The following is a 56,616-nucleotide window of genomic DNA, read 5'->3' on the forward strand; positions in this document are numbered from 1 at the left end:
TCGAGCACTGGTCGCCGACGCTGACGACCCGGCACGACGCGGGGCGGATCTTCAACCTCGACGCGAGCGGCGGGCTGCCGGGACTGGTGGCGGCGATGCTGCTCGGGTCGGACGACGAGTCGCTGACGGTGCTCCCGGCGCTGCCGTCGGTGTGGGCGCGCGGTGCGGTGACGGGGCTGCGGGCGCGCGGCGGGCTCGTGGTGGACCGGCTGGAGTGGTCGCCGGGGCGCGCGTCGCTGACGGTGCGGCGGGTGCCGGGCGCGGAGTGGCTGGTGCCGGCGGGCGGGACGCGGCTGCGGACGCTCCGCGACGCGGTGCTGCGGGTCGACGGGCGCGAGGTGTCGGGCGGGCTGCACCTCGGCACGGAGCCGGTGCGCGTGGACGTGGAGTGGCGCGACTGAGGGTGCGGGGGTGACCTCCGGCTCGCGGAACGCGCCTGGGCACGCTGAACCGGGCGGATCCGGCGAGCCGGACGCGGAACCGCGAGCCGGAGGTCCCCCGGAGGTCCGCCGGAGTGACCTCCGGCACGTGGAACATGCTTGGGCACGCAGGAACTGGCGGATCCGGCGAGCCGGACGCAGAACCGCGAGTCGAAGGTCCACCGGGGGAACCTTCGGCACGCGGAACACGCCTCGGCACGCCGAAACAGGCGGATCCAACGAGCCGGACGCGGAACCGCGAGCCGAAGGTCGAGCCGGAGTTCAGCCGGGATGACGTCCGGCACGCAGAACACGCCCCGGCACGTGAGAACTGGCGGATCCAGCGAGCCGAACGTGATTCCGCGAGCCGGACGTGCCTGCCGGCCGCCGCCCGCCGTCAGGCGCCCTGCCGCCCGTAGCGGTCGTAGATGCGGTTGCGGGCCGCCAGCTCGGCCGGGGGCAGGCGCTGGGCGTCGGCGATCTCGTAGACGCCGAAGGTGTCGCGCAGGCGCGAGGACGGGTCGACCTCGACGAAGGTGCACCAGGGCAGCCAGTGGTGGTGGCTGCGCAGCGTCTGGCTCGCGAAGTCGCCGCTCTCGTGGCCGAGGCCGGGCATCGCGTAGCCGACGCTGCCGTCGACGTCGGTCGACTGCCGGGTGTTGCGGTGCAGGAACTCCGCGACGTCGCGGTAGTGGTCGTCGCCGGTGATCAGGGACAGCCGGTAGTAGCTGTACGAGCAGGCCGCCAGGTACACGTCCGCCCCGCCGCCGAGGGTGATGATGCTCTGGCCGCTGATCGAGTACCGGTTGAACGGATGCGCCCAGGGCGCGACCACCGGGAAGGACCACGCGTAGGTCCAGGTCTCGGTGTAGTCGGCGGCGCGGACGGCGCCCTCCAGCCAGCGGTGCTCCTCGGTCAGGTCGTAGAGCGCGAGGAAGCCGAACAGGCCGTAGATGCCGGCCTCCTTGTCCTGGATGTCGGCGTTGTCGCAGGTGCCGCCGCGGTACTCGAGCGTCCGGTGGATGTTCGCGAACGACCACTCGCCGGCGCGCACGGCGGACTCGCGGTAGCGCGCCTCCCCCGTCACCAGGTGCAGCTGCACGAGGAAGCGGATGACGCTCGGGGTGTTCGAGCGCGAGTCCATCCGCACCGAGCCGTCGGCGTTGTAGGCGCGGTGGAAGCTGCCGTCGGCGTCCTGCACCTCGAGCAGCCAGTCGGCCGTCCGCCGGCAGAACTCGAGCCAGAGCGGCCGCTCGTCGCCGAGGCCGCGCAGGTGCAGGTAGGCGTCGAGGATCGCCTCGACGCCGTCCGCGAGCATCCGCAGGTAGTGCGGGTACGGCTCGAAGCCGCCGAGCGCGGGGTTGAAGCACATCCGCGGCGGGCCCGACTCGGGCAGGGCCGTCCGCGCCCAGAAGTCGACGATGCCGACGCCCTGCTCGAACGCCTCGGGCACGCCCTCGCGGTCGCCGTAGCGCAGCAGCTGGTAGCCGATGCCGGGCTGCTGGCCGACGAAGCCGAACTGGAACGAGACGCTCGAGACGTCGAGGTCCGGCAGCTGGCAGGCGAACGGCAGGCCCCAGGAGTCGCCGTAGCGGCGGGTGAGCCGCTGCAGGATCGCCATGCCGTGGTGGAAGTGCCGCTCGTTGTCGACCTCGAACAGGTCGTCGCGGAGGCGCGCGTAGGCGCTGCGCCACGTGGCGCGCATCATCGTCGCGAAGTCGTCGTGGCGGCCGAGGTCGACGGCCACGGCATAGCGCTGGCGGAAGCCGACCTCGACCGGGTGGTTGACCCGCTGCAGCGACTTCGGAGCCGCGTCGTAGTCGAGCCCGGAGTAGGGGTTGTCGACCGGGCGCTCGCCGTCGGCCCCGGGGTAGACGTAGTCGATCGACAGGCCGACGGGCGCCACGTCGAGCGGCGTCCGGACGCCGAAGCCGTAGTACAGGTAGTTCAGCGTGGTGCCCTGCGGCCGGCTCAGGCCGATCGAGCCGACGGTGCACTCCGGGTCGGTGAAGTTCTCCGAGCGGACCACGTCCAGGCGCGGCAGCGTGACATCGGCCGCCCAGCGCGAGAGCGCCACGGTCTCCCCGGTGGCGAGGCTCTGCGCGGCGAACAGCGGCAGCGCGTAGTGGGTCTCGGTGCGCCAGAGGTACTCGCTGCCGGGGTCGCGGCCCATCGCGTCGGCCGGGCCGAAGGCGTTGTCGCGGTACCAGGCGCCGGGCGCGAAGCACTCGTAGTCGCGCAGGTCGGCGGACCCGGTCAGCCCGAGCGAGATGGCCGTCGAGAAGCCGAGGTCGCCGCCGGCCGCGAGCACCTCGACCTCGCGGTGCACGGAGAAGCCCGCGCCCGTGACGCGCCAGACGTCGGTGACGGCGAACGACGAGCCCGAGCGCGCGGTGATCGTGCCGGTGGCGGTGAGCGCGCCGTCCGCGATCGAGACGTCGTCGTAGGGCGCGCCGGAGTACTCGCTGATCGCGGTGACGGTCTTCACCGTGACGCGCAGCGGGCGGTCGTTCGCGTAGAGGACGTGCTCGCCCGCGAGCACCTCGAGGCCGCCCGCGCGGGCGCGCAGGGTGTAGTCGCCGGAGCGGAGTTCCACGGTGGTTCCTTCCTGGAGGGTCATGTCAGTGCTTCTCGTCCGCGGGGCTGGTCGACTCCGCCGGCCCCGGCTCGTCCTCGAGCCGCCGCGCGCCCGGATCGAAGCGCCGCGAGCCCGGCCGGAACAGCAGCGCGACTCCGCCCTCCACGAGCGCCGCGACGAGCAGGAGGATCGCGAACGGGATCAGCGAGATCTCGGCCCACGCGCCCATCACCGGCATCACCAGGCCGGCCGCGGTGAAGCTGACCGTGCCGAGGATCGCGGTGACGCTGCCCGCCTCGCTCGACGGGCCCTGGAGCGAGAGGTACTGCACCGGCGCGAAGCCGAGCGAGCGGCCCGCGAGCGCGAAGGTGAGCGCGCCGACGACGACGAGCAGCGGCTGCGTCCCGGTGAGGGCGAGCACCGCGACCACGACGGCGCCGAGGCCCGTGACGATCGCGGACGCGAACATCGCGAAGCGCGGCCCGAACCGCGGCACGATCACTCGGCCGGTCGTCTGCCCGACCGCGATCGTCACGAGCGAGGTGACCAGGAACAGCAGGCCGTAGAGGTCCGGCCCGACCGCGTAGACGTTGGTGTAGAGGAACGGCGCGGTCGCCAGGTAGGCGAAGCCGACCGACCAGCCCGCGGCGGACGCGGCGGCGAGCGCCAGCACCCGCGGCCGCCTCAGCATCCCGAACGAGTTCCGCAGCGACGGGCCGAGTCCGCCCTGGTGCCGCCGCTCGCGGGGCAGCGTCTCGGGCAGCACCAGCAGCGCGATCACGGTGGCGAGCGCCCCCCAGGCGGCGACCGCGAGGAAGGAGCCGCGCCAGTCGATCACCTTGGTCAGCTGCGCGCCGACGGAGGGGACCAGGATCGGGAAGACCGAGACGATCACGGCGAGGTTCGCGAGCATCGTCACGAGCCGCTTGCCGCTGTAGAGGTCGCGGACGATCGCGGTGACGACCACGCCGGCCGCGGTGCAGGCGGCGCCCTGGACGAAGCGGGCCGAGAGCAGCACCGCGGTGTCCGAGGTCATCGCCGCGACGAGGCTCGCCGCGATGTGCAGCGCGGCCGAGACGCCGAGCGGCCACTTGCGGCCGACCGCGTCGCTGAGCGGACCCGAGATCAACTGACCGGCGGCGAAGCCGAAGGTCGCGCCGGTGACGACCAGCTGGGCGGTCGCGACCGAGACGCCGAGGTCGTCCTGGAGCGTCGGCAGGAAGGGCAGCACCAGGTCGATGGTGAGCGGCCCGAAGCCGACCAGCATCGCGAAGATCGGCAGCAGCAGCCGGCCGCGGGGCATCGCCCGGGTGGCGGAGGCGGTGGTGGCGGAGGCGGTCATGAGCGCGGAGCGCAGGTCACGGAGGGGGTCCTGTCCATCAGCTCCCGGCCGAGACCGGGAAGTAGAGCGAGAAGGGTTCGTCGATGACCTCGTGCAGAGGCCGGAAGCGGATCGCGGCAGGCTGGCCGAGGGTGCGGTAGCCGCGGAGCCACTGGGTCCACTGCCGCTCGTTGTCGGGGGCGAGCAGCGCGGGGGCGTCCTCGAGGCGGCCGCGGAGGCTCACCTCGCGGTCGACGAGGCCGGCCAGCACGACCGGCCCCTCGACGAACGCGACGGTGCCGGGCTCGTCCGGGATCGGCACGGCGCGGATCTCGGTGCCGAAGGCGAGGTCGACGCCGGTGCGGCCGCCGGGGTGCGTCAGCAGGAGCGCGCCGTCGAGGCGCTCGACGTGCGCGGAGTCGCCCGCGACGCCCGGCTCGCCGACGGTCCACTCCGGCACCCGGATCCGCACCTGCAGTGCGACTCCCTCCGCCGATTCCACCTCGATGCGGATCCGCGAGGCGGAGGGCCGGTGCGCATCGCCCGCGGCCCCCGCGTTCGCGTCCGGCCCCACGTAGCCGGCGTTGTCGAGCACCTCGACCCGCACGGCCGCCTCGCCCGCGGCGGTCGGCACGCGGACGCTCGCGTCGACGTGCTGCGCGATCGTCAGCTCGGCGTCGCCGCCGCGGTAGAAGACGAGACCGGAGTGGCGAGTGTGCGCCTGCACCAGCGTGCCGTGGCAGCACCAGAAGTCCTCGGTCGGGCTGCCCCAGTCCTTGCGGGCGCCGCCCTCCAGCGGGAGGAAGTAGGCGACCATCCCGGTCCTCGGGTTCTGCTGGGCGAGCAGGCCGTTCCAGAGGTTCCGCTCGATGTAATCGGCGTAGGCGAGGTCGCCCGTCCAGCGGAGCAGCACGTCGGCCAGCCGGATCATGTTGTAGACCGTGCAGTGCTCCTGCGTCTTCTCACCGCGGCGGGCGGCGAACTCGAACGGCGGCGTCCAGATCTCGCCCGAGGTCTGACCGCCGGTGCAGAAGGTGCCGCGGAGCACGACCGCCTGCTCCCAGTAGGCCTCGACGATCCGCCGCCAGCGCTCGTCGCCCGTGACCTCGTAGGCGCGGGCGGCGCCGAGCACCTCGGGGATCGTGGTGTTGGCGTGCATGTTGGTGAGTACGTCGCGGCCCGCGAGCAGGCCCTCGAAGAGCGAGCGGCGGTCGTAGCGCTCGAGCAGCTCCGTGTAGACGGGGTCGCCGGTGATCGCGAGCAGGTCGGCCCAGACCTCGAGCATGCCGCCGGTCTCGACCTCGAGGATCTCCTGGAACGCGGCGTCGTCGAAGCCGCGGACCCACTCCAGCAGCGGGGTCGTCGCCGCCCGCGCCATCCGCAGCGCCCGCTCGTCGCCGAGGTCGAGGTGCAGGTCGACCAGGCCCATCAGCAGCTTGTGCATCGCGTACTGCGGCGCCCAGATCGGGCGGCCGGTCGCCAGGCGGTCGAGGTAGCCGCGCGGGATCGCCCAGATCCAGCCGCCGCCGTTCTCCTCCTGGCAGCGCTCGAGGCCGTCGAGCACGGAGTCGATCCGGACGCGGAGCAGCGGGTCGCCGGTGACCGCGACCTCGCGGGCCGCGGCGGAGAGCCAGTGGCCGAGGAAGTGGCCGCGCAGCTGCGAGCCGGGCGTCTCCCAGCCCCAGTGCCGGTCGAGACCGCGGGCCTCGCGCGACTCCTGGGACGGGTGCAGGTGCCAGCCCTGATCGCCGATCCCGGCCTCGATGCGGAAGTTCTGCAGCAGCCCCTCGTCGGTCAGCGAGAGCAGGTAGTCGCGGTTGAGCCGCCGCCGGGCGTCGAGCACCCCGCGCTCCAGGCGGGACTCGTGCGGGGCCGGGTGGGTCAGCGGCATGGATGCTCCTCGGCGGTGAGTGATCGGGGTGGGTGGATCGAAGCGGGGTGGATCTGCAGTGAGCGGGACGGCGACGGGATCGCCGGTGGTCGAGATCGATCTCTCACTGTACTCAGACCAGGATCGACGGTAGGAATGTCATCATGCAATCCCCGAGAGTGATCCATCTCGTCGCCGATGACGTGTCCGCCCTCCTCACTCAGTCGGGAGGTGACCTGCCCGTCCTGCTGCACTGGGGTCCGCGGATCGACGCGAGCGACGACGACCTCGCCGGTTTCGCAAGAACCCCCGAGAGGACGGGGATGGACGGCGGTTCCGACGTGCCCTACGAGCCCGGGATCCTCCCCGAGCACTCCTTCGGCTGGGCCGGCCTGCCCGGCCTCCGGGTGCACCGCGAGGGCGCCGGCTGGTCGCCGCGGCTCACCGTGGACGCCGTCTCGGTGGCCGGCGAGGCCCTCGCGGAGGGCGCCGTCGTGCAGCCCGGGAGCGCCGCCGTCACCGTCGAGGCGCACGACGCGCAGGCCGGAATCGGGGTCGTGCTGGAGATCGTTCTCTCGCCCGCGGGACTGCTCCGGACGCGCGTCTCCGTCCGCAACGACGGCACCGGGCACCTCGAGGTGATCGGCGCCGACCCCGCCCTGCGGATCCCGAACGAGGCCCGCGAGATCCTGGACTTCTCCGGCCGCTGGGGCACCGAGAAGATCCCGCAGCGCCACCCCGTCGTCACCGGCAGCCACTCGCGCTCCTCCCGGCGCGGCCGCACAGGCCTGGACGCGACGACCGTCGTCGCGATCGGCACCCCCGGCTTCGACGCGGCCGACGGCAAGGTCTGGCTCTGCCACGTCGGCATCGGCGGCAACCACGAGCACGCCGTGGAGCGCGGCGACGGCTGGCTCGCCTTCCGCGGCGGCGAGCTGCTCCTGCCCGGCGAGGTCCGCCTCGCGAGCGGCGAGAGCTACTCCTCCCCCTGGATCTCCGGCAGCTTCGGCCACGGCCTCGACGCCGCCGCCGCCCGCTTCCACGCCTACCTCCGCGGTGTCTCGCGCTCCTCGCTCCGCCCGCGCCCGGTCACCCTCAACGTCTGGGAGGCGGTCTACTTCGAGCAGGACTTCGCGACCCTCGCCGAGCTGGCCGACCGCGCCGCCGCCCTCGGGGTCGAGCGCTACGTGCTCGACGACGGCTGGTTCCTCGGCCGCAGCGACGACCGCGCGGGCCTCGGCGACTGGACGCCCGACCCCGTCTCCTGGCCGGACGGCCTCCTCCCCCTCGCCGAGCACGTCCGCGGCCGGGGCATGGAGTTCGGCCTCTGGGTCGAGCCCGAGATGATCAACGAGGACTCCGACCTCGCCCGCGCGCACCCCGACTGGATCCTGCGCGCCCGTGAGGAGCTGCCGCCGCGCTTCCGGTTCCAGCAGGTGCTCGACCTGACGAATCCGGACGCGTTCGCGCACATCCTCGGCGTGCTCGACGGGCTGGTCGCCGACCTCGGCGTCGCGTACCTGAAGTGGGATCACAACCGCGATCTGATCGACGCCGGCCACCCCGCCACCGGCACCGCCGCCGTGCACGAGCAGACGCTCGCGCTCTACCGGCTGATCGACGAGCTGCGCGAGCGGCACCCCGAGCTCGAGATCGAGAGCTGCGCCTCCGGCGGCGGCCGCGTCGACCTCGGGATCCTCGAGCGCACCGACCGCGTGCACACCTCCGACAACCAGGACCCGCTGGACCGCTCGCGGATGCTGCGCTGGACCGGGCTGCTCGTGCCGCCGGAGATGCTCGGCTCGCACGTCGCCTCGCCGGTCAACTCCGTCACCGGCCGCACCAGCGACCTGCACACCCGCTGCGCGATCGCCTTCCTCGGCCACTTCGGCCTCGAGTGGGACCTCCGCGAGCTGGACGCCGAGGAGGAGCCGGTGCTGGCCGGCTGGATCGCGGCGTACCGCGAGCACCGCGGGCTCATCGCGTCCGGACGGGTCGTCGGGAGCGGAGACTCCGATCCCGACGCGCCCTCGCTGCGCGGCGTCGTCGCGACCGACGGCTCCGAGGCGCTCTACACCTTGGTCACGCCGTCACTGACGGCGGACTCGCGCCGCCGCGTCCGCCTCCCGGGCCTGGACCCGCTCGCCCGCTACCGCGTCGAGGCCGCGCGCCCCGGCTCGCTCGGCCCGCCCTGGCAGAGCCCGCAGTGGCTGGAGGCGACCGTGCCGCTCGACTCCGACGCCCCGGCCCCCGCCTACTCGGGGAGCCTGCTGGGCGAGGCGGGCCTGGACCTGCCGACCTTCCACGCCGACCGCGCGATCGTCCTGCGGCTCGTCCGCGTCGACGCGTGAGCGCCGCCGCCCCGACCACTGCCGACTCGCCCGCCACCACCCTGGAGCACCCCGTGAACACCACCGTCACCGTCGACCTCGACCGGCCCGGCGCCACCATCAGCAAGCACGTCTACGGCCACTTCGCCGAGCACCTCGGCCGCTGCATCTACGACGGCTTCTGGGTCGGCGAGGACTCGCCCGTCCCGAACGCCGGTGGGATCCGCCTGGACGTCGTCGAGGCCCTGCGCGCCCTCGACATCCCCAACCTCCGCTGGCCGGGCGGCTGCTTCGCCGACCGCTACCACTGGACCAACGGCATCGGCCCGCGCGAGGAGCGCCCCGGCCTGATCAACACCCAGTGGGGCGGGGTCGCCGAGGACAACTCCTTCGGCACCCACGAGTTCATGGCGCTCTGCGAGCTGCTCGGCGCCGACGCCTACATCTCCGGCAACATCGGCTCCGGCACCGTGCAGGAGATGGCCGACTGGGTCGAGTACCTCACCGGCTCCGGCAAGTCGCCGATGGCCGACCTCCGCCGCTCGCACGGCCGCGAGGAGCCGTGGACCGTCCGCTACTGGGGCCTCGGCAACGAGACCTGGGGCTGCGGCGGCAACATGCGCGCCGGCGCCTACGCCGACCTCGCCCGCCAGTTCGGCACCTTCGTGCAGAGCGGCAACGACGTGCCGCTGCACCGCATCGCGGCCGGCGCCGACGGTGCGGACACGCACTGGACGCAGACGCTGATGGAGGTGATCCCCGAGATCGAGGGGCACCCCTTCTCCTCCGTGCCGTGGGAGTCGGTCTCGGTGCACTACTACACGATCGGCGGCAGCTGGCACGCGAAGGGCAGCGCCACCGACTTCGACGCGGACACCTACTGGAGCACGATCGTCGCCGCGCAGGGCATCGAGGAGCTGCTGCGCTCGCACGCCGCCGTGATGGACGTGCACGACCCCGAGAAGAAGTACGGGATGGTGCTCGACGAGTGGGGCACCTGGTGGGACGTCGAGCCGGGCACGCACCCGGGCTTCCTCTTCCAGCAGAACACCATCCGCGACGCGATGGTCGCCGGGATCCACTTCGACGTCTTCCACGCCTTCGCCGACCGGCTCTCGATGGCGAACATCGCGCAGACCGTCAACGTGCTGCAGGCGATGCTGCTGACCGACCCCGACGGCGGCGAGATGGTGCGGACGCCGACATACCACGTGTTCGAGATGAACAAGGGGCACCAGGACGCGACGGTGCTGCCGACCACGGTCGCCGGGCCGACCCACGCGGTCGACGGGCGCGAGATCGCGCTGGCCTCCGCCTCCGCCTCGGTGAAGGACGGGCGCGTGCTGGTCTCGATGACCAACGTCGACCTCGACGAGCCGCTGGAGATCGAGCTGTCCTTCCGCGGCGGTTCCGTGACCGGAGCGACGGGGCGGCTCCTCACCGCCGACTCGCCCCAGGCGCACAACCGGCCGGGCGACGCCGACGCGGTCAGCCCGGTCCCGCTCGAGGGGCTGGAGACCACGGCGACGGGGCTGCGGGTGACGCTGCCGCCGCACTCCTTCGCGACGGTGTCGCTGGAGCTGGCCGGGGCCCTCGTGGCAGGGTCGGACGCGTGACCGCCATGAGCACTGCCGGCGCACGCACCGAGGCAGCCCGCCGCCCGCCGATGGGCTGGAACAGCTGGGACTGCTTCGGCTCCTCCGTCACCGAGGACGAGGTGCTGGCGAACGCCGAGTACCTCGCCGAGCACCTGCTGCCGCACGGCTGGGACACGGTCGTCGTCGACATCCAGTGGTACGAGCCGGACCCCGGCACGAGCGACTACCAGGAGGTGTCGGAGCCGGTCCTGGACGACTGGGGCCGGCCGCAGCCCGCGGTGGGGCGCTTCCCCTCCGCGGCGACCGGAGGCTTCACCGCGCTCGCCGCGCGCGTGCACGCCCTCGGGCTGCGCTTCGGCGTGCACCTGATGCGCGGCGTGCCCCGCCGGGCCGCCGAGCTCGGGCTGCCGGTGCTCGGCTCCGACGCGACCTGCGCCGACATCACCGACCGCGGGAACGTCTGCCCGTGGAACCCGGACAACTTCGGCGTCGACATGACCGTGCCGGGCGCGCAGCAGTACTACGACTCGGTGATGGCGCAGCTGGCCTCGTGGGGCGTCGACTTCGTCAAGCTCGACGACGTGCTCTACCCGCCGATCCAGACCGGCGAGATCGCCGCGCTCTCCCGCGCGATCGACGCGACCGGCCGGCCGATGGTGCTGAGCCTCTCGCCGGGCAAGCAGCTCTCGCTGGAGAACCTGGAGCTGCTCCGGGACACCGCGCAGATGTGGCGGATCTCGGACGACTTCTGGGACGACTGGGGGCACCTGCAGGAGCAGTTCCAGCGCGCCGCGCGCTGGGCGCCGCACCAGCGGCCGGGCGCGTGGGCCGACGCCGACATGCTGCCGCTGGGCCGGATCGGCGTGCGGGCGCACGTGGGCGAGGACCGCCTCTCGCGGTTCACCCCCGCCGAGCAGCGGACGCTGGTGACGCTGTGGTGCCTGCTGCGGTCGCCGCTGATGATGGGCGGGCACCTGCCGGACACCCCGCCCGAGACGCTGGCGCTGCTGACGAACGACGACGTGCTGGCCCTGCTGTCCAGCGAGGGCAGCCGCGAGATCGTCCGCGACGGCGACCTCGTCGTCTGGAGCGCCTGGCAGGGCGACGTCCAGTGGCGCGGCGTCTTCTGGCTCGGCGACGCCCCGCGCGAGTACTCCGCGCACCTCGCCGACCTCGGCTGCACCGGCACCCCCGTCGACGCCTGGACGGGCGAGCCCCTCCCGGTCGTCGACGGCGCGGTCGCCCTGACCCTCGAGCCCCACGGCGCGCACCTGCTCCGCTTCGCCTGACGCGCCGCGCCCGCCCCGCCCCCGCCCACTCCTCAGAAGTTGCGGTAGTCGCCCTCGACTACCGCAACTTCCGAGTTCTGGGGGGCGGCGGCGGCGCGCCCTCCCTGCTGATCGAGTAGCGCCCGCAGGGCGCGTATCGAGATCCACCGTCGCAAGCACGCGGGGTCTCGATACGCCGCTCCGCGGCTACTCGACCAGCGCGCTGCCGCGAGTGCGCAGAAGTTGCGGTAGTCGGGCGCGACTACCGCAACTTCTGAGTTCTGGAGGCGGGTCAGGACTCCGTGTCGGTGAGGGCGTCGAGGCGGGCGACGTCGTCGGCGGAGAGGGCGAAGTCGACCTGGGCGTTCTCGCGGATGCGCGCGGGGGTGGTCGACTTCGGCAGGGGCAGGACGTCCTTCTCGAGGAGGTAGCGGATGCAGAGCTGCGCGACGGAGACGCCGTTCGCCTTCGCGATGTCGGCGAGGTCGGAGTTCTCCAGCAGGCCGCCGGTCGCCAGCGGCGAGTAGCCCTCGACGAGGATGCCGTTGGTGCGGCAGTAGTCGGTCGTCTCGTCCTGGGTGTTGCCGACGAACCAGCGGATCTGGTTGGCGTGCGGCTTCACGTCGGTCGCCGCGATCAGCGACTCCAGGTCGTCGACGGAGAAGTTGGAGACGCCGATCGCGCGGGCGCGGCCGGAGTCGTAGATCTCCTCCATCGCTTTCCAGGCCGCGATGTTGCCGTCGCGGTGGTCCGAGCCCATGTCCGACCACGGCCACGGCGCGTGGATCAGGTACAGGTCGACATGCTCGAGCTCGAGCGCCGCCATCGTCGTCTCGAAGCTGTCCTTCGCGCCGGCGTGGTCCTTGACCTCGGCGGGCAGCTTCGTGGTGATGAAGACCTCGTCGCGGGGGATCCCGCTGTCGCGGAGGGCCCGGCCGACGCTCGCCTCGTTGCCGTAGCCGCGGGCGGTGTCGATGTGGCGGTAGCCGGCCTCGAGCGCCGTGGTCACCGCGTCGTAGGCGTCGGCGCCGTCCTCGATCTGCCAGGTGCCGAAGCCGATCTTCGGGATCTCGACCCCGTTGGACAGGGTGAAGGTGTCGGTCAGTGCAGGCATGTCTCTCCTCGAGAAGTCCGGCCCCGCGCGCGTCCTCGCACCGGGGGTGCTGCTGTTCACGGTAGGCGCGCGGGGCGGCGGGCGCAGGCCCCTTGCGGAGCCGCCCCATGCTGATCGAGTAGCGCCCGCAGGGCGCGTATCGAGATCCGGCGTCTCCTGAGCGGCGGGTCAGCCGCGGGTCACCGACCAGGGGGTGCGGAGGGCGCGCTCGGCGAGCACGCGGCGCTCGCCGGTCAGTGCGACGTCGGCGGTCTGCGCGGCGTCGGCGGCCGACGGGCCGGCGATCAGGCGCAGCGGGCCCGGGTCCACGCTGAGCGCGCCGTCCTCGCCGGTCGCCGCGAGCCGCGCCGCCTCGACGTGGAAGTGCACGGTGAGCGACTCCCCCGCGGCGATCGGCACGCGCGCGTAGCCGAGCAGCTGCGCGGCCGGCCGCACGACGGGCGAGGTCGGGTAGGCGGCGTACAGCTGCACGACCTCGACGGTGTCCTCGCCGCTGTTGCGGAGGGTGACCGCGGCGTCGAGCGCCCCGTCCACCGCCAGCACGGCGGGCGCCGACAGCGCCTCGTACGTGATCGCGCCCCGCGTGAGCCCGAAGCCGAACGGGTGCAGCGGCGTGTTGTCGAGCGCGGTGATGCCGGGGTTCGAGAGCCCGAGCGACGGTTGCAAGTACGTCGTCGATGCCGACGGGAGCCGCGGGATCTGCACGGGCAGGCGCCCGGTCGGCGAGACCCGCCCCGAGAGCACGCCGGCGACCGCGGCCGCCCCGTCCGCTCCGGGGAAGAACGCCTGCACGACCCCGCGCGCCGCTCCGTAGGCGCCGAGCGCGTAGGGCCGGCCCGAGAGCACGACGACCACGGTCGGCACGCCGGTCGCGAGGACCGCCGCGACCAGCTCGTCCTGAGCGCCCGGCAGCCGCAGGTCGGCGGCGTCGCAGCCCTCGCCCGAGGTGCCGTCGCCGAACAGCCCGGCCACGTCGCCGACGACGACCACGGCCGCGTCGCTGGAGCGCGCCGTCGCGACGGCCTCGGCGATCGAGGAGGTGTCCGCGGAGGTGATCGACCCGCCGGCCGCGAAGCGCACCCGCTCCTCGCCGAGCTCGGCGCGCAGAGCGGTCAGCACGGTCGGGATCTCGATCCCGAGGTCGTGCCCCGGGTGCTTCGAGAGCACGTGGTTCGGGAAGGCGTAGCAGCCGACCAGGCTGCGGAACTGGTCCGCCGCCGGGCCCAGCACCGCGACCGTGCCCGAGGCGAGCAGTCCGCGGACGTCGTCGTCGCGCAGCAGCACGACCGACTCCTCCGCGATCCGGAGCGAGATCGCCCGGTTGCGCGCGCTGTCGAGGTCCACCGACTCGGCGCCCTCGGGGACGAGCGGCCCGCCGTCGAGCAGCCCGGCCTCGAACTTGTGCCGGAGGTGCCGCTCGACCGAGCGGTCGAGGTCGCGCTCGTCGACGACGCCCTCGCGGATGAGCCGCGGCAGCTCGCCGTATGCCGCGGTCTGCGGCAGCTCGACGTCCACGCCGGCCCGGATCGCCAGCCGCCCCGCGTCGGCGGTGTCGACCGCGACGTGGTGCATCGCCTGGAGGAACGGCACGGCCCAGTAGTCGGCCACGACCGTCCCCTCGAAGCCCCACTTCTCCCGCAGGATCGTGGTGAGCAGGTGCCGACTCGCGCTGCTGGGCACGCCGTCGATGTCGGTGTACGAGGTCATCACGCTGCGCGCGCCGCCGTGCCGCAGCGCGGCCTCGAACGGCGGCAGCACGGTGTCCGCGATCTCGCGCGGCCCCATGCTCACCGGAGCATGGTTGCGGGCACCGCGGGAGGCCGCGTAGCCGGCGAAGTGCTTGAGCGTCGCGATGATCCCCGCCGACTCGAGCCCGGCGACGTACGCGGTGCCGAGCTGCGAGACCAGGTACGGGTCCTCGCCGAGGGTCTCCTCGACGCGGCCCCAGCGGTAGTCCTTCACGACGTCGACCACGGGCGCGAGGCCCTGATGGATGCCGAGGGCGCGCATGTCGGAGCCGATCGCCTCCGCCATCTCGCCGACGAGGTCCTCGTCGAAGGTGGCCGCCCAGGCGAGCGGCGTGGGGAACGCGGTCGCGCCGTACGCGGCGAGCCCGGTCAGGCACTCCTCGTGCGCGATCGCCGGGATGCCCAGGCGCTGCGAGCCGACGACCCGCTCCTGCAGCTCGCGGAGCCGGCGCACGCCCTCCGGCACCGAGACGGGCTCGGTGCCGAAGACGCGGGTGAGCTGGCCGAGGCCGCCGTCGAACGGGTCGGCCGCGGTCTCGGGGCCGCCCTCGAGCTTCGGGGCGAAGTCGTCGGCGGAGTCGGTGAGCCAGACGGAGCCGAGCTGGGCCGCCTTCTCCTCGAGCGTGAGCTCGGCGGTGAGGAGGCGGGCCCGCTCGCTCGCGGAGAGGGAGCGGTCCCGCCAGTCGCGACCACCGCTCCGATCCCCGGTCTCGTCGGTGCGGTCGGAGGGGACGAGAGTGGTGGAGGCGTCGTGCATCAGCCCTTGAACGCTCCGTCCATGATCCCGGACACCATGCGGCGGCCGACGAAGAAGAACGCGATCAGCAGCGGCAGCGTGGCCATGAACGACCCGCCCATCGCCAGCGCGACGTCGATCGAGCGGTTGGCCTGCAGCTGCTTCAGCGCGATCTGCACCGTGAACAGCTCCGGCGACTTCAGCACGATGAACGGCCACATGAAGTCGTTCCAGACCGCGGTGAACGTGATCAGCCCGAGCACGAACGCCGCCGGGCGGACCACCGGGAAGGCGATGCGCCAGAACAGCTGCCAGGAGTTGGCGCCGTCGATGCGGGCCGCCTGGATCAGCTCGTCGCTGACCGTGGTGGACATGTGCTGGCGCATCCAGAAGATGCCGAAGGCGCTGGCAAGGCCCGGGACGATGATCGCCTGGAGGGTGTCGACCCAGTCGAGGGCCGAGACGATCAGGTACTGCGGGATGATGCTCAGCTGCGCCGGCACCGTCATGGTCAGCAGCACGATCAGGAACAGCACGTTGCGGCCCGGGAACTGCAGCTTCGCAAAGGCGAAGCCGGCCATCGCGCAGAGGATCGCGGAGAGGACCGCGACGCTCAGCGACACGATCAGCGAGTTGAACAGCGACGCGATGAACGGCACGGTGTCGAACACCTTCTCCGCGATGGCGAAGAAGTTCGTGCCCGGGTACAGGCGCGGCGGGATCGACGTGACGGCGGTCGCTCCGACCGACGCGATGACGAACATGTAGTAGAGGGGGAACACCGAGACGAGCACGGCGACGACGAGGAAGACGTACGTCGGCCAACCGACTCCGCCGCCCTTGCCGCGGCGCCGCGGGAGCACCTTCGGGGTGTCGCCCGTGGCCACGGCGCGGGCCTGCGGGAGGGCCTGATCGATCACATCGGACATCAGACGGCCGCCTTCCGGGTGCGGGTGGACAGGTAGAAGTTGATCAGCGAGACGACCACGACGATCACGAACAGCACGACGCCGATGGCGGAGCCGTAGCCGAACTTGAACTGGCCGAAGCCCTGCTCGTAGAGGAACAGCGCGAGCGTCTGGCACTGCCGGCCGGCGCCGCAGGTGAGGCCCGATTCGGGAGCCACCAGGAGCGCCTCCGTGAAGATCTGCAGACCGCCGATGGTCGACATGATCACGGTGAAGACGATGATCGGGCGCAGCGCCGGGATGGTGAGGTGGCGGAACTGCTGCCAGCTGGAGGCGCCGTCGACCGAGGCGGCCTCGAACATCTCGCGCGGCAGCGACTGGAGCCCCGCCAGGTACAGGAGCGTGTTGTAGCCGAACCAGCGCCAGAAGACCATCGTCGAGATGACGATCCAGGAGCCGTAGTTGGTGGCCAGGAAGTTGATCGAGGGCAGTCCGAAGACGCCGAGGAACCAGTTGATCAGGCCGAAGTTCTTGTCGAAGATCTGCGCGAAGACGATCGCGGTCGCCGCGACGGAGGTGATGTAGGGCACCAGCAGCGCCATGCGCCAGAAGTTCGCCCAGCGCAGTCGCGCGTGGTTGAGCAGGTGCGCCAGGAAGAGCGCGAAGAGCAGCTGCGGCACCGTCGAGATGATGAAGATGCCGAAGGTGTTGACCAGGGCGTTCCAGAACCGGCTGTCCGCGAAGAGCTGCTGGAAGTTCGCGAGTCCGACGAAGGTCTGCTCGCCGATCGGGTTCCAGTCGAAGAGCGAGACGTAGAACGTGAAGAGCAGCGGGAAGAGCCCGAACACGATGAAGATGAGGAAGAAGGGCGCGACGTACGCGTAGGGGGCGATCCGCTCCGAGAGGGAGTTGCGGATCTTCGCGGCCTTCTGGACCGGAACACTGGGCTGCTTGCGCTGCCTGGGGGGACGTATGGCTGTCGCCGTTGACACGTGGGTTACCTCCGTCGAAGGGGCGGCCCGGCGCGCGAGGCGCCGGGCCGCTCGGGTGGGTGGGGCGATCAGCCGCCGATGGCCTGCTTGGCCGTGTCGAGGGCCGTCGTCCACGCCTTGTCGGAGGTGACGTTGCCCGCCTCCAGCTCGACGAGGGTGTTCAGCAGGGCGCCGTTGATCGGCGTCGTGTCGGGACCGTTGTAGAAGGAGGGGAACTGCTCGACCGAGGTGGCCATGACCTCGCCGATCTTCGAGTCGCCGAAGAACGGGTCGGTGTAGTTGCGGACCTCGTCGCTCGCGACCGCCTCGGTGGCGGCGGGCAGGGTGCCCGAGGCCGCGAAGTGGTCGGTCTGGCCCTCGGCGGACATCATCGTCTTGATGTACTGCCAGGCGGCCTCGGGGTGCTCGGCGCGGGCCGGGATGGCGATGACGCTGCCACCCCAGTTGCCGCCGACGCCGGGGACGCTCGTGACGCGCCAGTTGCCCGCGGTGTCGGGGGCGTCGGTCTTGATTCCGGCGAGGATCCACGACGGCGCGATGGTCACGGCGAAGGCTCCGTTGGCGCGGCCGGGAGCCCAGCCCGAGGACCAGGCGGCGATGCCGGCGCTGATGCCGGCGTCCTTGGCGTCCACGGCGACCTGGAACGCGTCCTTCACCTGCGGGTTGGTGTCGTAGACGAGCTCGCCGTCGGGCGAGTAGTACTTCTCGGAGACCTGGTTGACGGTCGAGAAGAAGACGCTGGTCTCGATGTTGTCGACGAACGGCTTGCCGGTCGCCTCGGTGTACTTCTCGCCCATGGCGATGAAGGACGGCCAGTCCTTCCACATCTCGGCGACCTCGGCCGGGTCGGTCGGCAGACCGGCGGCCTCGAAGAGGTCGGCGCGGTAGGCGAAGCCGAGTCCGCCGACGTCGGTGGGCACGCCCACGACGGAGCCGTCGTCGGCGGTCGCCGCGGAGGCGGCCCACGGGAGGTAGGCGGAGGCGACGTCGTCGCCGCCGAGGGTGCGCAGGTCGAGGAAGTTCGAGCTGTTGGCGACGAACTGGGGCAGGTCGTCGTTCTGGATCATGACCAGGTCGGGCACCTTGCCGCCGGCCAGCGCCGCGGTGAGGGCGGTGGCGGTCTCGGTGGTGCTGCCGACCTCGGAGAGCTTGATCTTCGCGTCGGGCATCTTGGCGAGGTACTCGTCGACGCTGTCCTTGGCGTTGATGCCGGTGAAGGACCAGAAGGTCGCCTCGGCGTTCGGGTCGTCGGACGCGCCGCCACCGCTTCCGGACGAGCATCCGGTGAGGGCGAGGGCCACGGCGGCGGCTGCTGCGGCCACGGCCGTCAGTCTTCTTTTCACGATTGTTCCTCTTCGTCGGGGATTCGCGGGGGGTCTCGCTGGAGGAGACCGGGAGCAAGAGAACGATCTCTTGGACGCCAAGGTAGCTGGCCTTTCCCCCTCGTGCAAGCGCGATCTCGGAGTCGTTACCGCAGCGTGAGATATCGATCTCCCCTAGTATCTGTAAGAAGTTTCGCAAATCGGACCGCCACGGCCCCGGGGGAGGCGTCCCCGTGGGACTCTGGAGATCGAGCATCCGGCGCCCCGGCCGGCTCCCCTCCTCGTTCAGAAGGATGCAGCCATGACCCGACCCACGCTCGTGGACGTCGCACGGGCCGCGGGCGTGTCCCGCGCCACCGCCGCCCGGGTTCTCGCGGGCGGCACGAACGTCGACGTCCGCATGTCGGCCGCCGTCGAGCACGCCGCGAAGCAGCTCGGCTACGAGGCCAACAGCGCCGCGCGGATGCTGCGCGGCGGCCGCTCCGGCGCGATCGCGCTGATCGTCGCCTTCAACGAGCTCGACAGCCTCACCGGCACCTTCTTCACCTCGGTGCTCAAGGGCGCCGCGAAGGGGCTCTACGCCGCCGAGGTGCAGCCGGTGCTGCTGCCCGCGGACCACGACGACGGCGACCGCATCCCCAAGTTCCTCCGCTCGCGCGCGGTCGACGGAGCGATCGTGATCCTGCAGCACGAGATCACGCACCTCGCGCAGGCGCTCGCCGACTCCCCCGTGCCGATCGCCTGGGTCGGCCGGCCGCGCGTCGCGCTGGCCGAGGACGCCATCGTGATCGACTCCGACAACTACGGCGGCGGCCGGCTCGCCGCCCGCGCGCTCGCCGACTCCGGCCGGCGCCGGCTCGGCATCATCGCCGGCCCGCACGACATGGAGCCGGCCCGCGACCGCATCCGCGGCTGGCGCGACGAGCTGACCGAGCTGGGGCTGGACCACAGCCCGATCGTGCACGGCGAGTTCACTCTCGAGAGCGGCTCGGCCGCGATGGCGCGGCTCCTGCAGCGCCACCCCGACCTCGACGGCGTCTTCGCCTCCTCCGACCTGATGGCCAACGGCGCGATCCGCGTGCTGCAGGCGTCCGGCCGGCGCGTGCCCGCCGACATCTCGGTCGTGGGCTTCGACGACGTGGTCATCGCGACCACCTCGGATCCGACGCTGACCACCATCCGCCAGCCGCTCGAGGACATGGGGCGCGTCGCCGCGGAGACCGTGGTGGCCGTGGTGGCGGGCCGCGAGGTCGACCGGCAGCCGATCCTCGCGACGACGCTCGTGCAGCGGGAGTCGGCGTGAGTGTCGGGCCGGCACCGCACCGGCTGATCGTCAGCACCGATGCCGCGAACGAGGCCGACGACCAGTTCGCGATCGTGCAGGCGCTGCTGAGCGCGACGCTCGACGTCCGGGCGCTCGTGGCCGCGCACTTCGGCCGGCCCGGCAGCCTGCGGGAGTCGCGCGCGGAGATCGATCGCGTGGTCGCCCTCGCGGGGGCCGACGTGCGGGTCGTGGACGGGGCGTCCGCGGCGCTGGTCGCCGGCGGTTCCGCGGAGTCCGTGGCGTCCGAGGGCTCGCGCGTGATCGTCGAGGAGGCGCTGCACGGCGAGGGCCGGCTGTGGATCGCCGTGCTCGGCCCGCTCACCGACGTCGCCGCGGCGCTGCTGGCGGAGCCGTCGATCGCCGAGCGCGACGTCGTCGTGGTCTGGGTGGGCGGCCCGCCCTACGAGGGGATCGCCGCGTACCACCCGGAGTTCAACCTGATCAACGACGTCGCCGCCGCGAACGCCGTGCTCGCCTCCGGAGTCGCCGTCTGGCAGATCCCGATGCCCGTCTACACGATGGTCGGCGTCGGCCACGCCGAGCTGCGCACGCGGCTGGGCGGCACGAGCCCGCTCGGCGACTACCTCGTCGACCAGCTGATCGCCTTCAACGCGACGATCCCCTACGGCCCGCTCGACTTCCGCTCCCTCGGCGACAGCCCCGCGATCGGCGCCGTGATGAACCCCGCCGGCGGCCGCTGGCGCGCCGTCCCCGCCCCGCGCTTCACCGCCACCGGCGACCTCCAGCCCGGCGTCGGCCCGCACCCGATCCGCGTCTGCGAGTCCTTCGACACCCGCTGGCTCCTCGAGGACCTCTTCGCGAAGCTCCTCGAGTTCGGCCGCGCCGGCCGCTGACCGGCCCGTGCTGGGCCGTCCGCGAGACGTCTCCGAGGAGCCGAGGCCGCCCGTTGCACGGGACGCCTCGGCCGTTCGAGGACCTCTCACCGGCGACGGCACCTCCTCCGGCGCACAACATCAGCTGAGAGCACAGGGCCTCCCCTGTCAGAGGAGGGACCCCCGTCTCAGCTGATGTTGTGCGCGACTTCGGCGGCAGAGCAGCAGCCGGATCGGGTGCAGACGGGGCCACGGTCAGGCGCGGGCCGCCTTGACGTAGGCGACGACCGCGTTCGCGTGCCCGTGGCCGAGGCCGTGCTCGGTCTTCAGCCAGGAGACGACCTGCATGTGGGTCTCGGAGTCGAGCCGCTCGTTCACGAGGTCGAGCCACTCCTGGACCGGGCGGCCGTAGGTGGTCTCGATGCTCGGGAAGTACGACGCGGGTCCCTTCGGCTTCGAGCCGTCGGCGGGGGGCTCCGGTGCGAGGACGCGCGAGGGGGTCATGCCGGTCACTGTAGCGGCGCCGGGGCGCCGGGTCTCGATACGCGGCTGCGCCGCTCCTCGACCGGCACGGAGGAGGCGCCGCCCTAGGATGCCGGGCCGGCAGAGCCGTGCTGATCGAGTAGCCCTCGCAGAGGGCGTATCGAGATCCACCCGCATGAAGACGTGGGGTCTCGATACGCGGCTGCGCCGCTACTCGACCAGCACGCGGGCGCGGCTGCGCCGCTGCTCGACGGGGGGGGGGCGCTCTGCGGCTCCGCTCGGGCGGCTCCGCTCGCGCGGCGCCGCGCGTCAGAGCCAGCCGCCGTCGACGACCCAGTTCTGGGCGGTGCACATGGCGGAGTCGTCGGCCGCGAGCCAGAGGACCAGGCGGGCGACGTCCGCCGGGACGAGGCGGCCGGGGAGGCACTGGCTGCGGTCGATCTGCTGCTCCGCCTCGGGGGTGACGACCTGCTCGAGTTGCCGCTCGGTCATGATCCAGCCGGGGATGACGCAGTTCACCCGGACGCCGCCGGCGCCGAGCTCGCGGGCCAGGGCGCGGGTCATGCCCTCGATCGCGGCCTTCGCGGTGATGTAGCCGACCAGCTCGACGAGGTCGATGTGCGCGCTGATCGAGCCGAGGTTGATGATCGAGCCGGCGCCCGCGCGCAGCATCCCGCGCGAGACGAGCCGCGCGGCGAAGAACTGGTGACGCAGGTTCACCGCCATGCGGTCGTCCCAGTACGCGGGATCGAGGTCCTCGACGGTGTGCCGGGCGTCGTTCGCCGCGTTGTTGACGAGCACGTGAGCCGGGCCGAGCTCGGCGGTGAGCCCCTCGATCGCGGCCTCGAGCGCCGCGACGTCGCGCACGTCGCAGGCGGCGAAGCGGACGGCTCCGCCCAGCTCGCGGGCGAGCGCCGCGCCCTGCTCGGCGTCGATGTCGAGGAAGCCGACCCGCGCGCCCTGCGCCGCGAACTGCCGCACGAACTCCGCGCCGAGCCCGGACGCGCCGCCCGTCACGACCACGGTCCGGCCGTCGAGGCTCGGGTACCGGGCGAAGGCGGTCACCGCGCACCCGCCCGACCGGGCACGACGATCGAGCGCCCGACGCTCCCGTGCTCCAGCGCCTCGAAGGCCGCGCCGATGCCCTCGAGGGCGAACCGCTCCCCCACCAGCTCGTCGAGCGGCAGCGCACCCCTGCGGTACAGCTCGAAGATCCGCGGCAGATCCAGCTGCGGGATCGAGGACCCGTAGAGGGAGCCGACCACGCGCTTCTGCTTCTGCACCAGGTCGTTCACCGGGATGCCCGCGCTCTGCCCGACCCGGCCGAGGCCCACGGCGACGGCCGTCCCGCCCGGCTGCAGCATCGCGACGGCGGAGGCCAGCGTCTCCGGCCGCCCGACCGCCTCGACCACCCAGGGCACCCCGCCGGGGACGAGGGTGAGCAGCTGCTCGACCGTGTCGCCGCCGCCGATGGAGCCGGACGACCCGTCGATCACGTGCGTCGCGCCGAGTCGCCTCGCCAGCGCCAGCCGGTCCGCGTCCACGTCGACCGCGACGACGGTGGTCGCCCCGGCCGCCCGCGCGCCCATCACCGCGGAGAGGCCGACGCCGCCGGCGCCGATCACCACGACCGCGTCGCCGAGGCACGCGCCGATCACGTTCAGCACCGCGCCGACCCCGGTGATCACCGCGCAGCCGGCGATCGCCGCGATCTCGGCCGGCACGTCGTCCGGAACGCGCACCACGCTCCGCTCGGGCACGACCACCCGCTCCGCGAAGCAGGACACCCCGAGCAGGTGGTGCACGGTCTCGCCCGCGGCGCTGAGCCGGCTGGTGCCGTCGAGGAGACCGCCGGACGCGGCCTGCACCGGTCCGTACTCGCACATGATCGGCCGGCCGGCGACGCACTGCCGGCAGCGGCCGCAGTTCGGCCGCCAGAGCAGCGCCACCCGGTCGCCGACGGCGAAGCCCTCGCGGAGGTCCGGCCCGAGGGCGACGATGCGGCCGGCGCCCTCGTGGCCGGGCACCACCGGCAGCGGACAGCGCAGATCACCGCGCAGGTAGTGCAGGTCGGAGTGGCAGACGCCCGCCGCGTCGATCTCGACGAGCAGCTCGCCCCGGCCGGAATCGGCGACGTCGAGCTCCTCGACGGCCAGCGGCGCGCCGAACTCCCGCAGCACCGCCGCGCGCATCCGCGTGCTCATCGCGGTCCTCCTGTCGTGCCGGTCATCGTGGTCCCCTCGTCGCGCATCGGGCGGTCCCGCCGCGCCCCGCTCAATGCGACTCCCGCAGCACGCCGGGCCCGGTCGCGCCGGTCAGGAAGTCCAGGTCCGCGCCGCGCTCGGCCTGCTCGACGTGGTCGACGTACAGCCGCTCCCAGCCGCGAACCGGCGCCGCGTAGGCGGCCGTGGTCGCGGCGGAGGGACGGCGGGCCGCGAGGTCCTCGTCGGTCACCAGCAGCGTCAGCGTCCGCGCCGGAACGTCGAGCTCGATCAGGTCGCCGTCCTGCACCAGGCCGAGCGCACCGCCGACCGCCGACTCCGGCGTGACGTGCAGCACGATCGTGCCGTAGGCCGTGCCGCTCATCCGCCCGTCGCAGATCCGCACCATGTCGCGCACTCCTGCGTCGAGCAGGCGCTTCGGCAGCGGCATGTTCGCGACCTCGGGCATCCCCGGGTAGCCGCGCGGACCGCAGCCGCGCAGCACCAGCACCGAGTCCGCGCTGACGTCGAGCTCCGGCGCGTCGATCCGCGCATGCATGTCCTCGACCGAGTCGAAGACGACCGCAGGCCCGCGGTGCCGCAGCAGCGCCGCCGTGGCCGCGGCCGGCTTGATGATCGCGCCGGTCGGAGACAGGTTCCCGCGCAGCACGGCGATGCCGGCCGCGGGCAGCAGCGGCGACTCGGCGGTGCGGATCACGTCGCGGTCCCAGACCTCGTGCCCCGGCAGCTCGTCGACGAAGGGCGTGCCGAGCACGGTCACCGCCGTCGGATCCAGCAGCGGCCGCACCTCGTTCATCACGGCGAGGAAGCCGCCCGCGCGGAAGAGGTCCTCCATCAGGTGCGCGCCGGCGGGCTGGAGGTTGACGAGCAGCGGGACATCGGCGCCGATCCGGTCGAAGTCGTCGAGGTCGAGCTCGACGCCGAGGCGGCCGGCGATCGCGAGCAGGTGCACCACGGCGTTCGTCGATCCGCCGATCGCGGCGAGCGCCACGATCGCGTTGTGGAACGCGGCCTTCGTCATCACGTCCGCCGGCGCGAGCTCCTCCTCCACCATCGCGACGACGCGGTTGCCCGTCGCGTGCGCGAACTGCAGCAGCCGGCTGTCCGAGGCGGGGACGCCCGCGACGCCGGGCAGGGTCATGCCGAGCGCCTCCGCGACGCAGGCCATCGAGGACGCGGTGCCCATGGTGTTGCAGTGCCCGCGGCTGCGGATCATCGAGGACTCGGACTGGACGAAGTAGTCGCTGTCGAGCGCGCCCGCCCGCACCTCCTCGCTCAGGCGCCAGACGTCGGTGCCGCAGCCGAGCGTGCTGCCGCGGAAGGTCCCGTTCAGCATCGGCCCGCCGGGCACCACGATCGCCGGGATCCCCACGCTGGCGGCGGCCATCAGCAGCGCCGGGATGGTCTTGTCGCAGCCGCCGAGCAGCACCAGACCGTCGATCGGGTTGGCGCGGAACAGCTCCTCCGCGGCCATCGCGACCATGTTGCGCCAGAGCATCGCGGTGGTCCGGACGGTCGTCTCGCCGAGCGAGATCACGGGCAGGTTGTAGGGGATCCCGCCGGCCTCGTAGACGCCGTTCTTCACGCTCTGCGCGACCTCGTCGAGGTGCGAGTTGCACGGCGAGAGGTCGGAGGCGGTGTTCGCGATCGCGATCTGCGGCCGGCCGTCGAAGGCGTGATCGGGTGTTCCGCGGCGCATCCACGCCCGGTGCAGGTAGGTGTTGCGGTCGTCGCCGCCGTACCACTGGGCGCTGCGGACGGCGCGGCCGGTGCGGATCACCGGGCCGAGGCCCGTGGGCCGGCCGGGGGTCTCGTCGTTCATCGGGGGACCGATCTGCCGTCGCGGCGGTGAGGGAGGCGGGCCAGGCCCGCGTCGGTGAGGTCGGCCGGCAGCGCGGAGGCCGGTGCCCCCTGGTAGGCGATCGGCCGGAGGAAGCGCCGGATCGCGGTCGCGCCGACCGAGGTGTGCTGCGAGGTCGTGGCGGGCCACGGTCCGCCGTGGTGCTGGCCCCAGGTGACGCTGACGCCGGTGGGCCAGCCGCCGAAGACGACGCGGCCGGAGCGCTCGGCGAGGACGGCGACGAGCGCGCCGATGTCCTCGCCCGGCGCGCTGTGCACGGTGGCGGTCAGCGATCCGTCCAGGTGGGTGAGGGCGGCGAGCACCTCCTCCGGCGCGCGGTACTCGACCAGCAGCGTCAGCGGGCCGAAGCACTCCTCGAGCAGGACGTCGCTGTGCCGGACGAAGTCGTCGACGGTCGTCACGAGCACCACGGGCGTCGTCCCGTCGGCCTGTGCGCCGCGGGCCAGCACGCGGACCCCGTCCGCCGACTGCAGCCGGCCGGCGACCGCGGCGAAGGAGTCGGCGATCCGCTCGGTGAGCAGCACCGTCCCCGGCAGACTCTCGACCCGCTCGGCCACCGCCTGGCGGAACGCGGGTCTCGATACGCGCTGCGCGCTGCTCGACCAGCATGGAGGGGCGCCGCCGCCCGCCCATGCTGATCGAGTAGCCCGCTCCGCGGGCGTATCGAGATCCGCCGCCGGCACGAAGACCACGCCGGGCTTGGTGCAGAACTGCCCGCCGCCGAGCGTGAAGGAGGCGACCAGCTCGGCCGCGAGCGCCGACCCGCGCTCCTCGGCCGCGCCGGGGGTGATCACCACGGGGTTCACGCTGCCGAGCTCGCCGAAGAACGGGATCGGCTCGGCGCGCTCGGACATCGCGTCCATCAGCGCGGTCGCCCCCGGCAGCGAGCCGGTGAACGCCACCGCGCGCACCTCGGGCGCTGCGACCAGGACGAGCCCGGCCTCGCGCCCCTCCACGAGCTCGAAGGTCCCGCGCGGGGCGCCGGCCTCCTCCAGCGCCCGATCGACCACGGCGGCCGTGCGCCGGGACAGCTCCGGATGCCCGGGGTGCGCCTTCACCAGCACCGGGCAGCCCGCGGCGAGCGCCGACGCGGTGTCGCCGCCGGCGACCGAGAAGGCGAACGGGAAGTTCGAGGCGGAGAAGACCGCGACCGGCCCGAGCGGGCGGAGGAAGCGGCGGATCTCCTGCGAGCCGTCGCCGCCGATCGTGCCGGCGACGTCGATCGAGGCCTCGAGGTACGAGCCCTCCTCGAGCACGTCCGCGAAGAGCCGCAGCTGGCCGGTCGTGCGCGCCACCTCGCCCCGCAGCCGCTCGACGCCGAGGTGCGTCTCCGCCTCGGCCACCTCGACCAGGTCGTCGCGCGCCTCGTCGAGCCGCGCCGCGATCCGGGTGAGCCAGCCCGCCCGCTCCTGCCGCGAGGAGGCGAGCACCGCCGGAGTCGCGGCCGCCGCCGCCGCGACGCGCAGCTCGGTGAGCCGGGTCCCGGCCGCGGCCTGCACGCGCTCCTCGTCCGCCTCGATGCTCATCGCGGCACCACGACCACGATCGGGCCGCTCCCGGCCGACACCTCGACCTCGACCGACGTGCCGCCGGTGGTCACCCGGTAGCGCCCGGCGAAGCCCTGCAGCGGGACGCAGCCGTCCGCCCCGGTCCTCGCGGTCGTCTCGGCGTGCCACCACTCGCGGCGGATCAGGTCCTGCAGCGCGTCGTAGCCGGGCTTCCGGCTGCCGTCGCGGCGGAGCAGCCCGGAGGGCGCCCCGAGCCAGGCGCCGTCGTCGGTCAGCCCCCAGTAGGTCAGCGACTCGACCGCCGGATGCGCGAGGACGCTCCGGTAGTGCCGGACGAGCTCGTCCGCCTGCCGCGCCTCGCCCTCCTCGGTGCTCGGCCAGGAGTCGACCACGTAGTCGTTCAGGTCGCCGATCTCCGGCGGCATCAGGTCGCCCGAGAGCAGGGTCGTCTCCGTCATCTGCAGCGGCAGGCCGAAGCGGGAGAAGCGCTCGATCACCTCGGCGATCCGGTCCTCGCCGCGGTAGCCCTGGTGCATGTGGGTCTGCAGGCCGATCGCGTCGATGGCGATCCCCGCGTCCAGGCACTCCTCGATCACGTGCTCGTACTCGCTGGAGAGGTCGAAGTCGTTGAGGACGAAGCGCCCGCCCGAGCCGACCGAGCGGGCCTCCTCGAACGCCAGCCGGATCATGCCGACCCGGCCGAGGCGCTGCGCGAGCCGGGTGATCGCGTTCGGCTCCGCCGTGAAGCGCGGCAGGATCACCGTCTCGTTGATCGCGTCCCAGACGTCGACGACCCCGGCGAAGTCGGCGACCTCGCGGCGGACCCGCGAGCGCAGCACCGCCTCCACCTCGGCGTCCTCGAGCGGCAGCAGCCATTCCGGCGCCAGCGTGTGCCAGACCAGCGGGTGGCCCTTCACCCGGACGCCGCGCGCGGCGAACCACTCGGCCGTCCGGCGCAGCCGCTCGGTCTCGGGGCGCCCGCGCTCGGGCTCGAACGCCCGCCAGTAGAAGGGCAGCGTCACCGTGTCGAAGACGCCCAGCCAGGCGTCGGCGAGCAGCTGCGGATCGGAGTCGACCCTGCCGCCGAAGAACTCCGAGGCGTCGCCGCCGGTGGAGAGCGGCGGGCCGCCCAGCCAGTCGAGGAAGTCGAAGCCGATGCTGCCGAAGCCGAACGCGTGCCGCAGCTGCTCGGTGGTCACGTCCACGCCGGCGACCGGCCGGCCCTGCTCGTCGACGACCCGGACGTCGGTCGTGAGGGTGCGCCCGCCGAGGTCAGCCACGCTCGCCCCGAGCGCCGGGGTACCAGTCGTCCAGCGTGTTCTCGGTGATCGCGATGAACACGTCGTCCGGGCGGACGCCCTCGGCCTCGAGCCGGCGGGCGACCGCCTCGAACATCGCGGCCTTGGTCTCCCGGTCGTACATCCGGACCATCAGGACGCGCACGTAGACCACGTCGCGGCGGTCGCCGCCGAGGTAGTGCGGGTCGGCGACGAGGTGGCTCGCGGGCAGCGGATGGATGACCTGGAAGCGGTCCTCCGCATCCATGCCCAGGCCCTCGACGAGGCCCGCGTTGACGGCCTCCGCGTAGGCGAACCGGGTCTCCTCGGGGACGGTGTCGGCGACTTCGATGGTGACGAGAGGCATCAGGCCCACGCTTCCTTGCTCACGCGCACATCGGCGCTGGTTCGTACGGACTCCTCGATCGCGAGACCGAGGAGATGGTCCTGGCAGGCCTCGGCCAGCGGGTAGGGCGCGGGGCCGGCGTCGCGGGCCCACCGCCCGGTCGCCTCGAGGAGGTCGGCGACGGCGAGGTCGTCCTCGGACAGCCGGGTCCCGACCCACTCGTTGCGCCAGACGATCCGGCCCTCGAAGGAGGCGGTGACCACCTCGTTGCCCTCGAGGTTCATGTCGATGCCGGTGCGCCGGTAGGAGATCGGCGAGACGATCACGCCCTCCTCGGTGAGGTGGGTGACGCTGTCGTCGGCGATCTCGCCGAGCGAGCCGCGGATCACGATCCGCCGGCTGAGCAGCGGGTTCCACCACTGGTTGTCGACGAAGTCGTAGAGGCCCATCCGGCCGTCGCCGAAGTCGAGGGTGCCGATCGTCGTGGTCCGCGGCTCGGGCGACGGTTCCTCGCGCCAGCCGTCGAAGGTCAGCGGATCGGCCTGGGGCGCGGTGAAGGCGCGGGCGCTCACCACGGCCTCGGCCATGCCGGCGCCGAGGAAGCCGCGGATCAGGCTGGTCGCGTGGTACAGGTGCGTGGAGGCGATGTGCACGGCGGTGGCCTCGCCGATCGCGCCGCTCCGGACGACCGCCTGCCGCGCCGCGTGCCCGGGCATCAGCATGTACTGCTCCGCGACCTGCACCCGGGCCGAGGCGCCGAGCGCGCTCCACAGCTCGCGCAGCCCGTCGGCGGTCGGCGCGGGCGGGGTCTCCGCGAGCACCGGCACGCCGAGCTCCGCGAGCCGGATCGTCACGCCCGGCATCGACGGCCAGGAGACGGCGGCGATCACGAAGTCGGGCCGGTGGGCGAGGGCCTCCTCCAGCGTCCGGACGACGGGGGCGTCCCAGCGGGCGCTCATCCGCTCCTCGGCGGCGGACGAGTTCGCCACGATCGCCACGGCGCGCAGCCGCTCGGGGGCGGTGCGGGCCAGGCGGAGGTAGAACTCGGAGCGCCAGCCGGTCCCCACCACCGCGAACGTCATCGGCTCAGTCATGTCGGACCTTCTCTCTGTCGATACGGGGTCGTGCTCGATCGTGCCGTCGTGCTGCGGAGGGGATCGGGTCGTCGTCGCCGTCACGCCTGAGTCATCCCGCCGTCGACGACGAGCTCGGCGCCGGCGATGAAGCTCGACTCCGCGGTCGCGAGGAAGAGGACCGCCGAGGCGACCTCCTCGGGTCGGCCGATGCGGCCGACCGGGATCTGCGCGGCGACCGCCTGCTCGACGGCGGCCGAGCCTCCGGTGAACTTGTCGAAGCCGGCGGTGGCGATCGGGCCGGGGCTGACCGCGTTGGCGCGGATCCGCCGGTCGGCGAGCTCGGCCGTCAGGGTGCGCGCCAGCGAGCGCACGGCCGCCTTGCTCGCGTTGTAGACGGAGTGCCCGGGCCCGCCGTTGTGCCCGGCGATCGAGGAGACGAGGACGATGCGCCCGCCGTCCGCCATCGCCGGGACGATGCTCCGGGCGGTCAGGAAGGTGCCGCGGAAGTTGAGGTCGCTCACGTGGTCGAACATCTCCGGAGTGGTGTCGACGATCGGCGTCGCCTCCACGTCCCGTCCGGCGTTGAGGACCAGGACGTCGACGGCGCGGCCGTCCTCGCCGACGGCCCGCGCCAGCTCGTCCAGGTGCTCGAGCGTCGAGCCGTCGCCGACCACGGTGTGCACGGCGCCGCCGCCGTCCTCCCGCAGGGCCTGCGCCCGCTCCTCGCTCGTGCCGGTCGCGATCACGTCGGCCCCCTCGGCGACCAGGCGGAGCACGATCGCCCGCCCGATCCCCGCGGTGCCGGCGGTGACGACGGCGAGCGCCCCGTCCAGCCGGGCGCTCACTTGAGCGCTCCGGCGGCCAGGCCGCGCTCGAAGGAGCGCTGCAGCAGCAGGTACGCGACGATCACCGGGACCGCCGTGATCACCGAGGCGGCCAGGACCCCCGTCTGGTCGTTGGTGTACTGGCTGGTGAAGAACGAGGGCAGCAGGGTCACCACCTGCTTGTCCGGGTCGTTCAGCATCAGCAGCGGCAGCAGGAACGCGTTCCAGCTGTTGATCAGCGTGAGCACCACGATCGCGCCGGCGATCGGCCGGGTCAGCGGCAGGACGATGTACCAGAAGACCTTGACGATGCTCGCCCCGTCGACGCGGCCGGCGTCCATCAGCTCGGTCGGGATCCCGGCGAAGAAGCTCCGGGCCAGCAGGACCGTGAACGGCACCTGCAGCGCGGCCAGCGGCAGGATCACCGCGATCAGCTGGTTGTAGACGTCGAGCGTCGACGCGGTGACGAACAGCGGCGTGAGCAGCACCGCCTCCGGCATGGTCAGCGCCGCGATCAGCAGCCAGAACCACACCTCCTTGCCGCGGATGCGCAGCTTGGCGAAGCCGAAGGCCGCCAGCATCGTGAGGACGTAGACGATCGCGACGGTCGAGACCGCGACGATGATCGTGTTCCGGAAGTAGGTGGGGACGACGCCGGTCGCGAAGACCTTGCCGTAGTTGCCCCAGCCGGCGCCGGCCAGCGAGCCCTGCACCATCGCGACGAGCGCGAAGAGGAACGGGAGGACGATGACGGTCGCGAGCAGCTGCACGCCGATGCGCGAGCGGACCGTGCGGAGTTCGAACACGTCGGGCCTCAGCTCTCGTCGGCGCGGCGCCGCAGGTTCATCAGGACGCCGCCGCCGACGGCGAGGACGAGGAGGGCGATCGAGATCGCGGCCGCGTAGCCGAAGTGCTTCTCCGCGACCATGGTCTGGTAGATGTACGTGCCGAGGAACTCGGTCGCGTGGTTCGGCCCGCCCTTGGTCACCAGGTACGGCACGTCGAAGGTCTTCAGCGCCCCGATGATCCCCAGCGTGGCGAGCGCGATCGTCGTGCCCTTGCACATCGGCCACACGATCGCGACGAGGGTGCGGAGGTTGCTCGCCCCGTCGATCCGGGCCGCCTCGAGGATCTCCGGCTCGATCTGCGCCATCGCGGCGTAGAAGAGGATGAAGGTGAGTCCCGTCCACTGCCAGACGGTGACGGCCATCACGACCGGCATCGCCGTGGCCGGATCCGCGAGCCACGGGTGGGCGAGCCCGCCCAGCCCGACGCCGCGCAGCAGCTGATTGAACTGCCCGTCGACGTCGAAGATCGAGCGGAAGACCGGCGCCATCGACGCCGGAGCGAGGACGGTCGGCACGAAGATCAGCACCTTGTAGAGCGGCGCCAGGGCGATCCGCGAGTGCATGATCGCCGCGAAGGTGAAGCCGACCGCCGTCTGCACCGCGAAGGTGACGACGAAGAAGACCGCCGTGTGCCCGATCGCGCCCCAGAACACGCGGTCCTGGAACATCTGCACGAAGTTGTCCGCGCCCACCGACTCCGACGGGCTCAGGATGAACCCGTTCCAGTCGAGCGTCGACACGTACCCCGTGTAGCCGATGGCGAAGTAGATCATCCCCAGCACGAGGACGATCGCCGGGAGGATCCAGATCATCCCGGGCCCGAGGAGCATCCGCTTCCGCCGGCGCTGCGGGGCGGGCTCCACGCCCCGAGCGGCGCGGTCGGGCGCTCCCGCCCCGGATCTCGCGATGGCCGTTGTCATCTCAGCTCCCTTGCCTGATGCCCGTCGCGGGCGGCCCGGTCGGCCGCCCGCGAGGAGGGTTCGGTCCTACTTCTGGTCGTCGACGACGGACTGCAGACCCTGAAGGGCCTGGTCGATGTCCGTGTCCCCGGAGGCGACGCCGATCAGCGCGTCCCGGAAGGCGGTGTTGAGATCCGCGCTGACCGTCGCGAAGCGCGGGTCGGTCGCGGCGCTCGCCGTCGCCGTGTACTCCTTCAGCGCGTCCAGCTGCGCGTCCGGCGCGACGAGGTCGATGCCGTCCCAGTCGGGCTGCACCCCCGCCAGCGACGGGATGTCGTTCAGCGTGTTCGCGACGGCGGTCTGACCGGCCTCGGAGGTGGTCAGCCAGACGGCGAAGGTGGTCGCCGCGGCCTGCGCGTCGGACTTGGTGCTCACGGCGAGGCCGTAGTCCGCGTCGCCGAACATCTCGCCGACGTTCCCGGTGCCCGCGACGTCCGGGAACTGGATCGGCACCATGGTGAACGGCTCGGGGTCCGCGACGCCGGCGGCCTCCATCGCGGTGATCATCGAGTCGCGGACGGTGTACTGGGTGTACCAGCTGCCCATCATCACCATCGCGTACTTCTCGGACATGAAGGCGTTGTTGGCGTCCGGGTACTGCTGCAGGCCGATGGCGCCCTCCTGCATGATCCCGTCGTCGAAGAGGTCCTTCCAGATCTGCAGGCCCTGCTCGAAGGCGGGATCCGTGTAGTCCATCTCGCCCGCGGCGGCCTTGGCGTAGGCGCCGGGCTCGATGTTCTGCATGATCGCCTCGAAGGTGTCCATGTCGAAGGCCCACTGGCCGGCGCCCTGGACGAAGCAGCCCTTGCCGGCCGCCTCGAGGGTCTGGCAGACCTGCACCCACTCGTCGTAGGTGGTGGGCGCGGTGACGCCGACCTCGTCGAGCATGTCCTGGTTGACCCAGATGCTGCCGGAGTAGACGGCGCCGGCGGAGAGGCCGACCACCTTGTCGTCGACGGCGAGGCCCTCGACGCCCGAGGCGGCCAGCTTGTCCTGCCAGTCCGCGCCGAGCTCCTCCTCGACGGCGGGGCCGAGGTCGATGGCGCCCGCCTGGAAGGTCTCGACGCCGCCGTTCGCAGAGCCCGGTGCGACGTTGAAGACGTCGGGGCCGTCGGCCGAGGTGATGGCCGGGCCGAGCACCGAGTCGTAGCTGTCGATCGGCTTCGAGACGAACTCCACCTCGATGTCCGGGTACTCCTCGTTGAACGAGGCGATCAGCTTGTCCGCCAGCGGCTTGTCCGGGGTCCAGCCCCACCAGGTGATCGAGCCCTCGGTGGCGGAGCCGGGATCGCTCGAGGCTCCTCCCCCGCCGCCGCTGCAGGCGGTGAGCGAGACCGCCAGGACACCGGCCGCGACGAGCGCGGCCCTCCTCGGCCAACCGAACGTCTTCTTCGACATCGCGCTACTCCTTCGCTCCGCGTCGTCGCGGAGTGTCCGTGGATCGAGGTGCGGCGCCGCCTCCTCGGGCGACTCGCAAAACTTGCTTGCAACTTACTGCGCAAGTTGCGCACGAGTTGCAGTGTAAAGTGACGAGGACCGAGAGGTCAAGACCTCGGGAGCTGAGCAGGAAGGCGGTGTCGCATGACGGAATCCGGCGCAACTCTCGCGCAAATCGCCGAGGCGGCGGGCGTCTCCATCCCCACGGTGTCCCGCGTCCTCAACGGCAAGCCCGGCATCTCGGCCCCCAAGCGGCACGAGATCGAGCGCCTGATCGAGGACCACGGCTATGCGCGACGCAAGGCCAAGCGATCCGCGACGCTGATCGACTTCGTCGTCTCCAGCCTCGAGACGCAGTGGGCGACGGAGCTGCTCCGCGGCGCCCAGGCGGAGGCCTCCCGGTCGGGCGTCGACCTGGTGCTCAACGTCACCCACGACGGCGGGGCCGGCGCGCCCGACTGGATCGACCGCATCGCCTCCCGCGGCTCGGACGGCATCGTGCTCGTGGTGTCGGACCTCACGGCGGAGGCGCGCGAGAGGCTCGGGAAGCTGAAGGTGCCGGTCGTCGCCATCGATCCGCAGGGCAGCGACACGGAGTCGTTCGCGACCGTGTCGGCCACCGACTGGGTCGGCGGCCGGGAGGCGACGGAGCACCTGCTCGCGCTCGGCCACCGGCGGATCGGCTTCGTCACCGGCCCGATGGAGCTCGAGTGCCACCAGGACCGCCTGGACGGCTTCATCAGCGCGCTCGGCCGCGCCGGCGTCGAGGCGGCGAAGGAGCTCGTCCGGAACGGCGACTCGCTGATCAGCGGCGGCGTGCGCTTCGGCGGCGAGCTGCTCGACCTCCCGGAGCGCCCCACCGCGATCATCAGCGGCTCCGACGAGCAGGCCTACGGCGTCTACCTCGCGGCCCGCGACCGCGGCCTCCGCGTCCCCGAGGACCTCTCCGTCGTCGGCTTCGACGACGTCGACCTCTGCCGCTGGGTCAGCCCGCAGCTGACCACCGTCCGCCAGCCCCTCTCGAGCATGGCCTCCGAGGCCACCCGCCTCCTGCTCAAGCTCGCGGCCGGCGACCCCGTCGACACCCCCACCGTCCGCCTCGCCTCCACCCTCATCGTCCGCGAGTCCACGGCCGCCCCGGCCGCCTGACGCCCGCCCCGCGCCGACCGACGCCGCGCCGCCCGAGGAGCGCCCACTGGGCGCGCCCCTTTTTCATGCTGATCGAGGCGCGGCCTCAGGGCGCGCCGTTCCGTGCTGATCGAGTAGCCCGCTCCGCGGGTCCTCCATGCTGATCGAGTAGCCCGCTCGCGGGCGTATCGAGATCCACCCCTGCACGCCCCCGGTCTCGATACGCCGCTCCGCGGCCACTCGACCAGCATGAACGCGCCGCACCCGCACTACTGCCGATCGAGGAGCCCGCGCTGGGCGCCCGCCTCAGGCTGATCGAGCAGCCCGCCCCGCAGACGTCTCGAGATCCACCCCCGGAGGCATCGCCGCGCACAACATCAGCTGAGAGCACCCGCCCTCCCTCGACAGCGGAGGGACCCCCTTCTCAGCTGATGTTGCGCGCGGCACCTGCAGAAAGCGGCTCATCCCGCCCAGGGCACGACCACGTCGATGATCCAGGTGACCCCGAAGCGGTCGGTCAGCTTGCCGTAGAGCGGCGAGAACACCGACGGCCCGAACGGGACGTGGACGACCGCCCCCTCCGACTCCGCCAGGGCGGTGCCGAGGCGCTCGATCTCCGCGCTCTCGTTGCCCCGCAGCGACACGTAGAACGCGTTCTCGCCGGCCGCGTACGGCAGCGAGTCCTGCACGTCGTACGCCATGACGTGGAACCCGTTCGGCGCCGTCACCTGCCCCCAGGCGATCTGCTCGGACTGGGCGGAACTCTGCCCCGCCTCGACGTCCCCGTAGGGAGCGAGGACGAGGTCGCCCCCGAAGACCGAGTGATAGAACTCGAGCGCCTCCTTCGCGCGGCCGCGGAAGTTGAGGTGCAGGGTGCTGGTGATGCTCACGACGGGTCTCCTCCAGAGATGCGAGTCGCTCCGAACCGCTCGGAGCACCTGCAGTCCACCGCCCGTACCGGTCGGGGATCGTCCGGATCCGCCGGCGCGACCCCCGATCGCTCAACGGCGACCCATCCCCCCCGGCGGCGCTCGTTAGGGAAGTTAGAGCGTTTTAGGAGATCTGGATAAAACGCTCTAACACTCCTAAAATCGAGCCATGGACGCCGTCGACAACCCCTACACCCCGAACGCAGGTGCGAGGCCCGAGATCCTGATCGGTCGCGATGAGCAGACCGAGGCGTTCCGCACTCTTCTTCGCCGCCTCCGACGCGGCAGGACCGATCAATCGATGATCATCACGGGACTGCGCGGGGTCGGCAAGACGGTCCTCCTCAACAGCTTCCGATCGATCGCCCTGCAGGAGAAGTGGGAGGTGATCGAGTTCGAGGCCGTGAAGCACGGCGAAGGCCGCTTCCGTCAGGTCATCGCCTCTCAGCTGAAGGCCGCTCTCCTGCGACTCTCGCCGCGCGCTCGATGGACCGACAGAGGTCGGCACGCCGCGTCCGTCCTGAGTGCGTTCGCGATCTCGGTCGGGGCTGACGGAGCGTGGTCCATCGGCTGGGACGTCCCGCCCGCGGAAGGACTCGCCGACCACAGTGATCTCGGCCTCGATCTGACCGATGTCCTCGTTGCCGTTGGTGAAGCGGCGGGAGAGCAGGGCGAGGGCATCGTCCTCCTGATCGACGAGGTGCAGTTCCTCGATTCGCCGCAGCTCGAAGCGCTCATTCAGGCCATCCACAAGACGGTGCAGCGGAGCCTGCCCGTCACCTTCGTCGGCGCTGGCCTGCCGCAGATCGCTGAACTCGTCGGAGACGCCAAGTCGTACGCGGAACGGCTGTTCAAATTCCCCCGAATCGACTCGCTCGACCACGACGACGCCGCTGCCGCACTGCGAGAGCCGGCCGCCGCCGAGGGAGCCGTCTGGGACGACGACGCGGTCGAGCTCGCCGTCGCGATCACGAGCGGTTACCCGTACTTTCTGCAGGAGCTGGGCTACCAGGTCTGGACAGTCGCAGAGAACGACCGGATCCACGGGGAGGACGTCGAACTCGCTCGTGACGCGTACGAGGCCAAACTTGACAGCTCCTTCTTCCGCGTCCGGCTCGACCGGGCCACGCCACTGCAGACCGCCTACATGCGCGCCATGGCGGAGCTGGGACCGGAACCGCAGAAGGCGGGCGACGTCGCCGTCCTCCTCGAGCGATCGTCGCAGCAGCTGGGACCCACCCGTGCCGAGCTGATCGAGATGGGGCTCCTGTTCACGCCTCAGCACGGCTACGCCGCTTTCACCGTTCCCGACTTCGACCGCTTCATGAAACGGGCTGTCCCGACCCTCGAGGTGCCGCCTCTCGTCAGTCGAGGTTCTCGACGGGCTCAGCCCAGCGACGGTTAGGCCGGCTCTCGCTACCGGCGGCCGGCTGAACAGCGTCTCTCAGCGCTGCTGTTCGACCGCACTCTCGCCCGGCGCCGGCTCACGGCGGTCGAAGGCCGGATCAGGCCGCGCATCGGGCTCCCCGGGCTCGACCTCTAGGTACTGCGCCGAGATCGTGCGGTACGAGCGGGTGAGCATCGCCGCGCCGGCCGCGACCACCATGACCGCCCCGCCGATCAGGAACACGAGCGCGATCCCCCGACCGACCCCGTCGCCCAGCAGCCAGCCGTACGCCGCCCGCCCGTCCGCCGACTCCATGTACGGGATCAGCGCGAACTCCGCGATCGGCGCGATCAGGAACGCGGTGATCGGCGCCGCCGCCGACTCCAGCGCCGCCGCGAAGCCGAAGACCCGCCCCTGCGTCTCGAACGGCACGACCTTCTGCACGACGGTCTGCTCCGCCGCCTCGACCGCGGGGATCAGCGTCATGTAGACCCAGATGCCGCCGGCGTACAGCCACCACCAGTCGCGGAGGGTGAAGACCGCGCCGATCACGCCCATCGCCATGACCAGCAGCAGCATCGTCCGGATCGGGTTCCGGCCGAGCCCGAGCTTCGCCACCAGCAGCCCGCCGATGATGAAGCCGGTCGCGGTCACGCCGAGCACGACGCCCCACAGCTCCACCGGGAACAGCTCGAGTCCGTAGGGATCCATCAGCGCCAGGTACACGCCGCCGATCAGGTTGTTGAAGGTCGAGAAGACGATCAGCGCGAAGAGCCCGGTCGCCGCCCGCACCGCCGTGATGCTCCCCCGCAGATCGATCAGCGGGGCCCGCGAGCCGGCCGCCGCGGGGATCGCCTCGGCGATCCGCAGGAACAGCAGGTGCACGAGCGCCGCGGCGGAGACGCCGATCGCGATCAGCAGCGTCCAGCCCATGCCGAGCAGACCGATCGACAGCCCGCTGAACACGCTCGTGACCACGAAGGCGAGCCCCTGCACCGTGCCGACCAGGCCGTTCGCGTTCGCGTGGCGCTCCACCGGCACCATCAGCGTCACGGTCGTGGACAGGGCGATGTTCCGCATGTTCTCGATCACCGCGCCGAACAGGACCGTGCCGGAGAAGACCCAGAACCAGGGCCCGCCGAAGTCCAGCAGCGTCGCCTCCGGCAGCGCGAGGTACAGGCCGCCGGCGACGCCGAACGACACCAGCGTCACCGCCCCGGCGAACACCATCACCCGGTGCTTCCGGTGCCGGTCCACGATCGTGCCGAAGGCCATCGCGAAGACCGCGACGAGCAGCATGTACGCGCCGCCGATGATCCCGGTGGCGAGCACCGACCGCGTCTCGAGGTACACCCAGAAGGTCAGCGCGAACCAGAGGAAGCTCGTCGTCACGTTCGCGACCGCGGTGTTGACGAGGATCCAGCCGAAGGTGCGCAGGCTCGCCGCGCTCGGCTCCGCGGCGGGTGCGCCGGCGGCGTCGGGGACGGTCGAGGACATGGCTTCCCTCCGCTCGGCGACGGCCTGTCCGGAGTCGTCCCGGACCGCCGTCGCAGCCACTGTAGGCCCGCGCCGCCGACCGGTCGAGAGGCGACCGGGCGCGGACGCGACCTCTCCGCGGACGCCGTCGCGTCACTCCGCTCGCGGCAGCGCCACCCCCATCCGGTAGAACCGGTCCGCCGTCCCCGCGAACACCGCGAGCCGCTCAGGCGGCGAGAGCTGCGCCGTCAGCGTGTCGAACGCCGAGTACAGCTCGGTGAAGGAGCTGTAGAGCCCGTCCACGGGGAAGTTGCTGCCGAACATCGACCGGTCCGGCCCGAAGACCTCCAGGGTCTCGAGGACGAACGGCGCGATCGACTCCCGGGTCCAGGAGTGGTCGTTGGTGCCGAGCGCCGAGATCTTGACGACGGTGTTCTCCTGCGCGGCGACCGCGGCCAGGCCCGCGCGCCACTCGGCGACCGACTCCGGATCGCGCCCGATCGGCATGCCCAGGTGATCGAGCACGATCGCCGTCTCCGGGAAGTCCGCGGCGAGCGCCGCCGCCTCCGCGAGCTGCGAGGGGAACACCTGCAGATCGAACGAGAGCCCCAGCCCCTGCAGCCGGCCGAAGTTCGCCCGCCAGACCGGATCGCCGAGGACGTCGCCCCGGTCCCGGTGGCTGTAGACCGGGTCCGGATGCCAGTTCAGGATGTCGCGGACACCGCGTGTGACCGAGAACGCGGCGTGCTCCTCGAGCAGCCGCGGCGCCTCCGGATCGAGCAGCGACACGTGCGCGACGTGGACGGTCGGCACCGTGCTCTCCCGGGCGAGCGCGTCGATCCACGCGGTCTCGGCGAGCGCGTCGGCGGCACCGTTCTCGACGTGCACCGAGGCGAGCAGCGTCACGTCGCAGGCGTCCGCGCGGTAGTCGTCGACGCTGTAGGAACGGCGGAGCGGGCGGTCGTCGCCGTGGTAGCGGAACGGCTCGGCGGGTCCCTCCAGCCACGGGTACGAGCGGCGCAGGTCGGTGAGGTGGTGGTGCGCGTCGATGACGACGAGGTCAGGCATGCGGCTCCTCCGGTCGGCGGGCGAGCCCGGCGAGCGTGCGGTGCACGCCGGTGTGGTCGAGGTCGCCGTCGCCCTCGGCGATCATCCTCTCGAACAGCGCGGTCACCGCGGCGGTGGTCGGCAGTGCGACGCCCTCGGCGGCGGCGGACTCGGCGACGAAGCGCAGGTCCTTGAGCTGGTTGCGGGCGCTGCCGCCCTCGGCGAAGTCCTCGTCGAGCCACTTGCGGCTCTTCTGCTCCAGCACCGCGGTGCGCGCCAGCCCGCCCTGCAGCAGCTCGACGACCGTCGCCGGGTCGAGACCGGCGCTCCGGGCGAGCAGCAGCGCCTCCGACACCACGGCGACCGTGCCGGCGACGACGATCTGGTTGCAGAGCTTGGCGGTGGCACCCGCTCCGCTCGGCCCGAGGTGGCGGACCGTGCGGCCGAGCCGCTCGAAGACGGGGAGCACGCGGGCCACCGGCTCGTCGGCACCGCCGACCATGATGCTGAGCGTCGCGTCGCGGGCGCCGACCGTTCCCCCGCTGAGCGGGGCGTCGACCACCTGCACGCCGTGCTCCGCGGCGAGGCGGCGGGCGAGAGCCGCGACCGCGATCGGTGAGACGGTGCCGTGCACGACGAGCACCGGAGCGGCGATCCCCGCCGCGCGCCAGCCCGCGAGCAGGCCGTCCTCGCCCTCGAGCAGCGACTCGACCTGCACCAGATCGGGCAGCACGGTCAGCACGACGTCGCCGGCCGCCGCCGCGGGGGTCGGCGCGACCACGGCGCCGAGCTCCGCGAAGGGGGCGGCCCGCGACGCCGTCCGGTTCCAGACCGTCAGCGACGCGGCCGCGAGCAGGTTCCGCGCCATCGGCGCGCCCATCGGCCCGAGGCCGAGCAGCGAGAGCCTCATGCGCCGGACCCCGCGGGCGCCACGTCGGCGAGCTCCTGCGGTGCGACGTCGTCGAGGAGCACCCGCGCCTCGAAGCCGAGCAGCTCGCGGGAGCGGGTCAGGTCGAGCCCGACCGCGCGCCCCTCGAGCCGCCCGCGCGGGACGTCCGGGGCGATCGCGTCGAGCGCGTCCGCGGTGCTCCCGCGCAGATAGGTGAGCGGAGCGGCCACCAGGATCCCCGGCGCCGGCGGCGTCTCGTGCAGCAGCGCCGCGAGCACGGCCCGCGCCGAGTCGGCGGCGTCGAGATAGCTCCAGCCCTCCGCCGCCTGCCGTCGCGGGTCGGCCGCCAGCACCGCTCGCAGATGCGCGCCGAACACGCGGCCGCCGTCCACGGTGATGTCGCGGACCAGCGGGTAGCGCAGCCCGGTGAGGCTCAGCCCCCAGGTCGCGTGCGCCATCCGCGCCGCGTCCTCGGTCGCGAGCTTCGACAGCGAGTACTCGTCCGAGATCCGCGGCTGCGCGTCCTCGGAGTAGGGGAAGACGGGCGGCAGCACCTGCTCGGCGCCGAGCGGGTAGCCGTTCGCGTTGATGCTCGAGGCGTAGACGACCTCCGCGACCCCGGCCGCGGCGGCGGCGGCGAACACCGCGAAGCTGCCCACCGCGTTCACCCGGTAGGTCTCGACCGCGTCCGCCATGCCCAGCCCGGCGTAGCCGCCCAGGTGCACCACCGCGTCCTGCCCGGCCACCGCCTCCGCCAGCACGGCCGGGTCGGTCACGTCGCCGACGATCGAGCGGACGTCCGCGTCCGACGCGACCCGGTCCAGGACGGTGACCATCGCCCCCTCCGCCAGCAGCGCCGCGACCGTGGGCCGGCCGATCAGGCCGCAGCCGCCCGTCACCAGGACGCGGGCCCCGTCGAGCGTCGTCAGCCGCGCCGTCGCGCTCCGGCGCGCCGTCATGCGCGCACGGACGGCGTCGACTCGGTGGGCGGCGCCGCGACGTCCTCGCGCTGCTTCTTCCGGCCCCGCGAGAGCATCGGCCAGCCCTTGCTGCCCTGGTCGAGGGTGACCGCGATGAGGACGACGAGTCCGGTCACGATCTGCTCGTAGAAGCTCGGCACGTTCAGCAGCACCAGGCCGTTGGTGAGAGCGCCGAGGATCAGCGCGCCGACCAGGGTGCCCGCGATGCGGCCCTCGCCGCCCATCAGGTTCGCGCCGCCGATGACCGCGGCCGCGATCGCGGTCAGCTGGTACGGGCTGCCCGCGTCCGGCTGCGCCGCGTTGATCCGGGCGACGATCACCAGGCCGGCCAGCGCCGAGAGACCGCCGGAGATGCAGTACACCGCGATCTTCACCCGGTGCACCCGCACGCCCGAGAGCCAGGCGGTCTCCTCGCTGCCGCCGACCGCGATCACGTTCTGACCGAAGACGGTCTTGCGCAGCAGCAGCCAGGCCGCGATGCCGACGACCGCCACGATCAGCACGACGACGGGCACACCGCCGACGTAGCTGTTGAGCAGCAGGATGAACTCCTTCGGCACGTCGTAGACCGGCTTGCCGTTCGTGGCGACGTACGCGCCGCCCTGGAAGACGCTCATCGTGCCGAGCGTCGCGATGAACGGCGGCAGGTTCAGCTTGGTGACCAGCAGCCCGTTGATCCCGCCGCAGACGAGGCCGAGGACGACGCCCGCGGCCAGCCCGAGCAGCGGCGGCACCCCGCCGTTGACCAGCAGCGACGCACTGACGATGCCGACGAAGCTGGCCATCGCGCCGACCGCGAGGTCGATGCCGCCGGTGATGATGACGAACGTCAGCCCGATGCCGATGATCGCGTTCACGCTCGCCGACACCGCGACGTCGCGGAGATTGCCGAGGGTGAGGAAGTTGGGGTTCAGGACGCCGAGGACGACGAAGAGGACGACCGCGGCGAGGTAGATGCCGAAGGCCTGGAGGTTGAAGGAGCGGCGGGGCGGCGTGGCGACGCCCCCGGTCTCGGGGGAGGTCATGAGATTCCTTTCGCGACGCCCATGGCGTTGGTGACGATGCTGTGCTCGGTGATGTCGTCGCCGACGTGCTCGGAGACGAAGCGGCCCGCCCTCATGACGAGGACCCGGTCGCTGAGGGAGATGATCTCGGGCAGGTCGCTCGAGACGACGATCACGGCGTGCCCCTCGGAGGCGAGCTGGTCGATGAGCTCGTAGATCTCGACCTTGCCGCCGACGTCGACGCCCTTGGTCGGCTCGTCGAAGAGGAAGACGCTCGCGCCGAGCCAGATCCACTTCGCGATCACGATCTTCTGCTGGTTCCCGCCGGAGAACTGGCGGGCGTTCAGCCGGACGTCGGCCGGGCGCAGCGACATCCGCCGGCCCATCTCCTCCGCCGTCGCGATCTGCCGCTTCGTGCTGATGAACGGACCGAAGCCGTTGAGCTGCCGATCGGAGGTGAGGGCGACGTTCGCGTAGGCCGGGGTCTGCAGCACGAGTCCCTGGTGCTTGCGGTCCTCCGGGATGAAGGCGATCCCCGCGTCGCGGCTGTCGCGCGGCGAGCGCACCTTGAGCGTGCGGCCGGCGAGCCGGACCGTGCCCTCGCTGCCCTCGTCGGCGCGGATCAGCGCGCGGAGGAACTCGGTGCGCCCCGAGCCGACCAGGCCCGCGATGCCGACGACCTCGCCGCGCCGCACCTGGATCGACTCCGGCCCGACGCCGCTCGGGTGCGTGACGCCGGAGGCCTCGAAGTGCACCTCGGCGTCCGCGGCGACCGGGTGCCGCCGCTCGAACGAGAGCAGCTCGCGCCCGACCATCCGCCGGACGATGTCCTCGGAGGACGTCTCGGCGATCGGCGCGTCGTAGGCGGGCCGCCCGTCGCGGAGGACGACGACCGTGTCCGAGACGCTCATCACCTCCGGCATCTTGTGCGAGACGTAGATCACGCCGACGCCCCGCCCGTGCGCGATCTCACGCACCCGGGTCAGCACGCCCTCGACGTTGTGCTCGAGCATGCTGGTCGTCGGCTCGTCCAGAGCGACGATCTTGGCCCCGAAGGCGAACGCCCGCGCGATGGTGAGCGCGTGCCGCTGCGCCGGGCTGAGCCGGCCGACCGGCGTCCGCCCGTCCATCGGGAAGCCCATCCGGTGGACGTCCTGGAGGGCCTGGTCGATGTCGTCCTGGGCGGAGGCGCGCTGCGCGCGCGTGCGCCCGAGCAGCAGGTTCTGCGTCACCGTGAGCTGGGGCACGATGGCCGGCTCCTGGTGCGCGATCCGCACCCCCTCCGCGAGGGCCTGGCGCGAGGTGTACTCCATCCGCCGCACGCCGTCGATGGTGATCGAGCCGCGATCGGGGCGGAGGGCGCCGCCGAGGATGTTGAGCAGGGTGCTCTTCCCCGCGCCGTTCTCGCCCGCGAGCGTGCGGATCTCCCCGCGTTCGAGGGTGAAGCTCACGCCGTCCAGGGCGCGGACGCCGGGGAACGACTTCGCGATGCCGCGGACCTCGAGCAGATGCTCGGCCATGTTCCGTCTTCTTTCCTGATCGAGAGGGACCTTGCCGGGAGCGCACTCCGCCGGAGGGGTCTCCGGCGGAGCGCGGTGGTCAGCCGCGGGTCACGGCATCCCGGTCTCGTAGTCGGCGACGTTCTCGCTGTCGATGATGAAGGCCGGCACGTCGATCCAGCCCGGGACCTCCTTGCCGGCGAGGAGCCAGAGCGCGGCGTCCACGCCGGTCGCGCCCTCCGTCGTCGGCAGCTCGCTGACGGTGGCGGTGTAATCGCCGGCCAGGATCTGCTTCTTCGCCTGCGGGATGCCGTCGGTGCCGACGAGGATCACCTTCCCGGTGAGGCCCTTCGCGTCGATGGCGGCCTGCACGCCGAGCGCCATGCCGTCGTTCTGCGAGTAGAACGCCTTGATGTCGGGGTTCGCGGTGAGCATCGTGGTCGCGATCTCCTGCGCCTTGGTCTGGTCCCACGAGGCGGTCTGCGAGGCGACGAGCTCGAGGTTCTCGTGCTTCGCGAGCGCGGCCGTGAAGCCGTCGCCGCGGTTGATCGCGTTGGAGGAGCCGGGGTCGCCCTCGATCATCGCGATCTGGCCGCCGTCCGGCAGCAGGTCGGAGATGTAGTCCGCGGCCGTGGCGCCGATGGTGCTCGCGTCGGGGCCGACGTAGACGACACCGGGGACGTCGCTCTTCGCGTCGTTCAGCACGACGGCCGGGATGCCGTCGGCGAGGGCGGACTCGAAGACCGAGTCGAGGCCGGTCGCCGAGATGGGCGAGGCGAGGATCGCGGTGCAGCCCTGGTTCATCGCGCTCTTGGCCTTGTCGAGCTGCTCGGTGATCGAGGACTCGTCCGTGACGTCGAAGGTCTGGTAGTCGACGCCGAGCTCCTTCGCGCGGTTCTCGAAGCCGTCGCGCTCGTAGCCCCAGAACTCGTTCGAGAGGGTGCGGGTGATGTAGCAGAGCTTGGCGCCGTCGGGCACGGCCGGGTCGCCGAGCGAGGAGGTGACCTCGTCGACCGGGGTCTGCGCGGAGGAGTCGACGAGCGACACGATGTCGGCGCCGGAGCCGCCGGCAGCGGCACCTCCACCGTCGCCGTCGGGCGAGGCCGAGCAGCCGACGAGGAGCGTCAGGGAGGCGAGCCCGGCGAGGGCGGCGCCGGTGGCGCGGGTGGGGAAGGACATGGGAGGGGGCCTTTCGTCATCGGAAGGTGGGGCGGGGTCGTGCGGGGTCGCGGATCGCGAGGGTGGTGCGGAAGCGGGCCGGGCGGAGGACTCGCCCGGCCCGAGGGGGTCAGGAGGCGAGCAGCGCCTCGGTCTCGCGGCGCAGCTCGAGCGCCTCGGCGAGCGACTCGTCGATGATCACGTCGTCCCAGCCGACCGTCGCGCCCTGCGCGATGTCGTGGCGCAGCTCGACGTGGTGGGCCAGGGCGACGGGGAGCGCTCGGATGGCGACCGAGTGCTTCGCGGAGACGAGCTTGCCGTAGACGGTGAAGCCGCCCTCGCCGTCGAGGAACTCGCCGGCCTTGAGGTCCTTCTTCGCGGTCGCGACGACGTCGCCGTAGAAGCCCTCGGGGTGCCCGGTCGAGATGCCGCGCAGCGCCGCGTTGGCGATCGACACGTTCAGCTCGAGACCGACGTAGTGGTACGGCCGGTAGAGCGCCGCGTACTGCTTGGTCGGGTCCGGGTGCCACGGGTACTCGTCGAAGCAGGTGGACACGTAGGGGTTCGTCGCCTTGACGACGACGTAGACGCCCTCCTGCGTGTTGTGCGGGATGAGGGAGCCGTCGCGCCGGACGCTCGACATCACGTCGACCGTCCCCTCGTGGTCGAGGGCGCCGCCGATCGAGCTCGGCCGGCTGATCGTCGCGATCTCCTCGACGTCGCCCGGCGTGAAGGTGAGGCCGGAGTCGGAGGGCACCAGGCCCGCCGCGTTCGCGACCGCCGCCATCTCGATCGCGGCCTTCGTGCCGTCGCGGAACGAGGTGTGCATGTACGGGTTGAGCTGTCCGGAGTCGGTCAGCTCCTTGCTGAACTCCCAGTTCTCCCAGACGTTGTCGGGGTTCATCTGGTGGTAGTGCTCGAGGTACTTGGCGCCCTTGCCGGCGCAGACGACGTCGAAGCCGCTGGTGCGGGCCCAGTCGACGAGCTCCATGATCAGGGCCGGCTGGTCGCCGTAGGCCATCGAGTAGACGATGCCCGCGGCCTCGGCGCGCTTGGCGAGCGCGGGGCCGGCCAGCGCGTCGGCCTCGACGGTGACCATGATGATGTGCTTGCCGGTCTCGATCGCCCGGAGCGCGTGGTGCACGCCGACGATCGGGTTGCCGGTCGCCTCGACGATGACGTCGATGTCGTGCTCGAAGAGGACGGCGGCGTTGTCGACGATGGTGGTCGTCCGGTTCGCGAGCGCCTCGGGGATGTCCGCGGCCATCGCCTCGGCCGGCCAGTCGACCAGCTCGAAGGCCCCGCGGGCCCGGGCGACGTTGACGTCGGCGATGGCGACCACGTGGACGCCGGGGATGTTGCGCGCCTGCGAGAGGTACATGGTGCCGTAGCGCCCGGCACCGATCAGCCCGATGCGGATGGGGCGGCCCTCTCGTTCGCGATCGCCGAGGAGTTTGTACAGGTTCACGGTGGCCTCTCTGGTCCGGGGGCGCACGGACGCAGAGGGCCGCCTCGGGGGCGGAGGACGTCGTCGTCGTGCGCAGTCTTCGTCGGGGAAGTGCTGCTCGCCGGCTCCCAGTGGAACCGGTACCAGTTTTGTACCAGCAACGATTAGAGTGTGTCAACAGCGGGCGCGGCGGCCCGGTCCCGCGCCGATACGATTGCCCGACAGCTGGGGAGGAACCGTGCAGAAAGCACCGACGATCCGCGACGTCGCGCGCAGTGCGGGCGTCTCGGTGTCCGTGGTGTCGCGCGTGCTCAACGACGGGACCGGCCCGGTCGCCGTCGACACCCGGCGCCGCGTGGTCGAGGCGATCGAGCAGCTCGGCTTCCGGCGGCGCGCCGCGGCCCGCGAGCTGAGCCACGGTCAGACCCTGTCCATCGGTCTGGTCCTGCCCGACCTCACGAACCCGTTCTTCGCCCGCCTGGCCGACAGCGTCGTCTGGGAGGCGCGCGCCCGCGGCGCCCAGGTTCTCCTGATGACGACGCAGGAGGACTCGCACGTCGAGGGCGAGTCGCTCACCAGCCTGCTCGACCGCTCGGTCGGCGGCGTCATCGCGACCCCGTCCGGCGAGAACCTCGAGAAGTGGTCGCGGCTGCGCCGGGCCGGGATCGACGTCGTCTTCGTCGACCGCACCACCCCCGGTCTCGACGACGTCGACGTGGTCAGCATCGGCAACTCCGCCTCCGCCGCCCGCGCGACCGATCACCTGCTCGCGCTCGGCCACCGCCGGATCGCGATCGTCTCGGGGCCGCTGCGCACCTCGACCGGCCAGGCGCGCGTCGCCGGCTACCGCGCCGCCCTCACCGCCGCCGGGCTGCCGATCGACGGGACGCTGATCCGCGAGGTCCCGTTCCGCGGCGACATCGGCGGCGAGGCCGTCGCCGCGCTGCTCGCGCTTCCGGAGCCGCCGACCGCCTTGATCGTCGCCAACACGGCGCAGGTGCGCAGCGCTGTGCACCGCCTGTTCCAGCTCGGCGTCGCGATCCCCGAGGCGCTCTCCGTGGTCGTCTTCGACGACAACCCGTGGAGCGAGCTCGTCACCCCGCCGCTCAGCGTCGTCCGCCAGCCGATCGACATGCTCGCCCGGCACAGCGTCGACCTGGTGCTGGCCCGGATGCAGGGCCGGATCCCCGACACCCCCCAGCACATCGAGGTCCAGGCCGACCTCGTCATCCGCTCCAGCTGCGCCGCCCCGGCGCAGCACTGACTCCGCCCCACCACCCCTCCACGAAAGGCACTGCCATGTCCGACCCCGTCGTCGTCACCGCGATCTTCACCCCCGCCGAGGGCGAGCACGACGCCCTCGTCGCCGCCCTCTCCCCCGCCATCGCCGAGGTCCACGGCGAGGAGGGCTGCGAGCTCTACGCGATCCACGACTCCCCCGACGGCACCATCGTCATGCTCGAGAAGTGGACCAGCGCCGAGGCCCTCGACGCCCACGGCGCCGGCGACCCCGTCGTCCGCCTGAACGCCGCCATCAAGGGCCTCGTCGCCGCGCCCCCCGTCGTCACCCGCCTCTCCCCGATCCCCGCCGGCACCGCCACCCAGGGCGCCCTCTAGCCCCGGACCCTCGCCGACTCGCCCGACTCCACGCTGGTCGAGCAGCCCCGCAGGGGCGTATCGAGACCAACGTCCTCCGAGCATCCAGCCTGCGGACCCGCCGTCCGGCGCAGGTGGATCTCGATACGCCCGCTCCGCGGGCTACTCGATCAGCATGCGGGCGCCCGCTCCGCGGGCTACTCGACCAGCAGGCGCTCGCGTCGCGAAGGTCGCTCGCTCCTACCGGAGGGCGGGCCGCCCGCACCGACTCGCCCGAGAAGGCTCGTTCTCCACCCCGAGAACGCGCCTTCTCGGGCGACTCGGCGCGCTCCCGGCACTCAGAGAAGAATCGGCCCTGGCGAGGGCGGCTTCTCCGGCAGCCCCGCCTCGAGAATCCGGGTCACGATCGCGACGGCGCGGTCGGCGAGCGCGTCGCCGGGGTAGAAGCTCTCGAACAGGTCTTCAGCGGCCTCCAGAGTGCCGACCTCGCAGAGACTCAGGAGCTGACGGATGTCGTTGGTATCGCGACCGGGTCGATTGGCGCGAAGCTTCATCGCGAGAAGAGCATCAGCTGATGCGACCTGGATCACGACCCCCGCACGGTCGTACACCGTCTCCCACTCGACGACCCGCTCGCCGAGAGTCGGCACCGATCCGGTCTGCTCCACCGCGAAGTTCAGCCAGTCGTCGCTCCACCCGTGCCTGCGCGCCACCTTCGCAGCCGCCCCTGTCACCACGTCATCACTGCCCGGGTTCACGTGGAGCGAGTCCAGATCCTGCGTCGTGCCCCTGTCGAAGTAGCGGAGAGCGAGGGCGGCACCGCCGACGAGCCGGATGCCCGCCGTCTCCCGCAGCTGATGGAGCTCAGCGACGAGTTCCGCGAGACCCGCGATGATGTCGTCGCGGTCGAGCGAGACGGCCACGATCACACGCTCGCGAAGGTGTCTCGCCACACGTGCACGCCGCGCCGCAGGAACTCCTCGGGCACCTCCGACTCGGGCGGCGCCGGATCCGCGGGGTCGATCTCGAGGACGACGGCGACAGGGAGGTAGCGCAGGGGCCGGGTCACCCAGGCCGGGAGAGGCAGCCCCTCCTCGCCCAGACGCCAGGCGACGAGCGCGGCGATCGCCGCGTCCCACGCGCGGTTCCGCGTCGGCTCGGGCTCCGCCAGCCCCAGCACACCTCGGAGGAGCCCGCGCTCAGCGACGAGGTTGTCGTTGAGCTGCAGGAGTGCCCGCAGGGCGCGATCCCGATCCCCCACTCGCAGCCGTCCGCGGATCTCGACAGCCGCGGCCGCGGCATCGTCCCGCTGGAGGGGCAGTGCGTAGAGCCGGTGCCCCGCGCCCGCCAGGACGCGCTGCACCGTGCTGAAGTCCGCGTCCCGGCCGTTCTCGATGCGCGAGATCCGGGCCTGATCGACATCGGTCAGGTCCGCCAGCTGCTGCTGTGTGAAGCCGCGGCTGGCACGGGCCGAGCGCACGGCGGTCGAGCTCTCCGTCATCAGCGCACCTCCCCGGTCATGTCCTGAGAGACATAATCTACTCGCCTCGATGGCGTCATAGGGAACAGCGCGGTTCGACTCCTTCGAGGAGCAGTACGCAGCCCGCCCGCCGCACCGCCCTCAGCGCGGCCGGCCCACCGACGCGCGCTCGATCAGGCGCGTCTCGAGCTCCAGCCGTGTCGCGCTCGAGGACAGCGGCCGGGCCGCGCGGTGCGCCTGGTGCAGCATCCGGAAGGCGGCGGCGCCCATCTGGGCGATCGGCTGCTGGATCGTGGTCAGCGGCGGCGTCGCCCACGCCGACTCCTGCACGTCGTCGAAGCCGATCACGCTGAGGTCGTCCGGGATGCGCAGGCCGGCCAGGTCGGCCGCGTCGTAGACGCCGAGCGCCATGGTGTCCGAGAGCGCGAAGAGCGCCGTGGGCCGGATCAGCGCGTCCGCCAGCATCGCGGAGGCGACGACCCGGGAGCGGTCGCGGTTCCAGCCGGCGTAGACCACGCGCTCCCGCGGCAGCGGCACCCCCGCATCGCGCAGCGCCGTGCTGAAGCCGTCGAGCCGGGCGCTGCTGTAGAGCTGCCCGCGAGCGCCCGCGATCACGCCGATGCGGGTGTGACCCTGGGCGAGCAGGTGCTCCGCCGCCATCCGGCCGCCGTCCCAGTTGGTCGCGCCGACGCTCGCCACGTCGGCGGGCGGGCGGGTGATCGGGTCCACGATCACCACGGGCAGCTCGGCCGTGGTGAGCAGGTGCAGCTGCGCCGCCGTGACGTCCACGAGGACGACGATCGCGCCGAGGGACGAGCGGCGCAGGAGCCGGTTGACCCATTCCCCGTCGGGCCGCGCGCGGGTGAGCACCAGGTCGACGCCGGCCGCCGCGGCCTCCTCCTCGATCCCGGCGAGGACGGGACCGATCCAGGTGCCGTCCAGGTGGCCGACCACGACGTCGACGATGTGCGCGACGTGCGGGTCCTCCGCCGGCGGACGCAGCCGCGGCCGGCGCCGGTAGCCGAGCTCGTGCGCGGCCTCCATCACCCGCAGCCGGGTCGCCTCGGAGACGTCGGTCCCGCCGCTCAGCACCTTCGAGACCGTCGGCACGCTCGTCCCCGCGCGCTCGGCGATGCGCGCCATCGTCGGCCGGGGAGCGGCACCGCTGTCGTCCATGCCCCCACTGTAGAGCAGAACGAGTTGCGAAACCCAGCCGGGAAACGACCGTCGCGAGAACCCGGATCCCGCCTTGCCCACGACTCTCCACGGGTGCAGACTGGACACACACGGGCGGCAACGGCAATAGAGTTGCGCAACTACCGTTCGATGACGAACCGCGGAGCGATCCGCCGAGCACCCCGAGGACACCGATGACCGACCTCCCCCCGTCCACTCCCGCCAAGAGGGCGCTCGTCGTCCGCGGCGGCTGGGACGGCCACCAGCCCGTCGAGGCGACCGAGCTGTTCCTCCCCTTCCTCGCCGAGAACGGCTTCGAGGTGCGCGTCGAGGAGTCGACCGCCGTCTACGCCGACGAGGACTACCTGCGCACCGTCGACCTGATCGTGCAGTCCAACACCATGACCTCGATCGAGTGGCCCGAGTTCCTCGGCCTGCGCGCGGCCGTCGAGCGCGGCACCGGCCTGGCCGGCTGGCACGGCGGCATCGCCGACTCGTACCGCAGCAACTCCGACTACCTGCAGCTGATCGGCGGCCAGTTCGTCTCGCACCCGGGCAAGCACCCGGACGAGCGCACCGGCGAGCAGTCGGACAACTACGTCCCGCACACGATCGAGATGACGGCCCTCGCCGCCGATCACCCGATCACGCAGGGCATCACCGACTTCGAGCTCACCACCGAGCAGTACTGGGTGCTGCACGACGACTACAACGACGTGCTCGCGACCACCACGCAGGCCGTCCGCGAGTGGGACCCGTGGCACCGCCCGATCACCTCCCCCGCCGTCTGGACCCGCCAGTGGGGCGAGGGCCGCATCTTCGTCTCGACCCCGGGCCACCGCGTCGAGATCCTCCAGGACGCCAACGTCCGCACCATCATCGAGAGGGGACTGCTGTGGGCCTCCCGCTGAGAGTCGGCATCATCGGAGTCGGGAAGATCAGCGAGCAGTACCTCGCGAACCTCCCGACCTTCCCCGGCCTCCGCCTCGTCGCGGTCGCCGACCTGAACACCGCGCGAGCGCAGGAGGTCGCCGACGAGCAGGGCGTCCGCGCCCTCTCGGTCGACGAGCTGATCGCCGACCCCGAGGTCGACGCGGTGCTCAACCTGACCATCCCCGCCGCGCACGTCGAGATCGGCACCCGCGCGCTGAAGGCCGGCAAGCACGTCTTCGCGGAGAAGCCGCTCGGCCTGAACCCCGCCGAGGCCGCGCCGATGCTCGACCTCGCCGAGGAGCTGGGCCTGCGCTTCGGCAGCGCCCCCGACACCGTGCTCGGCACCGGCGTGCAGACCGCGCGGCAGACGCTCGACTCCGGAGTGATCGGCACGCCGATCGCCGCGCAGGTGCACTGGGCCGCTCCCGGCCACGAGCGCTGGCACCCGGCGCCGGAGTTCTACTACCAGCCCGGCGGCGGCCCGCTGCTGGACATGGGCCCGTACTACCTGACCGCGCTGGTGCACTTCTTCGGACCCGTCGTCCGGGTCACCGGTCTCGCGACCCGCTCGGACCGCCCGCGCACCATCGAGTCCGGCCCGCGCGCCGGCACGCCCATCCCCGTCTCGATCGACACGCACATCAGCGCGCTGCTCGAGCACGAGAACGGCGTCACCTCGACGGTGATGGTCAGCTTCGAGGTCTGGCGCACCCGCGCGCCGAAGTTCGAGATCTTCGGGACGGAGGGCACCATCGCCGTCCCCGACCCGAACATGTTCTCCGACCCCGTCGAGGTCGCGGTGCGCGACGAGGACTGGCGGGTCGTCCCCGACTCCGCCGGCGTCGTCGACACCGGGCGCGGCGTCGGTCTCGCCGACATCGCCGAGGCGATCGCGGAGGACCGGCCGCACCGCGCCTCCGGCCGTCTCGGGCTGCACGTCCTCGAGATCATGGACGCGATCCTCCGCTCGAGCGCCGAGAAGGCGGTCGTCGAGATCGAGTCCAGGGTGGAGCGGCCCGAGCTGCTCCCGCTGCGGACGGCCGCCGGCGAGCCGGTCGGCGACCCCGTCCGCGCCTGACACCGCCCGCGCCCGCAGGCACCACCCGACCCGTCCCGCGCCGGCCGCGACCTCTCCCTGGTCGCGGCCGGCGCGCCCCTTCCGAGGAGACCTCCGATGACAGCACCCCTCCGCGTCGCCATGATCGGCCACGCCTTCATGGGCCGCGCCCACGCCCAGGCCTGGCGGACCGCCCCGCGCTTCTTCGACCTGCCGCTGCAGCCCGAGCTCGCCGTGGTCGTCGGCCGCGACGAGGGCCGCGCGCGGGCCGCCGCCGAGAACTTCGGCGCGGCCGAGTCCTCCATCGACTGGCGAGCGGTGATCGCCCGCGACGACATCGACCTGATCGACATCTGCACCCCGGGCGACCAGCACGCCGAGATCGCGATCGCCGCCCTCGAGGCCGGCAAGCACGTGCTCTGCGAGAAGCCGCTCGCGCGCTCCGTCCCCGAGGCCCGGACGATGACGGAGGCGGCCGCCGCCGCGACCGGCTTCGCGATGTGCGGCTTCAGCTACCGCCGCACCCCGGCGCTCGCGCTGGCCAAGCGCTTCCTCGAGGAGGGCCGGCTCGGCGAGATCCGGCACGTCCGCGCGCAGTACCTGCAGGACTGGCTGAGCGACTCCGAGGGCCCGCTGACGTGGCGCCTCGACAAGGAGAGGGCCGGCTCCGGCGCCCTCGGCGACATCGGCGCGCACAGCATCGACACCGCGCAGTGGCTCACCGGGCAGACGATCGACGGCGTCTCGGCGATGCTGCGGACGTTCGTCACCGAGCGCCCGGTCCTGTCCGCGCAGGCCGGCCTCGGCGGTCGCGCCGAGGAGGGCGCCGAGCGCGGCCCGGTCACCGTCGACGACGCCGCCCTGTTCACCGCGACGCTGAGCGGAGGCGCCGTCGGCGTCTTCGAGGCGACCCGCGTCGCCACCGGTCGGAAGAACGCCAACCGGATCGAGATCAACGGCGAGACCGGCTCGATCGCCTTCGACTTCGAGCGGATGAACGAGCTCGAGTACTACGACGCCCGCGACCCCGAGGGCGCGCAGGGCTTCCGCACCATCCAGGTGACGGAGCCGGTGCACCCCTACGCCGCCGCCTGGTGGCCGACCGGGCACGGGCTCGGCTACGAGCACGTCTTCAGCCACCAGGTCGTCGACCTCGTCACGGCGATCGCCGAGGGCGTCCAGCCCACGCCGTCGTTCGCCGACGCCCTGCAGGTGCAGCAGGTGCTCGACGCCGTCGAGCGCAGCGCCGCGGACGGCTCCCGCCTCACGGCCGTCGCCTGACCGGGGCGTCCTGATCGGGGCGTCCCGACCAGGGCGTCCTGACGGAGGCGCCTCCGCGGGCGGTGGCCGAAGGGTCACCGCCCGGGAAGACGCCGCCCGATCGCGCCTCCGTCGAGTCCGTTCGCGGCCGTCCGACCCGACGCGTCGGCCCTCCTCCGATTCCCGACACGGCCGCGGACCCCTTTCGGGGGGAGGGAGGCCAGGGGACCCCGTAAACTGGGGACCTGGGGGGTCGAGTGGGTCCCCCGAGTGGGGGAGTGCTGCAGTGGGGATCGGTTTCCGGACCGCAGGAGAGCTGCGCGTCCTCGCGGGTGCTCGCCTGCACCCCGTCGTGGGCCCGGCCCTCAGCCGCTCCCGAGACCGCTCCCGGCTCTCGGCCGGGCTGTCGATGCCCAGCGGCCCCGGTCTCGTCCGGCCCTCGCCGCTGGCGCAGCCGTGGGAGGCGCCGCTCATCCGCCTGATCCGCGCGGGCGCCCCCGCCGCCGAGCTGCACGAGGCGACCGCCGCCTCTCCCGAGGGCTCGAAGCTCGCCGCCGTGATCGAGCTGGTCCGCGACGCGCTGTCGCGCCAGGAGGACGACCGCGCCCTCCGCCTCGCCGGCTGGCTGGTGCGGATGCGCTACGACCCGGCCGCCGATCCGTTCCTCCGCCGCTACGGGATCGTCCTCACGGCCCATCTGCCGCTCAGCGCCGGACTCGACATCGACGTCCCGCTCGACGCGACCGCGCTGCGCCTGCTCTTCGCCGAGCTCGCCGCCGCGGACGACCCGGCCGGCGCCACGGCCGCCGTCGAGACGCTCCCGCCCTCGACGCTGGCCGCCTCGACGCTCGCGTCGCTCTACTCCGCCCGGCGGCGCTGGGGCGACATGGCGCAGTTCTCGGCGCCGGTGGTCAACGTCGACGCCCCGTCCGCCGCGGTCCTCATCCGCCGCGGCGTCGCCCTGCGCGAGCTCGGCCTGATCGAGAGCGCCCTCGAGGCCTTCGACCGCGTGGTGCGCCCGAACGTCACGACCGCCCGCCCCGTCGAGCTCCGGATCGAGGCCCTCTACGAGCGGGCCAGCACCCACCTCGCCGACGGCCGGCGCGCCCCAGCCCGCCGCGACCTCGAGCGCGTCCTCGCCCAGTACCCCGAGAGCCCCGAGGCCCACGAGCTGATGGCCGCCGTCGGCCGCTGACCCGGCCGTCTCCGCCCCCACTCCTCAAAAGTTGCGGTAGTCGCACCCGGATACCGCAACTTCTGCTGAATAGGTGCCGTCCTCGGAACGTGTCGGCGAGCGGCCCGCGCAGCGGGCAGCCCATGCTGATCGAGTAGCCCGCGCAGCGGGCGTATCGAGATCCCCCCCGCCACGGACAACAGCAGGAAGGGGCGCCCCCGCGAACGGGAGCGCCCCTCACGCCGAGCCTTCGGCTCAGCCCTCGGCCTTCGAGGGCTTGCCCTCGGCGGGCAGCACCTCGACCGGGGTGTCGCGCGGATCCTCGCCCTCGGCCTGCGAGGGCTTGTCGGCCTGGTCGTCCGGGTCCTCGACGGGGCTCGGGGTCTGGTCGCTCATCGCAGTCCCTCCGGCTCGTCCGAGGTGGCGGACGGCTCGGGGTGCGCCTCGAACTCCATCCAGGCCCGGTCGAGCGAGGCCTGCGCCGAGGCGGGCTCGCTCGCGAAGTAGCCGTCGTAGATGGCGCGTCCGCCGTGCTCCGGCAGGTCGCCGCGGCCGGCGTAGGTCTGGGCGAGCTCGCCGACCTCGTCGTCCCTCTTCTCCTGGTCCCGCAACCACGCGGGGAAGGTCTGCGTCATGGTGACACCTCTCTCTCCTGCCTCCAGACAATCCCTCCGATCGGCGGGCTGCAAGCCCTTGCCCCGGACGTTCGCCCGCCGCGATCAGGGGCCGCGAGCACTGCGAGGATTCCGGTATGGACAGCAGCGAGCACCCCCGGCCGGACGTCACGACCGTCGACATCGTCGGTGGTGCCGAGCCGCTCGCGGTCGGGCTGCACGCGTACGACGGGGGCTGGGCGGAGGCGTTCCGCGAGCACCAGCGGCGGATCGCGCAGGCCCTCGCGGCGGTCGACGTCGCGATCGAGCACATCGGCTCCACCGCGGTGCCCGGCCTCGCGGCGAAGCCGATCATCGACGTCGCCGTCGCGGTCCCCGACATCACCGCGGAGGAGGACTACCTGGCCCCACTGCTCGCGGCCGGTTACCGGCTGCGCGTCCGCGAGCCCGGCCATCGCCTCGTCCGCACCCCGGAGCGGGACGTGCACGTGCACCTCTACGCCCGGGGCGACGCCGCGATCGAGGAGTACCTCCTGCTCCGCGACCACCTCCGGCGCGACGCGGCCGACCGCTCCCTCTACGAGGCGACCAAGCGCTCGCTGATGGAGCGGAGCTGGGCCGACATGAACGCCTACTCGGACGCCAAGACCGAGGTGATCGAGGCCATCAAGGCGAGGGCTCGAGCCGCACGCGGCGTCACAACGACGTCGGTCTCAACGCCGGCCTGAGCCCCGGTGCGTCGCCTCGCGCCGGTTCGCCGAACGGCGTCGCCCACCGCGCCGCCGTCGCGTGAGGCTGGACGGATGCATGCCGACGAGTACGCGTCCCCCGAGGAGCTCCCCGAGCCGCCGACGCTGGACGTCGTGACGCGGTTCTTCCGAGGTCCGCTCTTCACCCTCACGCCGCAGCCGTCCCTGGAGGAGTGGGTGTCCTCGGCCTCGGCGCGCGATGCGGGCGGGGTGATCCTCTTCGACGAGGCCTCGATCGGCTACACCTTCTGGCGCAACCCGGACGACCACGACGACCCCGCGAATCTCGAGGAGCTCGGCGGCCAGCCGAGGCCCTCGCTCGACGTCTCGCCAACGCATCCCGTGCCCGAGTGGATGGCGGAGATCGCCGCCCGGATGCCGTACCCCCAGCTCTGGGACGCGGTGCGGACGAGCGTGGCGGAGGAGCACTC

General features: G+C 72.4%; 50 protein-coding genes (2 of these 50 cut by a window edge). 16 read left to right on the forward strand and 34 right to left on the reverse strand.

What is annotated here, in order from left to right:
• Window positions 1-401: the 3' end of a glycoside hydrolase family 95-like protein gene (locus MT350_RS13335; RefSeq protein ID WP_243616094.1), read on the forward strand. Its footprint begins 2,056 nt before the window's first position; only the last 401 of its 2,457 coding nucleotides appear in the window; its start codon lies off the left edge, out of view; it ends in the stop codon at window positions 399-401.
• Window positions 402-816: 415 nt separating this feature from the next.
• Here the strand turns inward: MT350_RS13335 and MT350_RS13340 are convergent, their stop codons facing one another.
• Genes MT350_RS13340 through MT350_RS13350 form a run of 3 tightly spaced genes read right to left on the reverse strand, consistent with a single transcriptional unit; the run spans window position 817 to window position 6,209 of the window.
• On the reverse strand, window positions 817-3,039 hold the full coding sequence (locus MT350_RS13340) for a hypothetical protein (protein WP_243616095.1): 2,223 nt from the start codon (window positions 3,037-3,039) through the stop codon (window positions 817-819).
• A 1-nt stretch (window position 3,040) separates the two neighbouring features.
• Complete coding sequence (locus MT350_RS13345) at window positions 3,041-4,339, reverse strand: multidrug effflux MFS transporter (RefSeq protein WP_123446863.1); 1,299 nt, start codon at window positions 4,337-4,339, stop codon at window positions 3,041-3,043.
• Window positions 4,340-4,376: 37 nt separating this feature from the next.
• A complete protein-coding gene (locus MT350_RS13350) occupies window positions 4,377-6,209 on the reverse strand; it encodes a beta-L-arabinofuranosidase domain-containing protein (protein WP_243616096.1) in 1,833 nt (610 codons plus the stop codon).
• 143 nt (window positions 6,210-6,352) lie between these two features.
• On the opposite strand from MT350_RS13350, the gene MT350_RS13355 reads away from it, so the two are divergent.
• The 3 genes from MT350_RS13355 to MT350_RS13365 are packed head-to-tail and all read left to right on the forward strand — an operon-like array spanning window position 6,353 to window position 11,405.
• The gene (locus MT350_RS13355; RefSeq protein WP_243616097.1) at window positions 6,353-8,539 is read left to right on the forward strand and encodes an alpha-galactosidase; all 2,187 of its coding nucleotides are present in this window, start codon (window positions 6,353-6,355) and stop codon (window positions 8,537-8,539) included.
• Window positions 8,536-10,134 (forward strand): alpha-N-arabinofuranosidase, encoded by a 1,599-nt coding sequence (locus MT350_RS13360; RefSeq protein ID WP_374206644.1) that lies wholly within the window; start codon window positions 8,536-8,538, stop codon window positions 10,132-10,134. Before MT350_RS13355 ends, MT350_RS13360 begins: the two co-directional genes overlap by 4 nt.
• 5 nt (window positions 10,135-10,139) lie before the next feature.
• Window positions 10,140-11,405, forward strand: coding sequence for an alpha-galactosidase (locus tag MT350_RS13365; RefSeq protein ID WP_243616217.1), 1,266 nt, complete (start codon window positions 10,140-10,142; stop codon window positions 11,403-11,405).
• 271 nt (window positions 11,406-11,676) lie between these two features.
• Here MT350_RS13365 and MT350_RS13370 read toward each other — a convergent pair whose 3' ends face one another.
• The 5 genes from MT350_RS13370 to MT350_RS13390 all read right to left on the reverse strand — a co-directional run bounded on the left by MT350_RS13370 (window position 11,677) and on the right by MT350_RS13390 (window position 18,204).
• Complete coding sequence (locus MT350_RS13370; RefSeq protein ID WP_243616098.1) at window positions 11,677-12,498, reverse strand: aldo/keto reductase; 822 nt, start codon at window positions 12,496-12,498, stop codon at window positions 11,677-11,679.
• A gap of 168 nt (window positions 12,499-12,666) precedes the next feature.
• Complete coding sequence (locus MT350_RS13375) at window positions 12,667-15,003, reverse strand: glycoside hydrolase family 3 N-terminal domain-containing protein (RefSeq protein WP_243616099.1); 2,337 nt, start codon at window positions 15,001-15,003, stop codon at window positions 12,667-12,669.
• Entirely contained in the window at window positions 15,003-15,911 is a 909-nt protein-coding gene (locus tag MT350_RS13380; RefSeq protein ID WP_243616100.1) for a carbohydrate ABC transporter permease, read from the reverse strand. The genes MT350_RS13375 and MT350_RS13380 overlap by 1 nt, the downstream gene beginning before the upstream one ends.
• Window positions 15,911-16,882: a carbohydrate ABC transporter permease gene (locus tag MT350_RS13385; RefSeq protein ID WP_243616101.1), complete on the reverse strand. Its 972-nt coding sequence runs from the start codon at window positions 16,880-16,882 to the stop codon at window positions 15,911-15,913. Before MT350_RS13385 ends, MT350_RS13380 begins: the two co-directional genes overlap by 1 nt.
• 68 nt (window positions 16,883-16,950) lie before the next feature.
• Complete coding sequence (locus MT350_RS13390; RefSeq protein WP_123446869.1) at window positions 16,951-18,204, reverse strand: ABC transporter substrate-binding protein; 1,254 nt, start codon at window positions 18,202-18,204, stop codon at window positions 16,951-16,953.
• A gap of 301 nt (window positions 18,205-18,505) precedes the next feature.
• Between MT350_RS13390 and MT350_RS13395 the strand changes: the two genes are divergently transcribed.
• Window positions 18,506-19,507, forward strand: a complete 1,002-nt coding sequence (locus MT350_RS13395) for a LacI family DNA-binding transcriptional regulator (protein ID WP_123446870.1) — start codon at window positions 18,506-18,508, stop codon at window positions 19,505-19,507.
• Window positions 19,504-20,382 (forward strand): nucleoside hydrolase, encoded by an 879-nt coding sequence (locus MT350_RS13400; protein ID WP_243598094.1) that lies wholly within the window; start codon window positions 19,504-19,506, stop codon window positions 20,380-20,382. Before MT350_RS13395 ends, MT350_RS13400 begins: the two co-directional genes overlap by 4 nt.
• Before the next feature lie 234 nt (window positions 20,383-20,616).
• On the opposite strand, the gene MT350_RS13405 is transcribed toward MT350_RS13400, so the two are convergent.
• The 12 genes from MT350_RS13405 to MT350_RS13460 all read right to left on the reverse strand — a co-directional run bounded on the left by MT350_RS13405 (window position 20,617) and on the right by MT350_RS13460 (window position 33,163).
• Window positions 20,617-20,865, reverse strand: a complete 249-nt coding sequence (locus MT350_RS13405; RefSeq protein ID WP_123736561.1) for a DUF4287 domain-containing protein — start codon at window positions 20,863-20,865, stop codon at window positions 20,617-20,619.
• Window positions 20,866-21,153: 288 nt separating this feature from the next.
• Window positions 21,154-21,909 (reverse strand): SDR family NAD(P)-dependent oxidoreductase, encoded by a 756-nt coding sequence (locus MT350_RS13410; RefSeq protein ID WP_243616102.1) that lies wholly within the window; start codon window positions 21,907-21,909, stop codon window positions 21,154-21,156.
• Window positions 21,906-23,048, reverse strand: a complete 1,143-nt coding sequence (locus MT350_RS13415; RefSeq protein ID WP_243616103.1) for a zinc-binding dehydrogenase — start codon at window positions 23,046-23,048, stop codon at window positions 21,906-21,908. The genes MT350_RS13410 and MT350_RS13415 overlap by 4 nt, the downstream gene beginning before the upstream one ends.
• A gap of 70 nt (window positions 23,049-23,118) precedes the next feature.
• Window positions 23,119-24,888: an IlvD/Edd family dehydratase gene (locus MT350_RS13420; RefSeq protein WP_243616104.1), complete on the reverse strand. Its 1,770-nt coding sequence runs from the start codon at window positions 24,886-24,888 to the stop codon at window positions 23,119-23,121.
• A complete protein-coding gene (locus tag MT350_RS13425; protein ID WP_243616105.1) occupies window positions 24,885-26,453 on the reverse strand; it encodes an aldehyde dehydrogenase (NADP(+)) in 1,569 nt (522 codons plus the stop codon). The genes MT350_RS13420 and MT350_RS13425 overlap by 4 nt, the downstream gene beginning before the upstream one ends.
• Complete coding sequence (locus tag MT350_RS13430; protein WP_243616106.1) at window positions 26,450-27,715, reverse strand: endo-1,4-beta-xylanase; 1,266 nt, start codon at window positions 27,713-27,715, stop codon at window positions 26,450-26,452. The genes MT350_RS13425 and MT350_RS13430 overlap by 4 nt, the downstream gene beginning before the upstream one ends.
• Entirely contained in the window at window positions 27,708-28,079 is a 372-nt protein-coding gene (locus MT350_RS13435) for a tautomerase family protein (protein WP_127887613.1), read from the reverse strand. The genes MT350_RS13430 and MT350_RS13435 overlap by 8 nt, the downstream gene beginning before the upstream one ends.
• Window positions 28,079-29,152: a Gfo/Idh/MocA family protein gene (locus tag MT350_RS13440; protein ID WP_243616107.1), complete on the reverse strand. Its 1,074-nt coding sequence runs from the start codon at window positions 29,150-29,152 to the stop codon at window positions 28,079-28,081. Before MT350_RS13440 ends, MT350_RS13435 begins: the two co-directional genes overlap by 1 nt.
• An 80-nt stretch (window positions 29,153-29,232) precedes the next feature.
• Entirely contained in the window at window positions 29,233-29,979 is a 747-nt protein-coding gene (locus MT350_RS13445; protein WP_243616108.1) for an SDR family NAD(P)-dependent oxidoreductase, read from the reverse strand.
• Window positions 29,976-30,764 (reverse strand): carbohydrate ABC transporter permease, encoded by a 789-nt coding sequence (locus tag MT350_RS13450; protein WP_123446885.1) that lies wholly within the window; start codon window positions 30,762-30,764, stop codon window positions 29,976-29,978. Before MT350_RS13450 ends, MT350_RS13445 begins: the two co-directional genes overlap by 4 nt.
• Window positions 30,765-30,772: 8 nt before the next feature.
• A complete protein-coding gene (locus MT350_RS13455) occupies window positions 30,773-31,726 on the reverse strand; it encodes a carbohydrate ABC transporter permease (RefSeq protein ID WP_208110594.1) in 954 nt (317 codons plus the stop codon).
• Between the two features lie 66 nt (window positions 31,727-31,792).
• A complete protein-coding gene (locus MT350_RS13460) occupies window positions 31,793-33,163 on the reverse strand; it encodes an ABC transporter substrate-binding protein (RefSeq protein WP_243598085.1) in 1,371 nt (456 codons plus the stop codon).
• Between the two features lie 183 nt (window positions 33,164-33,346).
• On the opposite strand from MT350_RS13460, the gene MT350_RS13465 reads away from it, so the two are divergent.
• Window positions 33,347-34,351 (forward strand): LacI family DNA-binding transcriptional regulator, encoded by a 1,005-nt coding sequence (locus MT350_RS13465; RefSeq protein WP_243616109.1) that lies wholly within the window; start codon window positions 33,347-33,349, stop codon window positions 34,349-34,351.
• A 440-nt stretch (window positions 34,352-34,791) separates the two neighbouring features.
• Here MT350_RS13465 and MT350_RS13470 read toward each other — a convergent pair whose 3' ends face one another.
• Window positions 34,792-35,220: a VOC family protein gene (locus MT350_RS13470; RefSeq protein WP_243598083.1), complete on the reverse strand. Its 429-nt coding sequence runs from the start codon at window positions 35,218-35,220 to the stop codon at window positions 34,792-34,794.
• 208 nt (window positions 35,221-35,428) lie between these two features.
• Between MT350_RS13470 and MT350_RS13475 the strand changes: the two genes are divergently transcribed.
• Window positions 35,429-36,664 carry an AAA family ATPase gene (locus MT350_RS13475; RefSeq protein WP_243598082.1) on the forward strand — a complete coding sequence of 412 codons (1,236 nt, stop codon included), beginning with the start codon at window positions 35,429-35,431 and terminating at the stop codon, window positions 36,662-36,664.
• A 39-nt stretch (window positions 36,665-36,703) separates the two neighbouring features.
• Here MT350_RS13475 and MT350_RS13480 read toward each other — a convergent pair whose 3' ends face one another.
• The 8 genes from MT350_RS13480 to MT350_RS13515 all read right to left on the reverse strand — a co-directional run bounded on the left by MT350_RS13480 (window position 36,704) and on the right by MT350_RS13515 (window position 46,167).
• Entirely contained in the window at window positions 36,704-38,143 is a 1,440-nt protein-coding gene (locus MT350_RS13480) for an MFS transporter (protein ID WP_279391981.1), read from the reverse strand.
• Window positions 38,144-38,275: 132 nt separating this feature from the next.
• Window positions 38,276-39,190 carry an amidohydrolase gene (locus MT350_RS13485; protein ID WP_243616110.1) on the reverse strand — a complete coding sequence of 305 codons (915 nt, stop codon included), beginning with the start codon at window positions 39,188-39,190 and terminating at the stop codon, window positions 38,276-38,278.
• Window positions 39,183-40,079, reverse strand: a complete 897-nt coding sequence (locus MT350_RS13490; RefSeq protein WP_243598080.1) for an NAD(P)-dependent oxidoreductase — start codon at window positions 40,077-40,079, stop codon at window positions 39,183-39,185. The genes MT350_RS13485 and MT350_RS13490 overlap by 8 nt, the downstream gene beginning before the upstream one ends.
• Complete coding sequence (locus MT350_RS13495) at window positions 40,076-41,017, reverse strand: NAD(P)-dependent oxidoreductase (RefSeq protein ID WP_243616111.1); 942 nt, start codon at window positions 41,015-41,017, stop codon at window positions 40,076-40,078. Before MT350_RS13495 ends, MT350_RS13490 begins: the two co-directional genes overlap by 4 nt.
• Window positions 41,014-42,063, reverse strand: a complete 1,050-nt coding sequence (locus MT350_RS13500) for an ABC transporter permease (protein ID WP_243616112.1) — start codon at window positions 42,061-42,063, stop codon at window positions 41,014-41,016. The genes MT350_RS13495 and MT350_RS13500 overlap by 4 nt, the downstream gene beginning before the upstream one ends.
• A complete protein-coding gene (locus tag MT350_RS13505; protein WP_243616113.1) occupies window positions 42,060-43,562 on the reverse strand; it encodes a sugar ABC transporter ATP-binding protein in 1,503 nt (500 codons plus the stop codon). The genes MT350_RS13500 and MT350_RS13505 overlap by 4 nt, the downstream gene beginning before the upstream one ends.
• Before the next feature lie 90 nt (window positions 43,563-43,652).
• On the reverse strand, window positions 43,653-44,720 hold the full coding sequence (locus MT350_RS13510) for a substrate-binding domain-containing protein (protein WP_243616114.1): 1,068 nt from the start codon (window positions 44,718-44,720) through the stop codon (window positions 43,653-43,655).
• 109 nt (window positions 44,721-44,829) lie between these two features.
• Window positions 44,830-46,167, reverse strand: coding sequence for an NAD(P)H-dependent oxidoreductase (locus tag MT350_RS13515; RefSeq protein ID WP_243616115.1), 1,338 nt, complete (start codon window positions 46,165-46,167; stop codon window positions 44,830-44,832).
• Window positions 46,168-46,384: 217 nt separating this feature from the next.
• On the opposite strand from MT350_RS13515, the gene MT350_RS13520 reads away from it, so the two are divergent.
• Complete coding sequence (locus MT350_RS13520; protein WP_243598077.1) at window positions 46,385-47,410, forward strand: LacI family DNA-binding transcriptional regulator; 1,026 nt, start codon at window positions 46,385-46,387, stop codon at window positions 47,408-47,410.
• Between the two features lie 35 nt (window positions 47,411-47,445).
• Window positions 47,446-47,763, forward strand: coding sequence for a putative quinol monooxygenase (locus MT350_RS13525; protein WP_243616116.1), 318 nt, complete (start codon window positions 47,446-47,448; stop codon window positions 47,761-47,763).
• 317 nt (window positions 47,764-48,080) lie between these two features.
• Here the strand turns inward: MT350_RS13525 and MT350_RS13530 are convergent, their stop codons facing one another.
• The 3 genes from MT350_RS13530 to MT350_RS13540 form a co-directional block, all read right to left on the reverse strand.
• Window positions 48,081-48,665, reverse strand: coding sequence for a hypothetical protein (locus MT350_RS13530; RefSeq protein ID WP_132436848.1), 585 nt, complete (start codon window positions 48,663-48,665; stop codon window positions 48,081-48,083).
• 2 nt (window positions 48,666-48,667) lie between these two features.
• Window positions 48,668-49,243: a helix-turn-helix transcriptional regulator gene (locus tag MT350_RS13535; RefSeq protein ID WP_243598075.1), complete on the reverse strand. Its 576-nt coding sequence runs from the start codon at window positions 49,241-49,243 to the stop codon at window positions 48,668-48,670.
• Between the two features lie 120 nt (window positions 49,244-49,363).
• Window positions 49,364-50,398 (reverse strand): LacI family DNA-binding transcriptional regulator, encoded by a 1,035-nt coding sequence (locus MT350_RS13540; protein ID WP_243598074.1) that lies wholly within the window; start codon window positions 50,396-50,398, stop codon window positions 49,364-49,366.
• A 194-nt stretch (window positions 50,399-50,592) separates the two neighbouring features.
• Here MT350_RS13540 and MT350_RS13545 point away from each other — a divergent pair, with 194 nt between their 5' ends.
• The 4 genes from MT350_RS13545 (at window position 50,593) to MT350_RS20490 (ending at window position 54,843) form a co-directional block, all read left to right on the forward strand.
• Complete coding sequence (locus MT350_RS13545; protein ID WP_243616117.1) at window positions 50,593-51,309, forward strand: ThuA domain-containing protein; 717 nt, start codon at window positions 50,593-50,595, stop codon at window positions 51,307-51,309.
• Window positions 51,294-52,409, forward strand: coding sequence for a Gfo/Idh/MocA family protein (locus MT350_RS13550; RefSeq protein WP_243616118.1), 1,116 nt, complete (start codon window positions 51,294-51,296; stop codon window positions 52,407-52,409). The genes MT350_RS13545 and MT350_RS13550 overlap by 16 nt, the downstream gene beginning before the upstream one ends.
• Before the next feature lie 96 nt (window positions 52,410-52,505).
• On the forward strand, window positions 52,506-53,669 hold the full coding sequence (locus tag MT350_RS13555) for a Gfo/Idh/MocA family protein (protein ID WP_243616119.1): 1,164 nt from the start codon (window positions 52,506-52,508) through the stop codon (window positions 53,667-53,669).
• 265 nt (window positions 53,670-53,934) lie between these two features.
• Window positions 53,935-54,843 carry a tetratricopeptide repeat protein gene (locus tag MT350_RS20490; RefSeq protein ID WP_243616120.1) on the forward strand — a complete coding sequence of 303 codons (909 nt, stop codon included), beginning with the start codon at window positions 53,935-53,937 and terminating at the stop codon, window positions 54,841-54,843.
• Window positions 54,844-55,077: 234 nt separating this feature from the next.
• On the opposite strand, the gene MT350_RS13565 is transcribed toward MT350_RS20490, so the two are convergent.
• Window positions 55,078-55,218, reverse strand: a complete 141-nt coding sequence (locus tag MT350_RS13565) for a hypothetical protein (RefSeq protein ID WP_159421935.1) — start codon at window positions 55,216-55,218, stop codon at window positions 55,078-55,080.
• Window positions 55,215-55,457 (reverse strand): hypothetical protein, encoded by a 243-nt coding sequence (locus tag MT350_RS13570; protein WP_123706469.1) that lies wholly within the window; start codon window positions 55,455-55,457, stop codon window positions 55,215-55,217. Before MT350_RS13570 ends, MT350_RS13565 begins: the two co-directional genes overlap by 4 nt.
• A gap of 116 nt (window positions 55,458-55,573) precedes the next feature.
• Between MT350_RS13570 and MT350_RS13575 the strand changes: the two genes are divergently transcribed.
• Together MT350_RS13575 and MT350_RS13580 are read left to right on the forward strand one after the other, a co-directional pair.
• Window positions 55,574-56,164 (forward strand): GrpB family protein, encoded by a 591-nt coding sequence (locus MT350_RS13575; RefSeq protein ID WP_243616121.1) that lies wholly within the window; start codon window positions 55,574-55,576, stop codon window positions 56,162-56,164.
• A 75-nt stretch (window positions 56,165-56,239) separates the two neighbouring features.
• Window positions 56,240-56,616, forward strand: the 5' portion of a protein-coding gene (locus tag MT350_RS13580) for a hypothetical protein (protein WP_243616122.1). 310 nt of this gene lie beyond the right edge of the window; the window shows 377 of its 687 coding nt (coding positions 1-377); the start codon lies at window positions 56,240-56,242; the stop codon falls past the right edge of the window.

The sequence above is a fragment of the Rathayibacter sp. VKM Ac-2928 genome, from assembly GCF_022815545.1.
Lineage (GTDB): Bacteria > Actinomycetota > Actinomycetes > Actinomycetales > Microbacteriaceae > Rathayibacter > Rathayibacter festucae.

What these genes read in the sequence shown, in the direction of transcription:
- MT350_RS13435 (WP_127887613.1), bottom strand. Translation starts at nt 28,079, where the DNA reads ATGCCTCTCGTCACCATCGAAGTCGCCGACACCGTCCCCGAGGAGACC.
- MT350_RS13575 (WP_243616121.1), top strand. Translation starts at nt 55,574, where the DNA reads ATGGACAGCAGCGAGCACCCCCGGCCGGACGTCACGACCGTCGACATC.
- MT350_RS13510 (WP_243616114.1), bottom strand. Translation starts at nt 44,720, where the DNA reads ATGTCCTTCCCCACCCGCGCCACCGGCGCCGCCCTCGCCGGGCTCGCC.
- MT350_RS13505 (WP_243616113.1), bottom strand. Translation starts at nt 43,562, where the DNA reads ATGGCCGAGCATCTGCTCGAGGTCCGCGGCATCGCGAAGTCGTTCCCC.
- MT350_RS13490 (WP_243598080.1), bottom strand. Translation starts at nt 40,079, where the DNA reads ATGAGGCTCTCGCTGCTCGGCCTCGGGCCGATGGGCGCGCCGATGGCG.
- MT350_RS13425 (WP_243616105.1), bottom strand. Translation starts at nt 26,453, where the DNA reads ATGAGCATCGAGGCGGACGAGGAGCGCGTGCAGGCCGCGGCCGGGACC.
- MT350_RS13380 (WP_243616100.1), bottom strand. Translation starts at nt 15,911, where the DNA reads ATGTCCGATGTGATCGATCAGGCCCTCCCGCAGGCCCGCGCCGTGGCC.
- MT350_RS13570 (WP_123706469.1), bottom strand. Translation starts at nt 55,457, where the DNA reads ATGACGCAGACCTTCCCCGCGTGGTTGCGGGACCAGGAGAAGAGGGAC.
- MT350_RS13565 (WP_159421935.1), bottom strand. Translation starts at nt 55,218, where the DNA reads ATGAGCGACCAGACCCCGAGCCCCGTCGAGGACCCGGACGACCAGGCC.
- MT350_RS13420 (WP_243616104.1), bottom strand. Translation starts at nt 24,888, where the DNA reads ATGAACGACGAGACCCCCGGCCGGCCCACGGGCCTCGGCCCGGTGATC.
- MT350_RS13370 (WP_243616098.1), bottom strand. Translation starts at nt 12,498, where the DNA reads ATGCCTGCACTGACCGACACCTTCACCCTGTCCAACGGGGTCGAGATC.
- MT350_RS13350 (WP_243616096.1), bottom strand. Translation starts at nt 6,209, where the DNA reads ATGCCGCTGACCCACCCGGCCCCGCACGAGTCCCGCCTGGAGCGCGGG.
- MT350_RS13545 (WP_243616117.1), top strand. Translation starts at nt 50,593, where the DNA reads ATGACCGACCTCCCCCCGTCCACTCCCGCCAAGAGGGCGCTCGTCGTC.
- MT350_RS13345 (WP_123446863.1), bottom strand. Translation starts at nt 4,339, where the DNA reads ATGACCGCCTCCGCCACCACCGCCTCCGCCACCCGGGCGATGCCCCGC.
- MT350_RS13555 (WP_243616119.1), top strand. Translation starts at nt 52,506, where the DNA reads ATGACAGCACCCCTCCGCGTCGCCATGATCGGCCACGCCTTCATGGGC.
- MT350_RS13475 (WP_243598082.1), top strand. Translation starts at nt 35,429, where the DNA reads ATGGACGCCGTCGACAACCCCTACACCCCGAACGCAGGTGCGAGGCCC.
- MT350_RS13535 (WP_243598075.1), bottom strand. Translation starts at nt 49,243, where the DNA reads ATGACGGAGAGCTCGACCGCCGTGCGCTCGGCCCGTGCCAGCCGCGGC.
- MT350_RS13355 (WP_243616097.1), top strand. Translation starts at nt 6,353, where the DNA reads ATGCAATCCCCGAGAGTGATCCATCTCGTCGCCGATGACGTGTCCGCC.
- MT350_RS13495 (WP_243616111.1), bottom strand. Translation starts at nt 41,017, where the DNA reads ATGACGGCGCGCCGGAGCGCGACGGCGCGGCTGACGACGCTCGACGGG.
- MT350_RS13465 (WP_243616109.1), top strand. Translation starts at nt 33,347, where the DNA reads ATGACGGAATCCGGCGCAACTCTCGCGCAAATCGCCGAGGCGGCGGGC.
- MT350_RS13395 (WP_123446870.1), top strand. Translation starts at nt 18,506, where the DNA reads ATGACCCGACCCACGCTCGTGGACGTCGCACGGGCCGCGGGCGTGTCC.
- MT350_RS13375 (WP_243616099.1), bottom strand. Translation starts at nt 15,003, where the DNA reads ATGCACGACGCCTCCACCACTCTCGTCCCCTCCGACCGCACCGACGAG.
- MT350_RS13415 (WP_243616103.1), bottom strand. Translation starts at nt 23,048, where the DNA reads ATGAGCACGCGGATGCGCGCGGCGGTGCTGCGGGAGTTCGGCGCGCCG.
- MT350_RS13405 (WP_123736561.1), bottom strand. Translation starts at nt 20,865, where the DNA reads ATGACCCCCTCGCGCGTCCTCGCACCGGAGCCCCCCGCCGACGGCTCG.
- MT350_RS13540 (WP_243598074.1), bottom strand. Translation starts at nt 50,398, where the DNA reads ATGGACGACAGCGGTGCCGCTCCCCGGCCGACGATGGCGCGCATCGCC.
- MT350_RS13340 (WP_243616095.1), bottom strand. Translation starts at nt 3,039, where the DNA reads ATGACCCTCCAGGAAGGAACCACCGTGGAACTCCGCTCCGGCGACTAC.
- MT350_RS13460 (WP_243598085.1), bottom strand. Translation starts at nt 33,163, where the DNA reads ATGTCGAAGAAGACGTTCGGTTGGCCGAGGAGGGCCGCGCTCGTCGCG.
- MT350_RS13500 (WP_243616112.1), bottom strand. Translation starts at nt 42,063, where the DNA reads ATGACCTCCCCCGAGACCGGGGGCGTCGCCACGCCGCCCCGCCGCTCC.
- MT350_RS13485 (WP_243616110.1), bottom strand. Translation starts at nt 39,190, where the DNA reads ATGCCTGACCTCGTCGTCATCGACGCGCACCACCACCTCACCGACCTG.
- MT350_RS13525 (WP_243616116.1), top strand. Translation starts at nt 47,446, where the DNA reads ATGTCCGACCCCGTCGTCGTCACCGCGATCTTCACCCCCGCCGAGGGC.
- MT350_RS13440 (WP_243616107.1), bottom strand. Translation starts at nt 29,152, where the DNA reads ATGACTGAGCCGATGACGTTCGCGGTGGTGGGGACCGGCTGGCGCTCC.
- MT350_RS13455 (WP_208110594.1), bottom strand. Translation starts at nt 31,726, where the DNA reads ATGACAACGGCCATCGCGAGATCCGGGGCGGGAGCGCCCGACCGCGCC.
- MT350_RS13480 (WP_279391981.1), bottom strand. Translation starts at nt 38,143, where the DNA reads ATGTCCTCGACCGTCCCCGACGCCGCCGGCGCACCCGCCGCGGAGCCG.
- MT350_RS13365 (WP_243616217.1), top strand. Translation starts at nt 10,140, where the DNA reads ATGAGCACTGCCGGCGCACGCACCGAGGCAGCCCGCCGCCCGCCGATG.